General features: G+C 47.0%; 51 protein-coding genes and 1 tRNA gene. 43 read left to right on the forward strand and 9 right to left on the reverse strand.

Annotated features, from left to right (window positions below):
* The 4 genes from ABFC84_18155 to ABFC84_18170 form a co-directional block, all read left to right on the forward strand.
* Window positions 1-184: TRAP transporter large permease subunit (locus tag ABFC84_18155; protein ID MEN6414664.1), on the forward strand; the 184-nt coding region annotated here is incomplete at its 5' end.
* Window positions 185-277: 93 nt separating this feature from the next.
* On the forward strand, window positions 278-1,276 hold the full coding sequence (locus tag ABFC84_18160) for a TRAP transporter substrate-binding protein (protein MEN6414665.1): 999 nt from the start codon (window positions 278-280) through the stop codon (window positions 1,274-1,276).
* Window positions 1,277-1,414: 138 nt separating this feature from the next.
* Window positions 1,415-3,031: a mannitol dehydrogenase family protein gene (locus tag ABFC84_18165; protein ID MEN6414666.1), complete on the forward strand. Its 1,617-nt coding sequence runs from the start codon at window positions 1,415-1,417 to the stop codon at window positions 3,029-3,031.
* A 223-nt stretch (window positions 3,032-3,254) separates the two neighbouring features.
* Window positions 3,255-5,051, forward strand: a complete 1,797-nt coding sequence (locus tag ABFC84_18170; protein ID MEN6414667.1) for a heme NO-binding domain-containing protein — start codon at window positions 3,255-3,257, stop codon at window positions 5,049-5,051.
* Between the two features lie 89 nt (window positions 5,052-5,140).
* Here the strand turns inward: ABFC84_18170 and ABFC84_18175 are convergent, their stop codons facing one another.
* Window positions 5,141-6,106: a KpsF/GutQ family sugar-phosphate isomerase gene (locus ABFC84_18175; protein ID MEN6414668.1), complete on the reverse strand. Its 966-nt coding sequence runs from the start codon at window positions 6,104-6,106 to the stop codon at window positions 5,141-5,143.
* Window positions 6,107-6,413: 307 nt separating this feature from the next.
* Between ABFC84_18175 and ABFC84_18180 the strand changes: the two genes are divergently transcribed.
* From ABFC84_18180 to ABFC84_18225, 10 genes are all read left to right on the forward strand, one after another.
* Entirely contained in the window at window positions 6,414-8,324 is a 1,911-nt protein-coding gene (locus ABFC84_18180; protein MEN6414669.1) for a sigma 54-interacting transcriptional regulator, read from the forward strand.
* Between the two features lie 30 nt (window positions 8,325-8,354).
* Window positions 8,355-8,993, forward strand: a complete 639-nt coding sequence (gene trmB, locus ABFC84_18185) for a tRNA (guanosine(46)-N7)-methyltransferase TrmB (protein ID MEN6414670.1) — start codon at window positions 8,355-8,357, stop codon at window positions 8,991-8,993.
* Window positions 8,994-9,163: 170 nt separating this feature from the next.
* Window positions 9,164-10,396, forward strand: a complete 1,233-nt coding sequence (locus ABFC84_18190) for a DUF2935 domain-containing protein (GenBank protein ID MEN6414671.1) — start codon at window positions 9,164-9,166, stop codon at window positions 10,394-10,396.
* A gap of 234 nt (window positions 10,397-10,630) precedes the next feature.
* A complete protein-coding gene (gene queC, locus ABFC84_18195; protein ID MEN6414672.1) occupies window positions 10,631-11,302 on the forward strand; it encodes a 7-cyano-7-deazaguanine synthase QueC in 672 nt (223 codons plus the stop codon).
* Complete coding sequence (gene queD / locus ABFC84_18200; protein ID MEN6414673.1) at window positions 11,299-11,688, forward strand: 6-carboxytetrahydropterin synthase QueD; 390 nt, start codon at window positions 11,299-11,301, stop codon at window positions 11,686-11,688. The genes queC and queD overlap by 4 nt, the downstream gene beginning before the upstream one ends.
* Window positions 11,685-12,278 (forward strand): 7-carboxy-7-deazaguanine synthase QueE, encoded by a 594-nt coding sequence (locus ABFC84_18205; GenBank protein MEN6414674.1) that lies wholly within the window; start codon window positions 11,685-11,687, stop codon window positions 12,276-12,278. Before queD ends, ABFC84_18205 begins: the two co-directional genes overlap by 4 nt.
* A 38-nt stretch (window positions 12,279-12,316) precedes the next feature.
* Window positions 12,317-14,053 carry a LytS/YhcK type 5TM receptor domain-containing protein gene (locus ABFC84_18210; GenBank protein ID MEN6414675.1) on the forward strand — a complete coding sequence of 579 codons (1,737 nt, stop codon included), beginning with the start codon at window positions 12,317-12,319 and terminating at the stop codon, window positions 14,051-14,053.
* Window positions 14,054-14,055: 2 nt separating this feature from the next.
* Complete coding sequence (locus ABFC84_18215; GenBank protein MEN6414676.1) at window positions 14,056-14,814, forward strand: LytTR family DNA-binding domain-containing protein; 759 nt, start codon at window positions 14,056-14,058, stop codon at window positions 14,812-14,814.
* Window positions 14,815-15,190: 376 nt separating this feature from the next.
* Complete coding sequence (locus ABFC84_18220; GenBank protein MEN6414677.1) at window positions 15,191-16,651, forward strand: DASS family sodium-coupled anion symporter; 1,461 nt, start codon at window positions 15,191-15,193, stop codon at window positions 16,649-16,651.
* 15 nt (window positions 16,652-16,666) lie between these two features.
* Entirely contained in the window at window positions 16,667-17,926 is a 1,260-nt protein-coding gene (locus tag ABFC84_18225; protein ID MEN6414678.1) for a hypothetical protein, read from the forward strand.
* 185 nt (window positions 17,927-18,111) lie between these two features.
* On the opposite strand, the gene ABFC84_18230 is transcribed toward ABFC84_18225, so the two are convergent.
* Window positions 18,112-19,188 (reverse strand): M48 family metallopeptidase, encoded by a 1,077-nt coding sequence (locus tag ABFC84_18230; protein MEN6414679.1) that lies wholly within the window; start codon window positions 19,186-19,188, stop codon window positions 18,112-18,114.
* Between the two features lie 276 nt (window positions 19,189-19,464).
* The gene (locus ABFC84_18235) at window positions 19,465-20,142 is read right to left on the reverse strand and encodes an NlpC/P60 family protein (protein ID MEN6414680.1); all 678 of its coding nucleotides are present in this window, start codon (window positions 20,140-20,142) and stop codon (window positions 19,465-19,467) included.
* Between the two features lie 101 nt (window positions 20,143-20,243).
* On the opposite strand from ABFC84_18235, the gene ABFC84_18240 reads away from it, so the two are divergent.
* Both ABFC84_18240 and ABFC84_18245 read left to right on the forward strand, forming a co-directional pair.
* Window positions 20,244-21,695 carry an HD domain-containing protein gene (locus tag ABFC84_18240; protein ID MEN6414681.1) on the forward strand — a complete coding sequence of 484 codons (1,452 nt, stop codon included), beginning with the start codon at window positions 20,244-20,246 and terminating at the stop codon, window positions 21,693-21,695.
* 132 nt (window positions 21,696-21,827) lie between these two features.
* Window positions 21,828-23,792: a penicillin-binding transpeptidase domain-containing protein gene (locus ABFC84_18245; protein MEN6414682.1), complete on the forward strand. Its 1,965-nt coding sequence runs from the start codon at window positions 21,828-21,830 to the stop codon at window positions 23,790-23,792.
* A 48-nt stretch (window positions 23,793-23,840) separates the two neighbouring features.
* Here the strand turns inward: ABFC84_18245 and ABFC84_18250 are convergent, their stop codons facing one another.
* Window positions 23,841-24,110, reverse strand: coding sequence for an alpha/beta-type small acid-soluble spore protein (locus ABFC84_18250; protein ID MEN6414683.1), 270 nt, complete (start codon window positions 24,108-24,110; stop codon window positions 23,841-23,843).
* Window positions 24,111-24,303: 193 nt separating this feature from the next.
* On the opposite strand from ABFC84_18250, the gene hypA reads away from it, so the two are divergent.
* From hypA to ABFC84_18290, 8 genes are all read left to right on the forward strand, one after another.
* A complete protein-coding gene (gene hypA / locus ABFC84_18255) occupies window positions 24,304-24,645 on the forward strand; it encodes a hydrogenase maturation nickel metallochaperone HypA (GenBank protein MEN6414684.1) in 342 nt (113 codons plus the stop codon).
* The gene (hypB, locus tag ABFC84_18260; protein ID MEN6414685.1) at window positions 24,646-25,326 is read left to right on the forward strand and encodes a hydrogenase nickel incorporation protein HypB; all 681 of its coding nucleotides are present in this window, start codon (window positions 24,646-24,648) and stop codon (window positions 25,324-25,326) included.
* Window positions 25,313-25,507, forward strand: coding sequence for an aspartyl-phosphate phosphatase Spo0E family protein (locus ABFC84_18265; GenBank protein MEN6414686.1), 195 nt, complete (start codon window positions 25,313-25,315; stop codon window positions 25,505-25,507). The genes hypB and ABFC84_18265 overlap by 14 nt, the downstream gene beginning before the upstream one ends.
* Window positions 25,501-26,682 carry an amidohydrolase gene (locus tag ABFC84_18270; GenBank protein MEN6414687.1) on the forward strand — a complete coding sequence of 394 codons (1,182 nt, stop codon included), beginning with the start codon at window positions 25,501-25,503 and terminating at the stop codon, window positions 26,680-26,682. Before ABFC84_18265 ends, ABFC84_18270 begins: the two co-directional genes overlap by 7 nt.
* A 57-nt stretch (window positions 26,683-26,739) precedes the next feature.
* Window positions 26,740-28,137, forward strand: a complete 1,398-nt coding sequence (locus ABFC84_18275; GenBank protein MEN6414688.1) for an amino acid permease — start codon at window positions 26,740-26,742, stop codon at window positions 28,135-28,137.
* Between the two features lie 82 nt (window positions 28,138-28,219).
* Window positions 28,220-29,338 (forward strand): alanine racemase, encoded by a 1,119-nt coding sequence (gene alr / locus ABFC84_18280; protein ID MEN6414689.1) that lies wholly within the window; start codon window positions 28,220-28,222, stop codon window positions 29,336-29,338.
* Window positions 29,339-29,577: 239 nt separating this feature from the next.
* Window positions 29,578-30,696, forward strand: a complete 1,119-nt coding sequence (gene ald, locus ABFC84_18285) for an alanine dehydrogenase (GenBank protein ID MEN6414690.1) — start codon at window positions 29,578-29,580, stop codon at window positions 30,694-30,696.
* Window positions 30,697-30,867: 171 nt separating this feature from the next.
* Window positions 30,868-31,662, forward strand: a complete 795-nt coding sequence (locus ABFC84_18290; protein ID MEN6414691.1) for a protein-glutamate O-methyltransferase CheR — start codon at window positions 30,868-30,870, stop codon at window positions 31,660-31,662.
* Between the two features lie 76 nt (window positions 31,663-31,738).
* On the opposite strand, the gene ABFC84_18295 is transcribed toward ABFC84_18290, so the two are convergent.
* Window positions 31,739-32,893 (reverse strand): D-alanyl-D-alanine carboxypeptidase family protein, encoded by a 1,155-nt coding sequence (locus ABFC84_18295; protein ID MEN6414692.1) that lies wholly within the window; start codon window positions 32,891-32,893, stop codon window positions 31,739-31,741.
* 149 nt (window positions 32,894-33,042) lie between these two features.
* Between ABFC84_18295 and ABFC84_18300 the strand changes: the two genes are divergently transcribed.
* Window positions 33,043-33,744, forward strand: a complete 702-nt coding sequence (locus ABFC84_18300; protein MEN6414693.1) for a polysaccharide deacetylase family protein — start codon at window positions 33,043-33,045, stop codon at window positions 33,742-33,744.
* 11 nt (window positions 33,745-33,755) lie between these two features.
* Here ABFC84_18300 and ABFC84_18305 read toward each other — a convergent pair whose 3' ends face one another.
* A complete protein-coding gene (locus tag ABFC84_18305; GenBank protein ID MEN6414694.1) occupies window positions 33,756-34,145 on the reverse strand; it encodes a hypothetical protein in 390 nt (129 codons plus the stop codon).
* A gap of 64 nt (window positions 34,146-34,209) precedes the next feature.
* Window positions 34,210-35,172: a bile acid:sodium symporter gene (locus tag ABFC84_18310; protein ID MEN6414695.1), complete on the reverse strand. Its 963-nt coding sequence runs from the start codon at window positions 35,170-35,172 to the stop codon at window positions 34,210-34,212.
* 222 nt (window positions 35,173-35,394) lie between these two features.
* Between ABFC84_18310 and ABFC84_18315 the strand changes: the two genes are divergently transcribed.
* The 14 genes from ABFC84_18315 (at window position 35,395) to ABFC84_18380 (ending at window position 50,753) form a co-directional block, all read left to right on the forward strand.
* A tRNA-Val gene (locus tag ABFC84_18315) sits at window positions 35,395-35,469 on the forward strand.
* 478 nt (window positions 35,470-35,947) lie between these two features.
* Window positions 35,948-37,984: a class I SAM-dependent DNA methyltransferase gene (locus ABFC84_18320; protein ID MEN6414696.1), complete on the forward strand. Its 2,037-nt coding sequence runs from the start codon at window positions 35,948-35,950 to the stop codon at window positions 37,982-37,984.
* A complete protein-coding gene (locus ABFC84_18325) occupies window positions 37,981-39,315 on the forward strand; it encodes a restriction endonuclease subunit S (GenBank protein ID MEN6414697.1) in 1,335 nt (444 codons plus the stop codon). The genes ABFC84_18320 and ABFC84_18325 overlap by 4 nt, the downstream gene beginning before the upstream one ends.
* Entirely contained in the window at window positions 39,305-42,256 is a 2,952-nt protein-coding gene (locus ABFC84_18330; GenBank protein MEN6414698.1) for a DEAD/DEAH box helicase family protein, read from the forward strand. Before ABFC84_18325 ends, ABFC84_18330 begins: the two co-directional genes overlap by 11 nt.
* A gap of 261 nt (window positions 42,257-42,517) precedes the next feature.
* Complete coding sequence (locus tag ABFC84_18335) at window positions 42,518-44,740, forward strand: DUF87 domain-containing protein (GenBank protein ID MEN6414699.1); 2,223 nt, start codon at window positions 42,518-42,520, stop codon at window positions 44,738-44,740.
* Window positions 44,741-44,824: 84 nt separating this feature from the next.
* Window positions 44,825-45,145, forward strand: coding sequence for a hypothetical protein (locus ABFC84_18340; GenBank protein ID MEN6414700.1), 321 nt, complete (start codon window positions 44,825-44,827; stop codon window positions 45,143-45,145).
* 127 nt (window positions 45,146-45,272) lie between these two features.
* Entirely contained in the window at window positions 45,273-45,605 is a 333-nt protein-coding gene (locus ABFC84_18345; protein MEN6414701.1) for a hypothetical protein, read from the forward strand.
* Window positions 45,598-46,674 carry a HigA family addiction module antitoxin gene (locus ABFC84_18350; GenBank protein ID MEN6414702.1) on the forward strand — a complete coding sequence of 359 codons (1,077 nt, stop codon included), beginning with the start codon at window positions 45,598-45,600 and terminating at the stop codon, window positions 46,672-46,674. The genes ABFC84_18345 and ABFC84_18350 overlap by 8 nt, the downstream gene beginning before the upstream one ends.
* A 222-nt stretch (window positions 46,675-46,896) precedes the next feature.
* The gene (locus ABFC84_18355) at window positions 46,897-47,043 is read left to right on the forward strand and encodes a hypothetical protein (GenBank protein MEN6414703.1); all 147 of its coding nucleotides are present in this window, start codon (window positions 46,897-46,899) and stop codon (window positions 47,041-47,043) included.
* Between the two features lie 402 nt (window positions 47,044-47,445).
* Window positions 47,446-47,604 carry a hypothetical protein gene (locus tag ABFC84_18360; protein ID MEN6414704.1) on the forward strand — a complete coding sequence of 53 codons (159 nt, stop codon included), beginning with the start codon at window positions 47,446-47,448 and terminating at the stop codon, window positions 47,602-47,604.
* Window positions 47,605-47,723: 119 nt separating this feature from the next.
* On the forward strand, window positions 47,724-47,951 hold the full coding sequence (locus ABFC84_18365; protein MEN6414705.1) for an AAA family ATPase: 228 nt from the start codon (window positions 47,724-47,726) through the stop codon (window positions 47,949-47,951).
* Window positions 47,952-47,961: 10 nt separating this feature from the next.
* On the forward strand, window positions 47,962-48,438 hold the full coding sequence (locus tag ABFC84_18370) for an ankyrin repeat domain-containing protein (protein MEN6414706.1): 477 nt from the start codon (window positions 47,962-47,964) through the stop codon (window positions 48,436-48,438).
* A 53-nt stretch (window positions 48,439-48,491) separates the two neighbouring features.
* Window positions 48,492-49,642 (forward strand): IS3 family transposase gene (locus tag ABFC84_18375; GenBank protein MEN6414707.1). Its coding sequence is split into 2 segments (ribosomal slippage): window positions 48,492-48,750 and window positions 48,750-49,642, totalling 1,152 coding nucleotides; the frame shifts between segments, so codons are not numbered across the junction.
* A 175-nt stretch (window positions 49,643-49,817) separates the two neighbouring features.
* Window positions 49,818-50,753 carry an MFS transporter gene (locus ABFC84_18380; protein ID MEN6414708.1) on the forward strand — a complete coding sequence of 312 codons (936 nt, stop codon included), beginning with the start codon at window positions 49,818-49,820 and terminating at the stop codon, window positions 50,751-50,753.
* A gap of 575 nt (window positions 50,754-51,328) precedes the next feature.
* Here the strand turns inward: ABFC84_18380 and ABFC84_18385 are convergent.
* Together ABFC84_18385 and ABFC84_18390 are read right to left on the reverse strand one after the other, a co-directional pair.
* The gene (locus ABFC84_18385) at window positions 51,329-51,586 is read right to left on the reverse strand and encodes a DUF378 domain-containing protein (protein ID MEN6414709.1); all 258 of its coding nucleotides are present in this window, start codon (window positions 51,584-51,586) and stop codon (window positions 51,329-51,331) included.
* Window positions 51,587-52,534: 948 nt separating this feature from the next.
* Window positions 52,535-52,771: a DUF2164 family protein gene (locus tag ABFC84_18390; GenBank protein ID MEN6414710.1), complete on the reverse strand. Its 237-nt coding sequence runs from the start codon at window positions 52,769-52,771 to the stop codon at window positions 52,535-52,537.
* 463 nt (window positions 52,772-53,234) lie between these two features.
* Here ABFC84_18390 and ABFC84_18395 point away from each other — a divergent pair, with 463 nt between their 5' ends.
* The 4 genes from ABFC84_18395 (at window position 53,235) to ABFC84_18410 (ending at window position 55,434) form a co-directional block, all read left to right on the forward strand.
* A complete protein-coding gene (locus ABFC84_18395; GenBank protein ID MEN6414711.1) occupies window positions 53,235-53,384 on the forward strand; it encodes a hypothetical protein in 150 nt (49 codons plus the stop codon).
* Window positions 53,385-53,463: 79 nt separating this feature from the next.
* Complete coding sequence (locus tag ABFC84_18400; GenBank protein MEN6414712.1) at window positions 53,464-53,814, forward strand: hypothetical protein; 351 nt, start codon at window positions 53,464-53,466, stop codon at window positions 53,812-53,814.
* 386 nt (window positions 53,815-54,200) lie between these two features.
* The gene (locus ABFC84_18405; protein MEN6414713.1) at window positions 54,201-54,740 is read left to right on the forward strand and encodes a TlpA disulfide reductase family protein; all 540 of its coding nucleotides are present in this window, start codon (window positions 54,201-54,203) and stop codon (window positions 54,738-54,740) included.
* A gap of 10 nt (window positions 54,741-54,750) precedes the next feature.
* The gene (locus ABFC84_18410; GenBank protein ID MEN6414714.1) at window positions 54,751-55,434 is read left to right on the forward strand and encodes a cytochrome c biogenesis protein CcdA; all 684 of its coding nucleotides are present in this window, start codon (window positions 54,751-54,753) and stop codon (window positions 55,432-55,434) included.
* Window positions 55,435-55,682: the final 248 nt, after the last annotated feature.

A 55,682-nucleotide genomic window follows, 5' to 3' on the forward strand; every position in this document is an offset into this window, starting at 1 on the left:
GGTTGGCATTATTCATCCGCCGGTAGGTACGGCTTTGTTTGTTGGCTGTGCTATTGCAAAATGCAGTCTGGAAAGTACGGTGAAGCCGATCTTGCTGTTTATTCCGGTGCTGATTGTGGTTTTGATTTTAGTGACTTATTTCCCCGCCTTTACCATGACGCTGCCTAAGATGTTTATGCCGTAATGGATTGGATCTTTGCGGGAGATTAAGAGTAAGGAGGCGATAACCGGCAAGTTTAGGGTTACTCATGCTTAGCGAAAACAGAGGAGGGCAATTATGAAAAAATATCAGTGGATATCCTTACTTGTTTTGAGCATGTTTGCAGTATCAGTCATGTTAACCGGGTGCGGCTCATCATCTTCTACTGCACAGAAAAAAACCATTGTTTTAAAGGCGGCTGATAACCAGATTGATACATATCCCACAGTAATGGGCCTAAAATATATGGCAAAATTACTGGACGAGCGGACTCAGGGCCGGATTACAATGCAGGTGTATTCCGGCGGACAGCTGGGTGGTGAAAAAGAAACTATTGAAATGACCCAAATGGGGACAATTGGAGTAAATCGTATCAGTACCGGTTCTTTGGCCGGATTTGATTCAAAACTGACAGCTTTGACAATGCCCTTTGTATTCCGGGATGCCGACCATTTATGGAAAGTGCTGAACGGAGATATTGGCAAGGAATTATTGAATGATTTGAATAAAGACGGAATAATCGGGCTGACCTACTATGATTCCGGCGCACGCAGCTTCTATACGAAAAATAAAGCGATTGATACGGTTGAGGCGGCAAAAGGACAGAAATTACGTGTGCTGCAAAGTAAGATTTTTGTGGATTTCGTCGATACTTTAGGTGCATCGGCAACGCCCATGGGATATGCGGAAGTCTACAGCGGTCTGCAAACCGGTCTGATTGACGGAGCGGAAAACAATCCACCGAGTCTGTGGGCCATGAAACACTACGAGTCGTGTAAATATTTTGCGCTTGACGAGCATATGATGGTTCCTGAAGTGGTTGTAATTAGTAAAAAGATATGGGATACCTTAAGCCCGGAGGATCAGCAGATCGTAAGGCAGGCTGCTGTTGAATCCACCGAATACCAGAAAAAAGCCTGGGCTGATTATACCGATCAGGCATTAAAGGACCTGGCTGAGAGAGGAGTAGTCATTTCTAAACCGGATAAGGAACCTTTCCGTAAAGCCGTAAGTTCCATGTATGAGAAATATCCTGAATATAAAGAGATAATAAGTAGAATTCAGGCAGTGCAATAGCATATTGGCACCTGGTTTAAAAACCCGCCTGAGCCGTAAGGTTTTAGGCGGGTTCTGTTTGGTAGATGCGTATGGTAAAATAAAAGCCTAAGCAAGGCGGAGCGTTTGCGGCTGCTATATGCGGGGGAGAAAGGAAAAATGAAAATGTTACATTTAAATCGGGAGACAATCAAAAATACCGCTGCGTGGGAGCAGGCAGGCATAGAGACATTACGGTTCGATTACGAGCGGATGGCGGCGTTGACCAAGAAAAATCCCACGTGGATTCACTTCGGGGCAGGGAATATTTTCCGGGGATTTATCGCCATGCTGCAGCAGACGCTGCTAAATTCAGGAGAAGCAGAGACCGGGATTGTGGCGGTAGAAACGTATGATCATGAAATCGTTGAGAAAATTTACAAGCCGTATGACAATTTAGGAATGCTGGCTATTATGAATACCGATGGCAGTTTGGCAAAGAAGATTATCGGCAGTATCAGTGAAAGTCTGGTGGGGGACATTTCCCGGGAAAAGGATTGGGAGAGGCTGCAATTCATATTTTCCCAGCCGTCTTTACAAATAGCCAGTTTTACCATAACGGAAAAAGGCTATAATTTAAAAACCATAGCCGGCGACTATTTGCCGGAAGTACGACAGGATATGGCAAATGGGCCAAAGCAGCCCGCCAGTGTGATGGCAAAAATTACCGCCCTGGCTTACACCCGATACAAAAGCGGCGAATTGCCCATCGCCTTCGCCAGTATGGATAACTGCTCCCATAATGGCGAGAAATTGTATCATTCTGTAGTTGCTATTGCGCAGCAATGGGTCGGAAATGGCCTGGTGGAGGAGCTTTTTCTTTCCTATCTGGACAATCCGAAAAAGGTTTCTTTTCCTTGGAGCATGATTGATAAAATTACTCCCAGACCTGCCGGCAGCGTCAGAGATGAGTTGCATAAAGCCGGTTTTGCCGATACGGAGATTATCTGCACCAGTAAAAATACCTTTATTGCGCCTTTTGTCAATGCTGAAAAACCTCAGTATTTGGTTGTTGAGGACAACTTCCCCAACGGCCGGATGCCGTTGGAGCAGGCCGGCGTCATGTTTACCGACCGGCAGACAGTGGACAGAGTTGAAAAAATGAAAGTGTGTACCTGTTTGAATCCCCTGCACACTTCCCTGGCGGTTTTTGGCTGTTTGCTGGGGTATACGTTGATCGCCGATGAAATGAACGATCCTGATTTGAAAAAGTTAGTACAAAGAATTGGGTCGGAAGGAATGCCGGTGGTGGTCAATCCCGGGATATTGAGGCCGGAAGAGTTTATCCGGGAGGTCATCGAAGTGCGGTTTCCCAATCCATATATACCGGATACGCCCCAGCGGATTGCCACCGATACTTCCCAGAAGGTTGGCATACGGTTTGGCGAGACGATTAAGGCGTATTGCCGGAGGGATGATTTGTCAGTCCGGGATCTCCAATATATTCCACTGGTGATCGCTGCCTGGTGCCGGTATTTGATGGGGTTGGATGATCAGGGCCATGAAATGAGTTTAAGCCCGGATCCGTTATTAACCACCTTAACGCCTTGCCTTTCGGCAATAAAATTGGGAGAACGGGAAACAGTAAAAGAACACTTACAGCCGATACTTTCCAATGAAGCATTGTTTGGGATGAATCTGTATACGATTGGCTTGGGCAAAAAAATAGAAAGCTATTTTGCTGAAATGATTTCCGGGATTGGGGCAGTAAGAGCTGCATTGCAAAGACATTTGTAAAAAGTCATACCCTTCTGCGGTCGCCGCATTCTCTTCGGTTCCAAAATCTCGCACTTCCTTCGTGTCTTCGCGGTTCAAAAATTCCCGCATAAGCCAAGTCTTTTCTCGGAGGCATAAAACTTTTGTTAAAAAATAATAATTATTAATAACCTGGCAGGAGAATATAAAAAAAGCACGAAAATAAATAGTAAATAGCTAAATTTGACAAACGGAGTGAAACATTATGAAAGGAACTGTTGTCGGGACTTGGGTAAGTACTGCCAGGAAAATGTGGGGCGAGGAAGCAGCTAATCAGGCTATGGAGCAGGCCGGCTGGGCAGCGGATAAAATGTTTTTGCCAACCGAAGATGTAGAAGACAGTAAACCCAGGGACTTTGCGGCTGCGTTGGCCCGGCAAAACGGTAAAACGGAAGATGAAGTCTGGTTGGACATTGGTAAAGATAATGTAAAGACTTTTTTCCAATGTTATCCGGCCTTTTTTCAGCAGGAAAGTCTCTATTCTTTTTTGCGGTCGATGTATGATGTGCATGTGGTGATGGTCAAACGGCTGCCGGGGGCTCATCCGCCGGAGCTCCTGATTGATCCCATATCGGAATGGGAGGCTGTCTTAAGCTATCGTTCCAAACGGGGAATGTTTGGATATTTACAAGGCTTGCTGGCCGGCGCCGCCGAACATTTTAAGGAAGAAATCAAGACAGAAACGATAGAATCTTCGCCGGAGCAGATGAAAATAAAAATCCGGTTTGCTCAGCCGATTACCCATACCAAGACCTATGGGCTGAATCGGCTGCTAGCCTTTGGGGTATTGAAAAATCTTTCGGCGAAAATCGGTGTGGCAGCGGCAGTGGCGACTGCTGCTGCTGCTGCTGTTTTGAATGGCGCCGGAATGAATATTTCCTTCTGGTCGGCTCTCGTCAGCGGTATTGGGGCCGCGATTGGCGCTAAGCTGCTGCTCCGGCCTTTCCAGTTCATTCAGGAAGAAATTCAGCGGCTGCAGGAGCGCAAATATTTTACCGAAACCAATATTCGTTCGGACGATGAGTTTGAGGCGATTATCCGGGGACTGGCTGTTTATAAGAAGCGGGTAAAAAGTGAGTTTACCGGGTTTAAGGGTATCGGTGATGAGATGAATCAGTATGCCGATAATTTTAATAGTCTGGCCGACAAAATGAAAGGGACTTCGGATGAAATTTCCGGAGTCGTGCTGGATGTGGCTACGGCTGCGACCAATCAGGCTCAGGAGACGGAGAATGCAGTCGGGATTTTAAACGGGAATCTGGAAATGCTGCAGCGGGTAGTGAATGAGCAGGCGGCTAACAAGCAGCAATTGGAAAATGCAGTCAGTGAGATTAATAAAGGGTTTGGCGACGTTCAGGCATCCAGCGGTAAATTAAGCGAGAGCCTGCAGCGTTTTGCCGATGTCAAGCAGTCGGCGGGTCATCTTCAGACTCAGGCTACAAAAATCAATGAAATTACCGGCATGGTGGCTGCCATTGCCAATCAGACTAATCTATTGGCCCTGAACGCTGCCATTGAAGCGGCTCGGGCGGGCGAGCAGGGCCGGGGCTTTGCCGTTGTCGCCGAAGAGGTGCGTAAGCTGGCTGAGCAGTCCCGGCAGCATTCCGATAGTATCACCAGTGACCTGCAGGTACTGATCAGCATTATCAGCAAGGTGGTTACGATGATTGGCGAGGAATATGATGTTTTAGCCGTTGAAAGCCGGCAGCTGGGCGAGGTGGTGACTAACAACAGTCTGCAGGTGGAAAATGTGCACCATGTCGCCGACAATATTGTGGATATGATTGAAAAACTGGAACATGAAATGAGCGGACTGCATCAAGTTTACGACAAGATTGAATCACTGGCCGCCATATCCGAGGAAAACTCGGCTGCCAGTGAGGAAGTCAGCGCTTCCGTACAGGTGTATAATGACAAACTCCATGATATGATGGATAAGATTCGGGAATTCAAGGTTGTCATTCAGCACTTTAGCGAAGATGTCAATCAATACCGGACCTGATTGCCCGGTTGTTTAGCAAAATTGATTTTAAATATAACAAAACCTTCTATGGCAGTTTTCTGCCATAGAAGGTTTTGTTATATTGTTGATTATATTATTCCTTGGCGCAGTAAATCAGTAAGGTGAATCATGCCAATAACAAAGTCGTCATTGTCAACTACAGGCAGTACGGTGATGGGGCGGGGTTTGTTTTTTTCCATGATATTCAAAGCTTCTGCCGCCAGTTTATCGGCCTGGATGGTTCGAGGCTTTTTAGTCATCAGGTCCCCCACTTTTTTATCAAGAAAATCATAGCCTTTTTCCAAACCCCGGCGGATGTCGCCATCGGTAATCAGTCCCAAAAGACGACCCGCTTCATCCACAATCGAAGTGGCGCCGAGTCCTTTTTCGGTAATAACAAACAATGCTTCTTTTACAGTCTTATCCAAGAGAACCGTCGGATTTTCTTCTTCGGTATGCATCATATCTTTTACTTTAAGCAGTAATTTTCTGCCCAGCGCACCTCCCGGATGGAAGATTGCAAAATCTTCACGGGTAAATTTATGTGCCGACATCAATACCACAGCCAGCGCGTCGCCCATAGCTAATTCAGCCGTAGTACTGGCAGTAGGCGCCAGCCCCAGGGGACATGCTTCTTTTTCTACCTGTGCGTCAAGAACCAGATCGGCATTTTGTGCCAAAGAAGATTCCTTTCGTCCGCAAATTGCAATAATTTTAGCGCCTATGCGGCGAATTACGGGTAAAATCCTGAGAATTTCAGCAGTCTCGCCGCTATTGGAGAGGACTAAAACAATATCATCTTTTGTCACCATACCTAAATCCCCATGAATCCCTTCGGCGGGATGGAGAAAAAAGGCCGGCGTACCGGTACTGATCATTGTTGCGGCAATCTTTTGGCCGATAAAGCCGGATTTTCCCATGCCAGTTACGATGACCCGGCCTTTTCCTGCAAGAATCATTTGAGCAGCTTTAATAAATTGTTCGTTAATGCGGGGAATGAGAGCTTCGATCGCCGCCGCTTCGATTTTTAAGACTTGTTTAGCTTGATCGATCATTCGACAAAACCTCCATATTCAGTATTTACAGTGTAACTATTTTAGTGTAATCTTATAATTTTATAAAAGTATATACCTGCGTTTGAAGTTATCACAAGTGTTTATCAATGTCAATAGTTTGCTGCGTCTGATAAAAAAGCATAAGGAATTTTTATTTCCTTTGTAGGAGCTTTTTCCGCGCGGAATGACATTGCCGCTGTTGCATGCGGAAGGACAGCTTGATACAATGAATGTAATAATCGGGTTGCGGTAAGACGGGTATGAAGCGGGAGAAAGAGATATTGCAAGTAAAAATGGGGGAAGGTATATGATTCGTGAACAACGCAGCAAGGAGAAGCTGGAGAAATATTACCGGAAGTTTCTAACGGAGGGAGTCATTGACCCTAATGTCTACCCCTGGGTGGCCGAATCATGGCGGCGCAGCCGGGAATTTGGTGTTCCCAGTGACAGCATGCGGCTGTCGGTAAAGTTGACCAAGGAAGAATTTGCTGCCCGGCAGGCTGTCCACCGGACAGCCATTGAGTATCTCAACGGCTTGTACCAGAATATCCGGGAATATTTCAACAGCTATAATCTGAGCCTGTTATTGCTGGACAATGAGAGTTACACTTTAAAAAGCTATGCCATGCCTTTTTTTCAGAAAACGCCGGGAGAATTGGAGGGTGCCAGGCTGACGGAACGGGATGTGGGCACTTCCAGCATTAGTATTGCGTATGAACATCAAATTCCTTTTTTGATGTTTGGCCCGGAAATGTGGATACAAGAGTGCCAGGAGGGGGATGCCTGTTCGGCTCCGGTGATGATCGACGGTGAACTGCGGTATATTTTAACTCTTGTGTCGGTGGATCAGGCGGCTTTGCCTTATAATGCGGTGGTTTCTTTGCTGCTGAGTATGAAATATGCTCTGGAGAATTATTTGGTTCAGCAGTGGCACCTAAAGGCAAAAAACGCGATTCTAGATGCTGCGCCCTTTGCCGTATATCATATTATGACAGGCGGGGAGGTGGTGTATACGAATCAGATGGGGCAAGGCCGGCTGGAGGATATCAAAGCTGCCGGCTCTGCCGGTCAACTGCTGAATTTAAACGAAGTAGTATTGAATTACCGGCATACGCCCTTGTATAAAGGATTTCAGGGGATTCCATCCTATAATAAGGAAGTCACCTGGATTACGGCAGATAAAACGTATGAGGATATTACAACGGTAGTTCCTTTGGAACGGGATCAGGACAACGTGGTGAACAGCGCGGTGGCGATTTCTATGCCGATTGAAGATTTGCGTACGCTTGTGGCTCATGCGGTAGGCTATACGGCCCGTTATAATCTAGCCAGTATGGTCGGCGGTACAACCGTGTTTTCCGCGATGAAAGACAAAGCCGGACGAGTGGCGAGAAATGATCACCATTTGCTGCTCCAGGGGGAAGCGGGCACCGGCAAGGAACGGCTGGCTCACGGCATTCATCAGGCCAGCGGCCGGGCGGCCGGACCGCTGATTTCAGTAAAATGCGCTGATCTGCCTTTAGAAATATTGGATAGCGAACTTTTTGGCCTCACCGATTCCCGGGAAGAAAGCCGACCGGGGAAACTGGAGCTGGCCAATGGCGGGACATTGTTTTTGGATGAAGTGGAAAAACTGCCGTCCCAGCTGGCAGTCAAGCTGGCCCAGGCTTTGGCAGAAGGCCGGTTATCCCGCAGTGGTGAAAGCATTCACCGCTCCTTCGATGTGCGGATTATCGCCGCTTGTGACAGTGATTTAAAACGGTTGGCGGATCGCGGGGTTTTCCCGGCGGAACTGTACGAAATTATTGCCAAGCATGTAATTCGCATTCCCACTCTACGGTCCCGGCGGGCAGACATCCCGCTGCTGGCCAACCATATTGCGGCCGAAGCGGCAGGACAACATCAGATGGCGGAAAAAACAATACTGCCTGAGGCGATGGACTTGTTAATGGAGTATGATTGGCCGGGAAATATCAAGCAGCTGCAGGGAGTGGTGGAACATGCCTTCTTTAATACGCCCGGCACAGTCATCAAGGCCGCCGATATTAGTATCATGGCGGATACGCCTGTGGGGAATGCCTGGAAGGAAGATCGGGAGGTGTTTCTCAAAGCCTGGCAGGCTGCCGGCACCAATGTTAGTCGGTTGGCCAACATGCTGGATGTCAGCCGGGTAACCCTCTATCGCTATTTGAAGAAATATGGTTTGACAAAGGAATAAACGCGCTACCATACACGGAGGGATTACAGAGTGCGACTTAGAAAAAAGCCGTGGATTGCTGCGGCGATAGAACAATTTCAGGATTTTGTCATGCAGCAGCCGGATGACAGTCTGCAAGGCCAATGGCGGGAGATTTTTGGCGGCAGTGCCCCGCTTTATGTGGAACTGGGCACTGGGAAGGGAAAGTTTATTTCTGAGATGGCGGTTCGCCTGCCGGAAACTTATTTTGTCGGGATTGAAGCCCAAAGGGATGTGTTGTTTTATGCTGCTCAGAAGGTGCGGGCGGTACAAGTAAATAATGTGCGGTTGCTGGTGTTTGATATTAACAATTTGCCGGAGATTTTTGCTCCGGGAGAGATTGACCGGCTGTATATTAATTTTTGTGATCCCTGGCCAAAAGCCCGGCATGATAAGCGGCGGCTGACTCATAGCAGCTTTTTGGCCAAATACCGGCATGTGCTGAAGCCGGGTGGGCAGCTGTTTTTTAAAACCGACAATGCCCCCTTGTTTGCCTTTTCGCTGGAACAGTTTGCTGAATTCGGGCTAAAGGTGGATAACGTCAGCTTCGATTTACATAACAGTAATTATGAAGAGAATGTCAGGACCGAATATGAAACTAAATTCAGCGGGCGGGGATATAAAATTCATCGCTGCGAGGTAACTTTTTAAGGCTTAGCCTCGGCCAAGTCTTATTTCTTTATAACATAAATGAGGCGGGCGGCATATAATGTACTGAAACGTGAAGAAGCCACGTCTATGTGGAGACTGCTTTAACCGGAGCGACTGGGGTTAAACAGGCTCTTGCTGCAAACAAATTGGCAAGATGGGGGAGTGTTATCATGCCGCGTCCGTCTATGACGTATACAGTTCCGCAGCCCTTAGAACCGCTTAATCTGGAAGAGGTAAAATTTTGGCTGGGGATTATGCAGGAGCATGCTGTTTTTATTAAAGCCGGCCTGCCTTGCGACCGTACCGATCTTATTGACGAAGCCCAGGCTTTTAGCCAGGAGTTCAACGCATTGCTGGCCCGTGGGGATAAAGTGCTGAATGAAAAAAAGTTTAATGAATGGGTAAACGATTCTTATTGTGCAGTTAAAGATTTTTATCACTATAATCGGCAGCTGCTACAGGCCAGGATTACATGCAAACTAGGCGGTTCTGCTTATCCGCTGCAGTTGGATCATATGGCCAGGGAAGCCGAGTATGCTATGCGCTTATTGGCTAAGCTGAAAGAAGGCAAAGTGATTTTGAAGCAAGCTACTAAGACGCAGGAAAATACGTTTTGGCTGCGGATTATGGGCGACCATGCCAAATTTATCAGTCATTTGCTGGATCCTTCGGAGTGGGCGCTGATCAGTACTGCCAATGATTTTTCCCGGGAATTTGACGACCTGTTTTTGCAGGGGCGGGATTTTGTCAGCATGCTGCACCATTATAGCGGCGAGATTCCGTCCTATAAGCGGTTTATGCAGGATGCCAGGGTATCTACTCGCCAATTGTATGATTTCAAAAAAGCCTTGGAAGATATGCTCAGCGATTGTCGATTGCTCAGTTTGATGAACCCTTTATTTGCCGATCACATTCGCCGGGAAGCCGAGCACTATTTGATGCTGCTGGCGATGATGGATAAGGGCGTAATCAAGAACATTGTTTCCGCTGAGGAGGATATGGAAGACCAGGAGGATTTCGCTGATTTGGATTATATAGAGGAACGCCAGGGACCGGCTTTGACAGAAGAAGCGGATTCGGACATTGTTGACAGGAAAGCGGGTGCAGACGACAAGGCGTTGTTTCTTCAGGCGGCTGATCAGGATGAAGACGAAGCGTTGACGGAGGAAGAAATACCGCTCCCATTACCGTCTGTCCCCAAGCATAAACAGCATAAACAGGCAATCGTGGAGAGCGCGGGGGAATTTGTTGACGACGAGGCGGTAGATGAAGGAGAAGAAAGCACAGCGGTGATCATTCCGCCAGTGGAAACGATTAAAGAAGAAGTCGTTAAATCGGAAAAGCAGTCTAAGTATAAGTGGGGCAGCAAATGGCCCCGGGCCTTGGGAAAACTGTCGAAATAGGCGTGGAAAATCGGGCACATGGGTTAAAGGCACATAGCCCGTGGCTAAAAGTGTAAAACTGTCCGCAGCAGCTGCTGCGGGCAGTTTTACACTTTTTTATGAGCTATGAGCCGCAATAACCACCAGCCTAAAAAGCAGCCTGCCGGGGAATGCTATACGACAAAGATGTTCGATCAGAAGGGTTTTGTCGGCTGAAAAGCGAAGGTTATGGTATCAAATTTTTCGGGGGTAACGATGAAGACACTGAAATCGCAAGGCGCTATGGTGGTGTTTAGCGGCGGACAGGACAGTACTACCTGCCTGTTTTGGTCGTTGAAAAATTTTGGCCGGGTGGAGGCCGTTACTTTTGATTATCAACAGCGGCACAAACAAGAGATCGAGTGTGCAAAAGCAATCGCCGCAGAAATGAAAGTTCCCCACACCGTTCTGGATATGAGTCTGCTGAATCAGCTGACTGCCAATGCGTTAACACGGAATGACATTGCAGTCAAAGCCGGGGAACAGGGAGGACTGCCTTCCACTTTTGTCGATGGCCGGAATCTGCTGTTTTTATCTTTTGCCGCCGTGCTGGCGAAACAGAAAAACATTCGTCATCTTGTGACCGGCGTTTGCGAAACTGATTTTAGCGGTTACCCGGACTGCCGGGATGTTTTTATCAAATCCCTGAATGTTACGCTGAAGCTGGCGATGAATTATGAATTCGTGATTCATACGCCGCTGATGTGGATTAATAAAGCGGAAACCTGGAAGCTGGCCGACGAGCTGGGCCGGCTGGATTATATCCGGGAGCATACGCTGACTTGCTATAACGGGATCACCGGGGATGGCTGCGGTGAATGCCCGGCCTGCAAGCTGAGAGCCAGGGGACTGGCAGAATATTTAGCAGAGAAAGGTAGTTTCAAATGAAGGAAAAGGTAAGGGCGAAAAAAATTTTTACATTTGATGCCGCGCATTCTTTGCCAGGCTATGATGGCAAATGCGCTAACATTCATGGGCATACGTACCGACTCGAAGTGGTAGTGTCCAGACCGAACGGGGGACTGGCCGAAGGCGGTTCCAGTGACGGCATGGTGATCGATTTTTCCGAACTGAGCCGGATCGTGAAAACGGAAATTATCGACCAGGTTGATCACAAATGGCTCAATGATGTTTTTGCATTTCGCACCACATCGGAGAATATGGCGGTTCACTTTTTTCAACTGTTGGCCCGGCGGTTACAAGACAGTGACGTTGTCGTGGAAAAGGTGTTGCTTTGGGAAACGCCCACTTCCTGCATTGAGGTGGGGAAATGAGGGAAACGTCCTATCCGGTAATTGAGGTTTTTGAAAGTATTCAGGGGGAAGGAGCCCATATGGGGCTGGGGGCTGATTTTATCCGGCTGGCCGGCTGCAATTTACGCTGCCCCTGGTGTGATACCAGCCAGGCCTTTAATGTCGAAAATGTCAGAACTTACATAGCGGAGGAACTTCTCCAGGTCTATCCTTTTAACCAGCCGATGGTTGTCATTACCGGCGGCGAGCCGACACTGCATGATTTGGGGCCGTTAGTCGCGGGGCTGCACCACCGGGGGAAATATGTGGCTATAGAAACCAACGGCACCCGGGATGTTCCGGAAGATTGGCAGGTTGACTGGGTCACTGTATCGCCGAAGCCGCCGGAGTATGCAATTCGCTGCCGGGCTGACGAACTGAAATACATCGTGGATGACGGGTTTGAATTGAGGCATATTCAACGCGACAAGGCAGCTGACGGAAAAGTTTTTTTGCAAGTCGAAAGCTGCCGCCCGGAATCGGCGGCAAAAGCCTATGCTATGATAATAAAAAATCCCCGGCTGCATTTGCGGCTGGGGATTCAGCTGCACAAAATTGTTGGTGTGGAATAAATGATATCTATTTTATAACAGCGGGGAGTGGCAGTGGAATGTCGCCAACTTATTTAGCGCTGCAGAGTCTGTATCGAATTTCAGTGATCGGCATGAGTGCCTATTTAATCAGTCAGCTGCCGGCATTTCGCTATACTTTGAAGCATCAGTTGTATCATTGGCAGGACAAGCTGCTGCTTATCCTGGTTTTCGGGCTGTTGTCGATTTTGGGGAATGCCCTGGGGATTCCTTATCAGGGTTCTCTGGCCAATAACCGGATTGTCGGACCGATTGTCGCCGGTTTAATGGGCGGCCCGCTTGTGGGTATGGGGGCCGGATTGATCGGAGCCATTCCCCGCTATTTTATGGGCGGGTATACCATGTGGGCGGCAGTGGGCGCTAATATTGTGGCCGGGTACGTTTGCGGCCTGGTTTACAATCATTATGGCGCTCGCAATATCGGCCTTAAAACCGCTTTTTTTTCTGCCTTGGGATCGGAATTTTTATTGAAGAGTATGGTATTAACGCTGTCTTATCCTTTTGAGGCGGCCTGGGATTTGGAAAAAACCATTGCTTTGCCTACGATGACCTTCAATAGTCTGGCAGTGGTTTTTTTTATGTATGTTGTCCGGGGTATTTTTAAAGAGCAGGAAAAACTCCAGGCTGAATTGGCCCAGCAGGCCATGCGGGTTATCCGCAAAACCAGCGCTTTGCTGCGGAATGGGTTAACCGAAACAGCCGCCACGCAATTGATGGAGATTTTATATCAGGAAATGAAGCCGGCTGCCGTGGCGGTTACTGACCCCAACAATATTCTGGCTTTTTGCGGCAAAGGGAAAGATCATCATTTTAAAGGAACGCCGATTATTACAGCCTCGACAAAACTGTCGCGGAAGACAGGACGGACGGTGATTGCCCAGACTAAGGAAGAGATTGGCTGCCCGCACAGCCAGTGTTCGCTGACGGCAGTGGTGGATGCGCCGCTGATGGTGAATGAGGAGTTCATGGGCAGTATTAAGATTTTTAAAGTGAACGGGGAACTGGTGCTGCCTTATGAAGCTGAATTGATTCAGGGTATCGCTGATTTTCTCAGTTCCCAATTGGTATATTTTAAAATGGAACAGCAGTCGCATTTGTTGGCTCAGGCTGAGTATAATATTTTGAAAAATCAGATTAACCCTCATTTTCTGTTCAACACCCTGGCGACCATCCGAGTGCTGGTACGTACCAACCCGGATATGGCCCGTCTGATGATTAAGGATTTATCTGATTTGCTGCGCCGGACACTGCAGCGGGGCCGGGAAATTATCACAGTACAGGAGGAGCTGGATAATGTTTTCTGTTATATGCGGCTGCAGCAGGCTCGTTTTGGGGACCGGATCCGGCTGGAGCAGCAGATTCCGGAGGAACTGCTGGCCCATTTGATTCCGGTGTTTACCATCCAGCCGCTTGTGGAAAATGCGGTCAAGCATGGATTATCGACTAAAAATGAGGGAGGAACGGTAACGCTTAAAGCCTGGCACGACGAAACTCGTTTGTTTATTGCAGTGGAAGACGACGGTGTGGGAATGTCTCAGGGGAAGGCGGCGAATTTACTGGAGGAAGAGGCCGGCGGCAGGGATGAACAAAGCACGGGAATCGGTCTGATCAATGTGGATCACCGCCTGGAAAGGATATACGACGGCAGAGGCGGACTGAAAATTGACAGTCGGCCGGAACAGGGAACCCGGGTCACCATCCGGCTTCCCTGGCGGCCGGACTCTACGGCAAACGAGCCGATGACAGGGGAGGGATGATGATGGATAAATACAAAGTAGTGCTGGTGGATGATGAACCGCTAATGTGTGAGGAATTAGCCAGCTTTTTAGCTGAATTTGAAGAAGTTGAGGTCGTTGGAATCTGTTATACTGATATCGAAGCGCTGGCTTGCATTGGCCAGCAGGCACCGGATATTGTCTTTCTGGATATTCAAATGCCGGGTCAGGGGGGAATGCAGCTGGCCCAAAAACTGACGAAGTTTGCTAAGCCGCCGGTCATTATTTTTGCTACGGCTTATGATAGTTTTGCCTTAGCCGCTTTTGAAGTGAATGCGGTGGATTATTTGCTGAAACCCTTTAATGAATCGGATTTAGAACGGGCGTTAACAAAGGCAAAACGGTTTTTAGCCGGCAGGATCGCCAAACTAAGCCCTGCGAAGGGGGATGACGGAAATGAGGTCTATCCGCAAAAGTTCAGCGCCGAACGGAACGGAAAGTTGGATATTATCGACCGGGATGAAATTCAGATGGTCTATGCCCAGGATCGGCTGGTGTATATTCAGACAACCGGCGGGCGCACTTATACCAGCAAGTTTACTCTGCATGAGTTTGAGCTGAAACTGGACACCACCAAATTTCTGCGCTGCCACCGCAACTATATTGTCAACGTGGACTGCATTGAGCAGTTGGCTCCCTGGTTTAATCGCGGCTATTTGCTGACGTTGCAGGGAACCAAGAAAGAGCAGGTTCCGGTGAGCCGTAATTTTGTCAAAGAACTGCGCCGGTTTATTCAGTTTTAATTTTACCGAGTATTCATACCAAACATCAGGCCCCCAGGGAGCGCCGCATCGCTGCCGCTTCTCAAAGCACGGGGACGTTCTTTTTGCTTCTTTCAAGCAGCAAAAAGCACAACCACCTCCGACGGAATCTTCTTCTGTCTTTCTCCGGAGCACGGGCGGTTTTTCTTGCTAAGGACGATTCCAAGTGCTATGCGTCAGTGCTATATGCTCCTAAAATCTCACGGGTTTCTTACTGCTTGTTTTGGCTTTGTAGGTCGTTATTTTTACCGCCTTGTCTAAAAGTCATGTCATAATTGTCTAAAAATACAGTAAAGTAATAGTAGGAAAGAAAAACAGGAGGTAAGAATGAATAATTTAATTAAGGAGAGTGATTTGTATGGCAAATTCCTTTGATGACTGGGGTAAGAAATACGGATTAATCCTAGGACTGATCGTCGGGCTTGCCATTTGGCTGTTGCCGACGCCGGAAGGCATGAACATTACTCAGCACAAATTACTGGCGACTTTTGGCGGACTGGTTGTGCTGTGGATTACTATCGGCGTTAATTTTGCCGTCAGTACGTTTATTGGCATCGTATCGCTGTATTTTTGGGTTGGCAATGCCGCCGGTACCGTTAAGAACGGGGTTTTGGTGCATGACGCTAATTTTGCCGTTTCCGGGTTTGCTTCGCCGGCTTTGTGGCTGTTGATTACCGGGTTTGTTATTTCCATTGCCATGACCCGCACCGGCGTGGCCAAGCGATTATCATTGCATATGATGCGTTTATTAGGACAAACACCGGTGGGAGCGATTTTCGCCCTAATGTTTGCCAATTTGGCAATTTCACCGTTTACACCTTCCAATACCGCCCGGCAGGCGGCCATGCTGCCTATCGTCGAGGGGATTGCCGATGCTTACAAGCTGGAACGGGGGAAAAGCAACTTCGGCAAGGCATTGGCGCTGGCGGCAACTTATGCCAACAACATTACCGGCGCCGCTTTCCTGACAGGAACAATTCCCAACCCGGTATCTATCGGTATGATTATTGCCGCTGCGGGAGTTTCAATGTATACCACCTGGAGTTATTGGGCAGTGCTTGCTTTGCCGGTTAACATTATCATTCTCATTGTCTGCGGCTTTCTGGTGCTGCGGATGTTTCCGCCGGAGGTCAAATCAATTCCCGGCGGGGTGGACTATATCAAAAAAGAACTGGCCATTATGGGTCCGATGTCCGGTGCAGAGAAAAAAGCGATCCTGTACTTTCTGATCGCTTTGATTTTATGGGCTACAGACAGCATCCATCATTTCAATTCCACGATGATTGCTTTTCTGGTGTCGCTGCTTATTTTTCTGCCGAAGATCGGAGTTTTGGGCTGGAAAGAAACCGAGAAATCCATCCCCTGGGAATTGTTCGTTTACTTCGGCGGCGTCATTACCCTTAGCGATGCTTTGATGAAAACCAAGGCTTTTGAATGGACGATTAAACATGCCTTAGCCGTAATGGGTCTGGACGGTTTGTCTATGATGGCCATGCTGGTGATTATGATTGGCTTCACCATTTTCAGTCACGTTATCTGGTCGACGACAACGGCGATGATGGGGGTTATGGTGCCGATTTACATTGGAATGGCCCAGGCTATGGGCTTTGATATTGTCCAGTTTGTACTGCCTTTGGCGATGCTGATGTCCTACGCTTTCTTCTTGCCATTTAACACTATGGGGAATATCATTATGTTTGGCGCCAATTATTATACAGTAAGCGATCAGGTAAAATCTTCTGTCCCCTTGGGACTGGCGGTCTGGGGACTCTATGTACTGACTGCGTTTACCTGGTGGAAAATTGTTGGGTTTCTATAAAAGGAGGCAGGAAAAATGGCAAATGAATTGCCGCGTTTCCGGCGGATGAAACAAAGTTTTCCCCGCCCGCTGGTAAGTGATGTTATCGGTACAGTGCGGCGGGAACTGGCGGCGCTGCAGCTAGATAAGAAAATCCGGCCGGGACAGAAAATCGGAGTAACAGCCGGCAGCCGGGGCATTCAGAATATCGTGCTCATCCTGAAAATAGTGACGGAATATCTTCGCGAGCTGGGGGCAGAACCCCGATTGCTGGCGGCTATGGGCAGCCACGGCGGCGGAACCGAGGCAGGCCAGCGGGAGCTGCTGGAAAGTTTCGGTATCACGGAAGTTTCTATTGGAGTTCCGGTGACTGCCTGTGCCGTCAGTCGGATTGTGGGGCAGACTCAGGCGGGATTGCCGGTCTATACGTTGGAGTCGGCCTTGGCGGTAGACAGTATATTGGTAGTGAACCGGGTCAAGACGCACACTTCCTTTAAGGGACAAGTGGAAAGCGGCCTGGTAAAGAAAATGGTAGTGGGTCTGGGTGGCCCTCAGGGAGCCAAGCAATTTCATAATTTCGGCAGCGAGGAACTGCCCCGTTTGCTGGTAGAAATCGGACAAGTGCTGTTAGATAAACTGCCGGTGCTGGGCGGCCTGGCGATTGTTGAAAATGCCTATGAAGAGACGGCTCAGATTGAGGCTATCGCTACGAAAAATATTATCGCCCGGGAGACAGAGCTGCTGGTATATTCCAAATCACTCATGCCGACGCTGCCGGTAAGCGACCTGGACTTGCTGCTCATCGGCGAAATGGGCAAAAATTATTCCGGGACCGGCATTGACACCAACATTATCGGTCGTATCCGGATCGAGGGAGTACCAGAGCCTGCGTCTCCCAGTATTAAACGGGTGGCGATACTTGATTTATCGGAAGCGTCTCATGGCAATGCCCATGGGATGGGGTTGGCTGATTTCGTAACGGAAAAGCTGGTAAATAAAGTGGATCGGGCTAAAACGTATTTGAATTCCCTGACGAGTACCTTTGTTATTCGCTCGGCGATTCCCATGTATTTTCCTAATGAAAAAGAACTGCTGTCAGGCGCTTTGCTGAGCTTGGGCGGCATTGCTCCGGAAAAACTGCGGGCGGCGCTGATCCCCAATACATTGTATTTGACGGATTTGTGGGTTTCGGAAGCGGTTGCGGCGGAACTTGACGGCAAGCCGGGCATTGAATGGTGCGGCGGCTGTGAGGAATGCCGTTTTGATGCTGATGGCAATCTGTTGTTGAAAGTGTAGACTTGCAGCTGGACATGGGATAACAAAGCACCCCGCTGACGGGAATATTCAGTCGGCGGGGTGTTATTATGTTCGTATTCGCGTATATTTTTTGCAGGGATGAGCTATAAACTGGACTTTCACTGTAGGAGCCGGGGTGTGACAAGTACTTTGTGCTATGAGCCATGCGCTGTGCCGTTGCTCCCTTATTTCCCGATAGCCGTATTGAGCCGGTCGGCCAGTTCCTCAGCGGCGATATCGTTGTCTGCCGGAGCTGCTATTTTTTGATTTCCTATGTAGACGGCGCCATCATCAGCGGCAATGGCTGTTTCCAGGGTGTTGTTGTGATAGACGGCTGCCAGATTTCCGGCGATAAGATAGGCCCGTTCTTCCGGCAAATAGCGATTTGTTTTTAACGGAGTGATAATTTCTTTTCCGTCAATCAGGACGGTTTTATCATTTTTCACCGTTACGTGATTATTGCTGTAGACGGTTAATTTGGCCGAAAAGTTATGAATCCGGTCGCTTGTTTTAGGGTGGTTATTCGGATTAATAACTTTGATTAGCCCTTCGTGCTGAAGTTCGCCGTACAAGGAACGCAGCTTTGCCATGGAAGCGGCCGGTCCGCCGGGATTGAATCCGGCGGCAACAGCGTAATTAAAGCCTTCGTTGTCGGCTTCCCACTCCTGTTCCATGGTAAACATTTCATTGTTAATATAGTTGGCGCCGAGTCCTGATAAGATGTAACTGGCGTTATTGTCATTACTACCTAAATAGAGGTCGACCGCCAGCCCCAGCCCCACTGTTTTGGTTACACCTTTTACTACATGCCGCTTTTCGCCGTGGCCCATTTCATGGCCGAGAACAGAGGCCAGTTCGTCATCGTCTAAAGCATCCAGTGCGCCTTTATTAACCGAGATGACATGACCCAGAGTGCAAAAGGCGTTAAAGTCCTTTTGGGGATTGGCATATACTGCGTAATCGGCTTTAATCAGGCCCGAGCCTTTCAGTCGGGCAGTGATGGAATGAATGCGCTCTTTAGCCTGGGGATTGTCATAGACTCCGGTTTGCTTTTGGGTGCTGGACAGCATTCCTTTTTGTCCGTGTTCATTCACATTGTTATAATAGGATGTTACCAGGGCTACAGCGGCTGCCGCATACAGCAACTGATCCGTCCAGCTAGCTGCTTCCCCCTTGGTAATTTGGCCGGATAAGGGCATAAGGAGCAGGCAGAAGACTAAACAGGAAATAATTGTTTTTCTCCATAGCTTTTTTTTGCTCATAATTAGCAGTGTCCTCCAAACGAGACGATTAATGATAGGAACTTTGCAAGAGTCAGTATCCGTAATATATGTATATATTAGCTGCTTGGCATAAATATCCTGTTGTTTTGACTAATTTTTTCATAACAAAAAGGGACGAATGCATTTGCTCATTATGCATCGTCCCTTCGATTTTCCCCGCGATAAATTATTGTCGAGAGGAAAATAGTTGAAATATTTTAATGAAACTGTGGGATTTTATTGAAAAACAGCGAAAACTATAAATAGAAAAAAAGTTTACTTGCTATAGCGGCGGGCACCGATATAGTGGTCGGTGTAGTACTGCTCGTCCAGGGATGAGATGGTTACTTGCTTGGCTGCCGAACTGGCGTGAATGAATTGACCGCTGCCGATATAGAAGCCGACGTGGGATGCCCCCGCTTTATAGGTGGTAAAAAACACCAGGTCGCCGGGCTGCAGCCTGCTTTTATCAACCGGAGTGCCGGCAGCATATTGTTCAGCCGCAGTACGGGGAAGAGTAATGCCGTTTTCTTTCATTACATACTGGGTAAAGCCAGAACAGTCCCAGCCGGTTGGCTGGTCGCCGCCCCAGACATAGGGTACGCCCATATATTTTTTGGCGGTATTGACAATGGTATTGCCGGTTGCCTGAGTTTGGTTTGGGGCAGCGGAACCGGACGGAGCCGCCGGGCTGGAGTCTATGCCCAGAGTTTTTGTAATCGTGGACAGGGGGTTGGCAGAACCGGAGTCATTTACGTTGCCTAAAATTTTACCCAGCAGCAGTCCCAGCAGCAGATTCATCAGGCCGCTGGAGGAAGAATGACTGTCGCTATTAGTGGTTTGACCTAGAATATCGCTTAGGCCGGCGGCGTACGCCGGGGCCGCCGGAGTGATTACGGTGACGGAAACAAACAGTAAGAGAGCCATAGCAGTTGGCAATCTGAATTTTCGCATCGGTTACCTCCTGAATTTAATAGATTGTTTCGCAGCGGGAGCCGTACGAAGACATAAATAATAATAACATAGTAAACTCGTTATGTAAAGGAATGAAAGAAATGGGCTATCAATTACCGACGTATGTGGCAAGAATGCTGCGTCAGTTGGAAGAAGCGGGCTATCAGGCGGTCATTGTCGGCGGGGCGGTTCGCGATTTACTGCTGGGCCGGCCGCCCAGTGATTATGATATTGCCACCAATGCCCGGCCGGAAGAGATAGAGGCCGTTGCTCAGACAGCAGGCTGGAAAGTCATTTCCGGCTTGGGCCGCAATTTTGGCGTGCTCATGGTGGTTATCCAGGGGAAAGTGCTGGAGGTGGCGGTGTTTCGCGGTGAGCGCTATGGCGCAGACAGTCATCGGCCGGAGAAAGTATGGTATACTGACAAGCTGGGAGAAGATCTGGCCCGGCGGGATTTTACCATGAATGCGATTGCCATGACCCGGGAAGGTCAGGTGATTGATCCCTTCGGCGGTCGACAGGATCTGGACCGGCAACTGATCCGGACAGTGGGGAAAGCGAATGACCGGTTTCAGGAGGACGCTCTTCGTATGTTCCGGGCCTGCCGGTTTGCGGCTCAGCTTGGCTTTACAGTGGAGCAGACGGCAGTTACGGCGATTCCCAATCAGTTGGAACGGGTGGCCGGTTTATCTCTGGAGCGGATAAAGGAAGAATTGGACAAGACGCTGCTGGGGGACTATTGCCGCCAGGGACTGGAAATTATGGCTGACAGCCGGCTGCTGTTTACCTGCTGCCGGATCAAGGATCACGGCCGATATCAGGCAGTGGACATTCTGCCGGAATTGGAGCATCTGGTGGGGTTGCCCCAGAATTCCCATTATCATTGTTATGATGGCTGGCAGCATACCTTGAGGACAGTGGAAAATACACCGCCCGAGCTATTATTGCGCTGGGCGGCACTGCTCCACGATATTGGCAAGGGTATGCCGGAAGTGCGGGGAATTCATGATAATGGCCAGCCTTCCGATCATGGTCATGATCAGCTAAGTGCGGTGATGGCCCAAACAATCGCTGAGCGGCTGCAAATACCGCTGAAGTGGCGCAGTTGGTTGTTATGGCTGATTTCGCACCATATGAAATTTCACTATCTTCGGGATAGCGGAGATGACGCTGTTTTACGCTGGCTCAGAGCAGAGGCCCGGTCAGGACAGTTCCGGAGTCAGGATGGCTTGGCAAAGGGATTCTCGCAGCTGGAAGCTTTATGCATAGCGGATATCAAGGCGACCGGCCGGCCTTATGTAGCAGCGGCGGAGGCCGCTTTTGGCCAAAGAATACAGAACCTTATCTTCCGGATGCCGGTACGGACTTCCGAAATTGCTTGTTCCGCCACCGGGTTATTGCCGGTTTTGGGCTGCACAAAACATATGGGAGCTTTTCTGCGGTGGGCCTTGCAGTCGGTTCAGGACGGAAGTCTGGCGAATGAAGAGCCGGAACTTTTGCGGGCAGCAGAAAAATGGATTGTCCGCAAGGAACAATCCGGCATTTTGAGCTAAGGCCAAGTACCAAGTGCCAAGTACTATACTATGCGCTAACAACCAACATCCCAGCATTCGGCAGGGAATGGAGCGATAAAGGCGAATAGTAAATAAGATACGCTACACAGTAAAGGAAAGGTTGCTATCAGGATGGCAAATAGAGGACCGGTCATTCAGCGGCGAATCGCCGGGTTTATCAGTATATTGCTGCTCCTCATCCTGCTTTTGACCGGGCGGATCGCCTGGATACAGTTTGTACAGGGACATAATCTGTCGGCGAAGGCGCAAACCCAATTGCAGGAAAATCGGGGACTTCAGTCTCCCCGGGGGACGATTTTTGATCGGAATGGCCGGGAATTGGCAATCAGCAGTATGACGAAATCGTTATATGTTAATCCGTCTGAATTGAACCGGGATCCGGAGACTCTGGCAGCTTTATTGGCTCCGCTGCTGGAAATGCCGCCGGCGGAACTGCAGAAAAGTTTGTCGGCTAACGGACAGTTTGTTTGGCTGAAGCGAATGCTGGAAGCCGATGTTTCCGCCAAAGTGGAATCGCTGATCAAAGAGCAGGATATCAAGGGATTGGCCTTTGTTGAGGAAAGTAAACGCTACTATCCAAATGATACGCTGGCTTCCCAGGTCCTTGGTTTTGTCGGGACCGACGATGTTGGGTTGGACGGATTGGAGATGGCCCTGGATGCTACGATTAAAGGGAAGTTGTCGGAACAAGTTGTCGATACAGACAGCCGGGGCATTCCGATTTTTAAATCCGTGTTTACTTTTGCACCGCCTAAGCAGGGGAAAAATGTATACTTGACTTTAGATAGTACTATTCAGTTTATTGTCGAACAAAGTTTAGACCGGGCCATGGCCCAAACCCGTTCCAGCGGCGCGACGGTTATTGTCATGAATCCCCGGACGGGAGACATCCTGGCAATGGCCAACCGCCCCACATTTGATCCCAATCATTTTTACCGGTATAGCAGTCAAGACTGGAAAAATCGGGCTGTATCCAATATTTATGAACCAGGCTCCACTTTTAAAAGTGTGGTGGCCGCCGCTGCTTTGCAGGAAGGAGTGGTTTATCCGGAAGAACGGTTTATGGACAAGGGCTTTGTCGAAGTATCCGGTCGAAAAATCCAGAATTGGAGCGGGGAGAGTTACGGGAACATTTCTTTTATTGATATTATAAAAGAGTCCATTAATACCGGTTTTGTTCAGGTGGGGATGCGTTTGGGCGCCAGCCGGCTGACGAATTATGCCCGTGCTTTCGGCTTCGGTCAGGCTACCGGAATTGAATTGCCGGGCGAGGAAGACGGCTTATTGTTTAAACCGGAAAAAATGCGGGATTCGGATCTTGCTACTATGTCCATCGGGCAGAGTATTGCCGTTACGCCATTGCAGCTGATTACGGCGGTAGCGGCGATTGCCAATGATGGAGTATTGTTAAAGCCCCATATTATCAAAGAAATTCAAAATGCCGATGGTTCGGTATATTCGGCTACGGTCAGCGAGCCGGTGCGTCAGGCAATTACGCCGGAAACGGCTCAGAGACTGAAAGGCCTGCTGGAAAAAGTAGTATCAGAAGGCGGTGGCGCGAAGGCGGCCGTCAAAGGGTATCGGATTGCCGGTAAGACAGGTACAGCGCAAAAAGCGCAGGAAAATGGCGGCTATTATGCCGGTCGCTATATAGCATCCTTCGTTGGTTTCGCTCCGGTAGAAGACCCCCAGATGGTCGTTTTGGTAGTGCTGGATGATCCCAGCGGTGTGTATTATGGGGGACAAATTGCCGCGCCGGTAGCCCATGAGATTTTCGCGCAGGTACTGCGCTATTTGAATATTTATCCTCAGGCGTCCAATGTTCCGCCTAAAGCGCTGGGACAGAAACAGCGGGTTACTACTGCTGGTGCCAATACTCCGCTTACGCCGCCTCAGGGCAAGGCGGTTGTGCCTTATGTTGTCGGGCGCAGCCTGCGGGATGCCGGGGAACTGCTGACAAAAGCCGGTCTGGCCATGGCGCCGGAGGGAACGGGACTGGCTGTCGAGCAGAGCATTTCTGCCAACACCATTGTAGATGCTGGCAGTGAAATCCGGGTCTATTTTGAACCCAGATAAGGAAATAAAAAATGTAGGGGCGGCTGTGAAAGCCGCCCCGAGATTGCGTTACGGACGATTGTTGGCATCGAATTGTGCGGTCATAGTACCGGTAGTTGTTCCGCTGGCGGCAGGGGTGCCACTTGTGCCGGATTCATACTGCTCGATCATTTTTCGTACCATATGGCCGCCTACCCGCCCACAGTCGGCGGAAGTCATAGTTGCCCAACCCTGGGAACGTACAGTTTCAGCAATGCCTAGTTCAGAGGCAACTTCAAATTTCATGCGATCCAATGCATTTTCCGCACCGGGATTCACAGGTTTACTGCTTCTTGCCATAATATCACCTCCTTGTATTTGTTCTTAGTATAGGCAGACAAATAAAATTCATGCTTTAAGTAGTATGTTAAATAGTGGAATGACAAAAATAAATGGGAAATTCTATTTTTGTTTACAGGAAATAGGAGTTAAAACGAGAAATAATACAGCAGGGTATTTGGTGCTGTTTTGCGAAAGGGTAGGAGTGGATTGTATGCACGAAATGGCCCTTGCCCAGGGGATTTTGGATATTGCCCTGCGTACTGCCGCTGAGAATGGAGCAGTCAGGGTTGGGCGGATTAAAGTGCTTGTTGGGCAGATGACCCAGGTGGAACCTGAAGCACTCAAGTTTGGCTTTGAGGCTTTGGCAGCGGAAACCATCGCTGCCGGGGCTGAATTGGATCTAACGGCAGTACCTCTTGTCGGCCGCTGTGATGACTGTGGTCAGGAGTTTACCATTAGGGGCTGCCTTTTTCTCTGTCCCCGTTGTCAGTCGGGTGAGGTGAAGATTGTGTCTGGACGTGAATTGCGAGTAGAATATGTGGAGGTTGAATAAATGAAAATTAAGGTAGTTACGGATATTTTGGAGCAAAATGATCAATTGGCGGAGGATATCCATAACCGGCTGTCGGCGCAAAAAATTTTTGTCGTCAATTTGCTGGGCTCTCCCGGCTGCGGTAAGACTACTCTGCTGGAGCGGACAATCGCTCTTTTGCGACACGACATTCGTATGGCGGTCATTGAAGGCGATTTATTTACCGCCAAAGATGCCGAGCGGATTGAACGGCAGGGAGTGCCGGTCATCCAGATTAACACCAGCGGCGGCTGCCACTTGAATGCGGATATGGTAGACAGCGTACTGGAGGATTTGAATCTGGAGCAGTTGGATTTATTGTTTATTGAGAATGTGGGCAACCTGGTGTGCCCGGCTGAGTTTAACCTTGGAGAAGACATCAAGATCACGGTGCTGAGTGTTACCGAGGGGGACGATAAGCCCCTTAAATATCCGCTGATTTTCCGGGAATCCCGGGCGACGGTTTTGAATAAAGTGGATTTAGTGCCTTATACTGATTTTGATATGGCTGCCGCTGCCAGGGATATCCGGGGAATTAATCCGGCGATTGTTCTGCTGCCGGTTTCCTGTCGTACAGGAGAGGGAGTGGCTGATTGGTGTAATTGGCTGAAGCAACAGGTTTACAAGAAAAAAATGCGAGGTACGGCTAATGGCGGAGATTGATAAGCTGCAGCGGGAGATTGAGCAGCTGCGGGGATGTTTGCATCAATTAGTATTGGATAAAAAAGAAGATTTTGCTGATAATGAAGTAGCTGAGCTCAGTGCCCGGCTGGATGAATTAATTGTTGCTTATGAAAAGGCCAAGCGAAATCAGCCGGGCAAACAGGGGGCTGCTTTATGTTAGCGTTTACCGGCGGTACAGTTTTAACCATGTGCCAGCCGCCGCTGGCCGGTGGTACAGTTTTGCTTCACAACGGGAAAATTACGGCGGTAGGAATGAATATCGCCGTGCCTGCCGACTGTGCAATTATTGATGTTTCCGGCAAAGTGATTACTCCCGGTCTCATTGATGCCCATACCCACTTAGGGATATATGCTGAATCTTTGGACTGGTCAGGCGAAGATGTAAATGAAATCAGCCAGCCGGTTACTCCCGCCTTGGATGTAATTGATGCATTGAATCCGGCCGATGTGGGACTGGCAGATGCCTGCGGCGGCGGCGTTACCACCGTTATGGTGGCACCGGGCAGCGCCAATCCTATTGGCGGGCAGTGCATGGTCATCAAGACCCGTCGCCGTTCCAGCGTAGAAGATATGGTGGTGGTTCGTCATGCCGGCCTCAAGGTGGCTTTTGGTGAAAATCCCCGGCGGGTTTACGGGGAGCAGAAAAAAATGCCGGTTACCCGGATGGCCACAGCAGCCTTGATCCGTGAAACTTTGTTGAAGGGACGGGAATATCTGGCTCAGCAAAAAAGCAAAGACCATAAGCTGGATTTCGGTATGGAAGCAGTTGCCCGGGTACTGCGGAAGGAAATGCCTCTCAGAGCCCATGCTCACCGGGCGGACGATATCGTTACCGCCCTTCGGATTGCCCGGGAATTTGATCTGGATATTGTGATTGAGCATGCGACCGAAGGATATTTGATTCCAGATGTGTTGGTAAAGGAGCAGGCCAAAGTCGTGCTGGGACCGTTGTTTATCACCCGGGGAAAGATGGAATTGAAGGACGCTTCCTGGCGGGCGCCGGCTATTTTGGCGAAGCAGGGAATTCTTTTTTCGCTGATAAGTGATCACCCCGTGGTACCCAGCCGCTTTTTGCCTATATACGCCGGAATGGCGGCTCGGTTCGGCTTGCCGCGCGAACAGGCGCTTCGCTCTATTACCGTTGATGCCGCTAAAATTCTCGGACTGGATAACTTTATCGGCAGTCTTGCACCGGGGAAAGACGCCGATTTGGTGGTATGGAGCGATGATCCCCTGCTGCTTTCCGCCAAACCGGAGCTGGTGGTCATTGACGGTCAGATTGGCGATGTGAATCGGGAGCAGCAGATTTCCCGGTGGAGGCCTGAAATTTATTAATTCTTGGCATGGTTTTTGCATTTATTGTGAGTAGATTTAAATTATGGAGGTGTTGTTGTGGAAAAGTCCAATGCGTTGCACGAAGATTTGCACCGGGGGCTGGAGGAGCGTCACATTCAGCTGATTGCCCTGGGCGGCGCTATCGGCGTCGGTTTGTTTCTCGGTTCTGCTACTGCCATTAAGACGGCGGGTCCGGCTTTAATGCTGTCGTACTTTATTGCCGGCATCATCATGTTCTATATCATGCGGGCACTGGGAGAAGTCGCGGTAGCCTATCCGGTATCCGGCTCCTTCAGCGCTTACGCCAATATCTTTCTGGGACCGCTTCCCGGCTATCTTACCGGCTGGACTTACTGGTTTATGTGGGTGGTTACCTGTATGGCAGAAATTACCGCCGTCGGCGTGTACGTCAATTTTTGGCTGCCGGAGGTGCCGCAGTGGATACCGGCACTGCTGGCTCTTATTTGTATGACTACCGTCAACCTGGTTGCAGTGGCTGCTTACGGTGAATTTGAATTCTGGTTTGCTTTGATTAAAGTTGTGACCATTGTTCTCATGATTATTGCCGGTTTAGGGATGATACTCTTCGGGATAGGCAATGGCGGGATCGCCCTTGGCATCTCCAACTTGTGGGAGCACGGCGGGTTCTTTGCCAAAGGCTTTGAAGGAGTAGCCTTGTCGCTGGTTATGGTGATGTTCGCCTATCTGGGGATTGAACTGGTAGGCGTAACCGCCGGGGAAGCCAAGAATCCGGAAAAAACCCTGCCGGCTGCCATTGATAAAGTTTTTTGGCGGATTCTGATCTTCTATGTCGGCGCTTTGTTTGTGATTATGTCTTTATATCCGTGGGACCAAATTGGGACGATCGGCAGTCCCTTCGTTCTTACTTTTAACAAACTGGGCATTCGGGCTGCGGCCGGTATTATCAATTTCGTGGTACTGACAGCGGCGCTGTCTTCCTGTAACAGCGGCATTTTCAGCACCGGCCGTATGCTCTATAATTTGGCTCTGCAGGGAAAAGCACCGACCGTGTTTGGCAAATTGAGCAGTCATCATGTGCCGAAAAACGGTATCGTCATTTCGGCGCTGTTTCTGCTGATCGGCGTAGTGTTAAACTACTTCGTACCGGCCAAAGTATTTACTTATGTGACCAGCGTCGCCACCTTTGGCGCTATTTGGGTCTGGGCGATTATTCTGCTGGTACAGATGAAATTCCGGGAAAAACTGACAACGGATCAGGTAGCTGCATTACGTTATCCGATGCCTCACTATCCCAGCGCCAACTGGGTCAGTCTGGCCTTCCTCGTGCTGGTGGTTGTTATCATGTTCTTTGACGCCGATACCCGGGTGGCGCTGTATATCGCGCCGATCTGGTTTGGGGTGCTGATCGCTTCTTATTATGGATTTGGTATGAATAAAACCGATACGGCGGAGAAGGCCGAGACGAAAGCATAATACAACAGAGAAGCTATCTATGGGAACGGCGGCCGGACATTCTTGGCCGCCGATAGCCATTTTAGCGAGGGAGGAATAGATCATGTACGAAAGGCCGGTATGGGCAGAAATTGACTTAGGGGCGATTGCCCACAATGTACGGGAAATTAAAAACCGGGTTAAAACAGGCGCTCGCTTTTGTGCTGTGGTCAAGGCGAATGCCTATGGCCATGGTGTGATACCGGTGGCCCGGACAGTGCTGGAGGCCGGTGCCGACCAATTAGCGGTAGCCATTCTGGAGGAGGCCGTGGAACTGCGCCGGGCCGGATTTACCGTACCGATTCTGATCATTGGCTATACACCGCCTGAGCAGGCGGTTCTGGTAGTCGACAAGGACATCTCGCAAACCATATTTTCATTTGATGTAGCGGAGGCATTGTCCGGCGCGGCAGCGGCAGCGGGCCGCAAGGCTAAGGTTCATCTAAAAATAGACACCGGCATGAGCCGGATCGGCATCCGTCCGGAAGCTGCCGGCGATTTTGCCGCGGCTGTAGCAGCGCTGCCGGGGATCGAAATTGAAGGTGTATTTTCCCATTTTGCCACTGCGGATGAAAAAGATAAAAGCTTCACCTGGCAGCAGTTCGATCGGTTTAAGCAGGCTTTGGCCCGAATTGAAGCGAAGGGGATCCATATTCCCATTCGCCATATCGCCAACAGCGCTGCAACGCTGGAACTGCCGGAAACCCATCTGGATATGGTGCGTCCCGGCATTATCCTCTATGGTTTATGGCCGTCGGAAGACGTTGAGAAAGTGGTCGACCTCAAACCGGCCATGAAGCTGAAGGCGAAAGTCAGCTATGTGAAGGAAATGAAGGCCAACCAGTCCATCAGTTACGGCCGGACGTACTTTACCAGAGGAGACAGCCGGATTGCCACTCTTCCCATCGGCTATGCCGACGGCTGGACCCGGCTGCTGGCCGGTAAGGCCAGTGTGATGATTCGCGGCCAGAGAGCACCCCTGGTGGGACGGATCTGTATGGATCAGTGCATGGCAGATATCAGCCGCATTCCCGGTGTATCCGCCGGCGAAGAAGCGCTGTTGTTTGGCGAACCCCAGCTGCCGGTGGAGGAAGTTGCCGCCCATCTGGGAACTATTAACTATGAAGTGGTTTGTATGGTAGGCAGTCGGGTTCCCCGGCAGTATCATGGAGGAATCAGTTAAATAATAGCCTTAAGTGGGTTCCGTTTTTTGGAATATAATAGCACCATAAGGTAACTAAAGTTTCCATACTTGTTACCTTTTATTACCAAATACGGTTTTTTACCGGCTTGACCGCCGGAAATTCAGCGCAGAACAGATCTTTTTTGCCTACGCCAATATTGGCATAAAACTTGCAAGAGTTAATAGCAGCATCCCATTGCAGGGAAATGCTGCTATTAATTTTAAGGAGGAGAAGAGCAATGATTATTGGCGTGGCGAAAGAGATTAAAAACAATGAAAACCGGGTAGGATTGACTCCGGCCGGGACACAGGCATTACACAGCGCAGGGCATACAGTACTGGTGGAAAAAACTGCCGGCATTGGCAGCGGCTTTTCGGATGAAAGCTACGTTCAGGCTGGCGGCACTATTGTTGCCGACAAACAGGAACTCTTTAATAAATCAGAAATGATTATAAAAGTAAAAGAACCTCTGGAATCCGAATATGGCTTATTCCATCCGGGTCAGATCCTTTACACCTACCTCCATCTCGCTCCGGATCCGGAGCAAACCAAAGCATTACTGGAGAAGAAAGTAATCGGTATTGCTTATGAAACTATCGTTGGCAGAAACGGCGGTCTGCCTTTGCTTTCACCAATGAGTGAAGTTGCCGGCCGAATGGCGGCTCAGGTTGGAGCCTATTATTTAGGGAAACCCTTTGGCGGCAAAGGAGTATTGCTCGGCGGCGTTCCCGGTGTGGCTCCGGCTCAGGTCGTTATTGTCGGCGGCGGCATCGTCGGTACCAATGCGGCGAAGACAGCAGTTGGCATGGGAGCAAACGTTACCGTTATTGACCGGTGCGCCGAGCGCTTAGTCTATTTGGATGATATTTTTGGCGGCAGAGTAACGACGGTAATGTCCAATAGTTACAATATTGCCGAATGGGTACAAAAAGCGGATGTCGTCGTTGGTTCCGTGCTGCTGCCAGGCGCAAAAACGCCGAAGCTCGTTACCGAAGCTATGGTTAAGACAATGGAACCGGGTTCAGTCATTGTTGATGTGGCTATTGACCAGGGCGGTTCAGTGGAGACTATCGATCATGCTACGACTCACAGTGATCCAGTTTATATCAAGTATGGTGTAGTTCATTATTCCGTTGCCAATATGCCGGGAGCTTTTGCCCGGACTTCGACCTTGGCTCTGACCAACGCGACACTGAGTTATGCCCTCGATATCGCCAATAAAGGCTGGCGGCAGGCATTGCTTGATGATCCGGGACTTGCTAAAGGACTGAATGTATACGATGGAAAAGTAACTTTTAAAGGCGTGGCCGATGCTCTGAATCTGCCTTACACTCCGGTTCAGCAAATTCTCGGTTAAAACAGTTCAAAGTGGTGCGTTCACTTTTTGTGAGCGCACTTTTTTTGTGGGCATAGGAAAAATATTAACGGCTGTCGAATTAAATAAAAAATAGTTGACAGCCGGTTGAAGTTAGTAGCGAAGACAGTCGGCACGATTGACAAAACCCACAAAAAGGCTGGAGGGTATGCTGTGAGTGATGAAAGAGATTGGGAAGTTTTCAAACAAAAATTCAATGCAAAGTCAGGAATTAATCTCAACGACTATAAACCGACCCAAATGAAGCGGCGAATTAATAACTTGATGACGCGTCACGGAGTCGATACGTACATGGGCTTTTTCAATTTGATTAGTGCCGATGCCAAATTGTATAAGAGTTTTATTGATTATCTGACGATTAATGTAACGGAATTCTTTCGCACGCCGGAAAAGTTTGGCGAACTGGAGTCCAAAGTGCTGCCGGATCTTCTGGCTAAGAACCCCAAACTCAGTATTTGGAGCGCCGGCTGTTCGATTGGTGCCGAGCCCTATTCTTTGGCCATGATTCTGCAGGATATTACCCCTGGAGCTAAACATCGGATTTTGGCTACAGATCTGGATGTGGAGATGCTGGCAAAGGCTCAGCAAGGCGAGTATACAGCCAATGAGTATAAAAATATTTCTCCCGCCCGGGCCGGCAAATATTTTACCCAAAACGGCAGTCAATTTATTATAAAAGAAGATATTCGGTCACGGGTGGAATTTAAAAAGCATAACTTATTGCTTGATAAATTTGAATTTGGTTTTGATTTGATTCTGTGCCGCAATGTGGTCATCTACTTTACCGAGGAGGCCAAAGATTCTCTGTACCGCCGTTTTCTGGCCTCGTTAAAACCAGGGGGTGTATTGTTTGTCGGGGGGACGGAAGCCATCCTTAATTTCCGGGATATTGGTTTTGAGCATTATCTGCCATTTTTCTACCGCAAGCCGTTGGTGCACAAATCATAAAATAGTATAAAAGCGTCTGACGTTCTGTCAGACGCTTTTATACTATTTTATGAGCTGTGAGCTATGAGCTATGAGCCTACAGCATCCCCCAACCGGACAGCAGGCGGATAGTTTGCAGCAGCTGATTGAAAAAGGTGCGGGTGACGGTGCGTTCGTCAGCATCCTGGGCGGCAACTACATCCACGGTCTTGACGGCTTTATCCCGGATGTAAAAGACGATTTCACCAATTTTTTGTCCCTTGTAAACCGGGGCTCTGATTTGCTCCGGCAAATCCAGTTCCACGGTGACGGCATCATACTCTGCGGCAGACACTGCCAAAGCCGCAGGCCCGGCGACAGCAGCGTCGATACAATCTCTGAGGCCCTGCTCCACCGGTATGGCAGACAAGATATCCCCTTCCTCGGCATACTGATATAAATCGAAGCTGTCGAAACCGTATTTTAGCAGTTTCATGGAATCAAACCAGCGCGAATGGTCATGAAGCACAACGGCAATTAGTTTCTGGTTGCCCCGGGTGGCACTGGAAACCAGGCAGGGGCCGGCTTCACCGGTTGTTCCTGTTTTTACGCCGTCGGCGTCTTCAAACATCCATAACAATTTATTCGTATTGCGCAGATTGCGGTCATGTTCGTGGCCGCTCCGGTCCAGCCATTCAATTTCTGTCTCCTTGGTGCTGACAATTTCAGCAAAAACCGGGTTGAGCAGAGCGTAACGGGTAATCCAGGCCAGATCAAAAGCGGTGGTATAATGTCCGGCGGCACTTAATCCGTTGGGATTGCGAAAGTGACTGTCAAAAGCGCCAAGCAGCCGGGCTTTGTGGTTCATCAGCTCGGCAAAGGCTTCGACCGAACCAGCTAAGTGTTCCGCAATGGCGACGGCGGCATCATTGCCGGAGCGCAGCATCAGTCCGGCGAGAAGTTCCCGCATACTGATAATTTGGCCGGCATAAAGATGCATTGATGAGCCGGGAGTGCCGGCGGCTTTTACGCTGACTTTTACTTCATCATCCAGATGATCGCTTTCAATGGCGATAATGGCGGTGAGAATTTTGGTAGTGCTGGCCGGTGCACCACGGTTGTGGGATTGTTTATCATACAGGACCTGGCCGGTTTTGGCATCCATTACGATGGCGGCGTCAGCACTGACGGCAGGCGGTGCGCTTTCGGCTGACGGAATAAGAAAAAGCAGCGCCAGCAGCAGGCAAAAGAGTCCGCAGCAGTTACGAACCATACATACCCTCCTTGGAGCAGGTATTCAGCATTTGATAGATTATATGGCAGCCAATGTCGAAGCATGCAGACTTTTCACCAAAGAAAAGGCATATATCGGCCTAAAGCTGCGTAACATGAACTGAACTGCAGAACAGGGAGGCCATCGTAATGAAAATATACCGTTGGGCGATTTGGGGCGTTGCCATTTGTTTGGCTGTCACCGTAGCCGGAATCACCAAAAGCAATTTAATCGACGAAACCAAGGTTGTCAAGAAAGTGCCAACGACTCACAAAGTGGTAGCCCTGACTTTTGATGACGGACCCCACTATAAAACTACGCCGCAGCTGCTGGCCATTCTAAAAGAAAAACAAGTGAAAGCGACGCTGTTTATTTTAGGAGAAAATGCCGCCCAGCATCCTGAAATACTGGCTCAGGCAGTAGCTGACGGCCATGAGATCGGTACCCATGCCTACAGTCATAGGGCACTGAATAAGCTGCCCCGGGACCAGGTGGCTGAAGAATTGGATAAGGCGGAAAAAGTCATCGCCGTGGTGGCGCCTAGGCCTATTTTGTTTCGACCGCCGGGAGGAGCAGTGAATGACAATGTTTTGGCCGTTGCCCTCAATAAGGGTTATACTACCGTTTTATGGTCGGTAGACCCTCGGGATTGGAGCCGTCCCAGTGTTGCTCAGGTGGTTAATACGGTCATGCATGACGTAAAGCCAGGCAGTATTGTACTGCTCCATGACGGACAATATCCCCTGCCGACGCCGGAAGCCATTGTCAGTATTATTGACCAGTTGCGGGCCGAGGGATATACGATTGTAACGGTCGGTGAGCTGCTGCAGTATTATGAAGAGCGAAAATAACGGGAAATGATTTAAAGCTTGTAGGGTTTTAAGTTTTGCCAGTGAGATTGAATTAACTGGTCATAGCGCATAATAGTCGCAGTGCGTTCATTGCGCAGGGATTGGATAGAACTTAGGAGATCCTGATTAAAAGAATACACCTTCTGCTTTGGTACCGTAATTGGACTGGCATACTCTTTTAACTTGGTGGCGACTTTGACATTAGTTTTTCCTTCTTTTATCAATACTGCCGGTTCCAATAAGTCGGATCCGGCATACCGGTGGATGAGGCAATCCGGCTGAATCCGGTCAACCACATTTTTGCCTTCTCCGTCCAAGACGATATCGCCGCCACAGCCCGGACAACTGGATAAATCAGCTGTCAGCCAAGTGTGGCAATGGGAACAAACCACTCCGTTCATTTCGAACACCTCCGACAATAGTGTATATCAAAACCCTTAAAACTATTAGAAAAGAAGGATATCTCTATAGACGGTTTTTTTCAGTGAGATAATCGGGGAATATCTTTTTGTACAATTTGGCTGTTACTGCGGCCAATGGCTGCTGAAACAACATGGCTAAAGCAATTGGAATGGCTACTTCCGGGGGGAAATAGCTGGATGCAATAACAAGACCGGTAGCGATATTTCGCATACCGGTGTTATAGATAATTGCTAAGGTGATTTCATGGTTTGCGTGAATAAGCTTGCTGCTTACATAACCGATTATATAGCCAATAGCTACAATTAGCAGAGTCACGGCTAAAATTTTAAATATAAAGGGACTCCAGGTGATTGTCGGTGTGACAAAAGCAGCATTTAGAAAAATCACGCCCCCCAAGCAAAGCTTAGAAAGAATACCACCTCCGCCTTGGGCAAAGGTTTGGGTTTTCCCTTTGGTGACATCATATAAAATCATGCCAATTAGGCTCGGTAAAGTAATCATAAAGAGCAGGTCGATTGCCATTTTAGAATAGTTTATGGTGACAGCAACGCCCACGAATAGGAGAATAAACAGCGGAAGAAAAAAAGGTGCCAGTATAGTGTCTAAAGTTACGGTTACCAGCGACACCGGCACATTTCCTTTTACCATGGAAGTCCAAATTATGGACGTTACTCCTACCGGGATCATCGCACTGATTAGATATCCCATTTGAATGTACGGGCTGTCGGGGAAAAATATTTTTCCAATAACCCAAGCAATAGTGGGTACTGCCAGATGTACAATGCTAAGAACGTAAAGGGGTATCTTGGGGTTCCGTGATACCTTTAGAAATTCTTTAAAACTTGTGCCAAGAGCAGTAGCAAGAGTCATGTAGGCAAAGAGTAGCATAATCGTTTTTTGCAGAAAAGGGGTGGATTCCAAGGGATAAAAATAGCCTAGTACCATGGCTAAAAGAACGAGAAGAAACATGCGCTGGTTTATCCAGCGGTGAATTTTATTAAGCAATTTCTCCAACTCCTATATTGAATATATCATATATCTTTATTATAGCATCTCGCCAAAGCGGAATTGTTTTATTTGAATGATTCCTATTTCTCTTTTTGTAAAGTGGATATCAAAATCGTTAAATCCTATCAAATCGAGTGGAGAAACAGGCAAAAAATTTTTAAAAATCTTGAGCTTAACTGGAATTGACGAAAGTGTTATGTTATAATAAGAACATGTTTTGGGGTATTAGCTCAGTGGGAGAGCGCTTGATTCACATTCAAGAGGTCACTGGTTCGAAACCAGTATGCCCCACCATAGGAAATAAGAGGCTTGGACGGTATTCCGTCCAGGCTTATTTTTTTGCAAACTACACCCTATTTACACCTTGTCACAAAAAAACAGTAGTGGACGGCTGTGAGGTGGGGGCTGGTTTTGTGCGCCGGGGGGAGAGAAATACGGCAGGTAGTGTGTCGGAACGTAAAAATTTCTAGATAAAAATCTATGTCGCTATTCTTCGGTATGCGGTTATTATTTTTGTTTTTTCAGAAAGCCAGTTCCTTTTGTCGAAATGGTTGTCAATACACAGAGCCTTTGGGCTCTTCTTTTATTTCTAATTCATTAAACAATTTCCAGATGTGGGAGGTACTGGCGAGTATGGCGCGAAATAATGAAAAGTGAAGTACAAGGAAGAACTAGTACACAATAGATACTAAGAGGATCGTGATTTGGCGGGTAGCGGTTTTAAAAGACTACCGCCAACGAATATTACATTTATTGTCGAAGGAGCTATTATATGCAAAATTACAATCAAACAGCCGAATTTTTATGGAAGATTGCCGATTTGATCCGCGATTACTACGAGGAAACCGCTTATGAGGATGTTATATTGCCGTTCACGTTGTTGCGACGCTTGGATTGCGTGCTCGAGACTAGGCATGAGCAGGTAACGGCGGAATATGAAAAGTTTAAGACCGCCCCGCCAGAAACGTTGAAAAGGCTGCTCTGTAGAGCCGCTGGGCAGAATTTTTATAATACGTCGGAATTCACCCTTACCAAGTTGACGAAAGCGCCTGCTGATATCGGTGAGAACTTCGGCAAATATCTGGATGGATTCAGCGACAATATCAAGGATATCCTCTACAATTTTTCAGGGGGTGAGGAAAAGGGGCTGTCTCCTCTCTATGAGACCTTGTTGCGAAAAAATCTACTGTTGGTGGTTACGCAGGCATTCACCGAGGCTGATCTCAGTCCGGAGGCGGTGGACAACCATGCTGTCGGTACTATTTTTGAATATCTCATTCGCAAATTCAAGGAGGCGCGCAACGCCGCCGCCGGGCAGCACTACACCCCTAGGGACGTAATTCGACTGATGGTCAGTGTGATGTTTGCGCCGGATATTGAGCACCTAAAGCAAGCCGGTCGGCTGGTATCGCTGTATGATCCCGCTTGTGGCACGGGCGGTATGTTGACGGAAGGCAAAGAATACTTGCTGAAACATGTGAAAAGTGACTTGGAAGTCTATTTATATGGACAGGAAATACAAGAAAAGACCTATGCCATGTGCAAGGCGGATACGCTGATGAAAGGGGAACAGGCGGACAATATCAAACAAGGCAATACTTTGTCGGAAGATCAGCTGAAAGGGAAGACATTTAACTATATGCTGTCAAATCCCCCCTTCGGCGAGGACTGGAAGAACATCAGCAGCTACATCGAAGCTCAGGCTGAACTCGGCTACGCGGGACGATTTGGCGCTGGGCTGCCGGGTATTGATGACGGATCGCTGCTGTTTTTGCAGCATATGATTTCTAAGATGGATGAGACGGGCTCGAAAATCGCCATCGTATTTAATGGCTCACCACTGTTTAATGGCGACGCTGGCAGCGGCCCTAGTAATATCCGGAAATGGATTATTGAAAATGATTGGCTAGATGCTATTATCGCCATGCCGGGGGATTTGTTTTATAACACCAATATTGCTACTTATATTTGGCTGCTGGATAACCGCAAGCCACCGGATCGGGCGAAAAAAGTCCAGATGATCAACGCCAGTACGCCTGAGTATTATCAAAAACTAAAATCCAGTTTGGGCAAAAAAATGGTTGAAATGGGCGGCGAGCAAATCGAGGCTATAACCAAGCTTTACCTGGCCAATCAACCGGGCGAGAGCTGTCGCATTTTTGAGGGTATTGATTTTGGTTATACAAAGGTAACGGTAGAGCGACCGCTCCGGCTGTCTTACACCGTAACTCCCGCCAAGCTGGATATCTTATCTGAACAGAAGAATTTTATAAAACTGGCCTTGTCGAATAATAAAGACCAGAAGAAGAAACGGGCGGCGATTGAGGCCGGGCAGGCGAAACAAAAGCAATTGCAGGCGGCGCTGCTGGCGATAGGGGAACAGGGTACAATCAAAGATGATGGGGATTTTTTCGCCCGGCTGGAGAAACGGGTTGATTTTAAACTGTCGAAAGCGATGCTCAAGGAACTGCGCGACACCTTCGGCGAGAAAGACGAGACGGCGGCGATGGTTTATACCGACTATCAGCTCGAGCCAGACCCGGAGCTAAGGGATGCTGAATATATCCCGTTGAAAGAAAACATTGAAGAATATTTCGCGCGGGAGGTTAAGCCACACGTTCCTGATGCCTGGATGGACAGGGATAAAGATAAAATCGGCTATGAAATCAATTTTACCCGTTATTTTTACCAATATCAGCCCCTGCGTTCTATCGACGTTATCACTGCCGACCTTTTAGCAGTGGAAACGGAGACGGATGGACTGCTGAGCCTGATTGTCAACCTGACCGGCCAGGAGGCGGGGCAATGAAACGCTATCCGCGCTATAAAACGTCAGGGGTGGAGTGGATCGGGGATATACCAGAGGAGTGGGAAGTTAGAAAAATATCCCGCTCATTTGATGTTATTGGGAGCGGTACGACGCCGAAATCAGATGATTTAAGTTATTATGACTCTGGAAATATTTATTGGGTTAACACTGGAGATCTAAATGATGGCACTTTGGATGATTGTGAGAAAAAAATAACCGAGAAGGCTTTCAAATTACATTCAGCTTTAAAAATATACCCGAAAGGAACGCTACTAATTGCCATGTATGGCGCTACTATTGGAAAAGTTTCGTTGCTGAATATTGAAGCAGCTACTAACCAAGCTTGCTGCGCATTATTCAAGAGTAAGTATTTTTTGCAAAAATTTATTTATTATTGGTTCCTAGCTAATAAAACGCATATCATTAACTTGAGTTATGGTGGGGGACAGCCTAATATCAGTCAGGATATTATTAGGCAATTACGGGTGCAAACACCTTCGCTGACTGAACAGGCTACTATCGCTGATTTCCTTGACCATCAAGCCGCCCTTATCGATAAATTTATCACCGGTAAGCGAAAACAAATTGACCTATTGAAGGAACTGCGAACGGCTGTTATTAATAAGGCTGTCACTAAAGGACTAGATCCGTATGCAAAGATGAAACCGTCAGGCGTAGAGTGGATTGGGGATATACCAGAGGAGTGGGAAGTTAGAAAAATATCCCGCTCATTTGATGTTATTGGGAGCGGTACGACGCCGAAATCAGATGATTTAAGTTATTATGACTCTGGAAATATTAATTGGGTTAACACTGGAGATCTAAATGATGGCACTTTGGATGATTGTGAGAAAAAAATAACCGAGAAGGCTTTCAAATTGCATTCAGCTTTAAAAATATACCCGAAGGGAACGCTACTAATTGCCATGTATGGCGCTACTATTGGAAAAGTTTCGTTGCTGAATATTGAAGCAGCTACTAACCAAGCTTGTTGCGCATTATTCAAGAGTAAATATTTTTTGCAAAAATTTATTTATTATTGGTTCCTAGCTAATAAAACGCATATCATTAACTTGAGTTTTGGTGGGGGACAGCCTAATATCAGTCAGGATATTATTAGGCAATTACGGGTACAAACGCCTTCGCTGACGGAGCAAACCGCCATCGTCAAGTGTCTTGACCAACAAAACACCCAAATTGACTCTATCATCTCCCGTATCATCTCCCAAATCACCCTCATGCAAGAATACCGGACATCACTCATCACCGCAGCCGTGACCGGAAAAATCGACGTGCGCGGCTGGAAAGGAGCGACAAGCCATGAGTCATAAAGACCAGCTCAGTGAACAGGTACTGGAAAGCACGATTGCGGACTTTTTGACAGATAGTCCGCTCTACAGCGTGCGTTCGTCGGCTGATTTCAGCTTGGACGAGCTGTTAGATGTTGGGGCATTGATCGATTTTGTCAGGGAGACTCAGCCGAAAGAGTGGAAGAAATACGCTCGGGAGTTTCCCCAGAATACGGAGTTGGTGTTTGCCCAGTTGACGGCAGAGATGATCAACGCACGAGGAACGCTGGAGGTCCTGCGGAAAGGGTTTGGTACTCACGGCGCTACGTTCAAGCTGGTCTACTTTAAGCCTGCTTCGGGGGATAATGCCGATCACCTGGAAAAATACGAGAAAAACCGGTTTGCGGTTGTCCGCCAATTCCACTACTCGAAAAAGACCCCAGATAAGTCGTTGGATATGGTGATTTTGCTCAATGGGATACCGCTCTTGACCATGGAGCTTAAAAATCACTTCACGGGCCAGAATGTCAGGCATGCTATTACCCAATATATTAAGACTCGAGATCCCAGGGAGCCTTTTCTCAAGGCATGTCTGGTGCATTTTGCCGTGGATGACGATGCCGTCTTTATGACGACAGGTCTGGCCAACGGTAATACCAAGTTTTTGCCGTTCAACCGGGATATCAAGAATCCGGTGATTGAGGGCAAATTTGCTTCGTCGTATCTGTGGGAGGAAATCTTGCAGGCCGACTCGCTGCTTAACATCTTGCAGAGTTATCTCCACTGGGTCAAAGACGAAAAGACCGGCAAGGAGCGCCTGATTTTTCCGCGGTATCACCAGTTGGATGCTGTTAGGGCACTGCTTGCCGACGCCAGGGCGCACGGTCCAGGCAAAAACTATCTTATCCAGCACAGCGCCGGGTCGGGCAAGTCCAATTCCATCGCCTGGCTGGCACACCAACTGGCCAATCTGTTCAACGACCAGAATGAGCCGGTGTTTGATTCGGTCATTGTCATTACCGACCGTCGGATCCTGGATAAGCAGCTGCAGGACACAATCGAGCAGTTTCAGCAGATTAAAGGGGTTGTCACCAAGATTGACAAAAATACCAAGCAGCTGATTAAGGCGCTAGTGCGCGGCGATAAGATTATTATTTCTACTCTGCAGAAGTTTGGCTTTATCGAGGAACTAGACAGCCTGCCGGGCAAGAAATTTGCCATCATTGTGGACGAGGCCCACAGTTCACAAACCGGCGAGAATGTGAAGGATCTGAAACTGGCGTTAACTACAGAAGCACAGTTGACTGCTGTGATTGAACAGGATGAGGAAAATCGAGAAGACAGTGATCCGGTGGAGGAAGAGCTGACGCGGATCATCGTCGCGCGCCAGAAGTTGCCGCATCTATCCTTTTTTGCCTTTACCGCTACGCCCAAGCCAAAGACGATGGAGCTTTTCGGCATACCGGACGCCGGGAGTAAGACTGGATATAGAGCTTTTCATTACTACACCATGAGGCAAGCGATTGCCGAGGGCTTTATCCTGGATGTGCTGAAAAACTATGTGACCTATAAAACTTATTTTGAGCTGATTGAGAATGAAAAGGCCGACGATCAAAAAGAATTTGAGAAGCTGAAGGCCAAACGGTTGCTGGTCGGGTATGTGGACAGCCATGAACACGCCATTCGGAAAAAGGCGCATATCATGTTGAATCATTTCATGGAAAAGACCATTCATAAAATTAATGGTACAGCCAAGGCGATGGTGGTCACCCGGTCCCGGGCTCATGCTGTGTTATATAAACTGGCTTTCGACCAGATAATTAAAGAAGAGGGCTACCCAATCGGTTGTTTGGTGGCCTTCTCAGGGACGGTAGAAATCGGCGGCACCAAGTATACCGAAGAAAGCATGAACGGGCCTAAGGCGAAGGATATTTCCGAAACATTCAAGGGTGCCGATTACAGGGCGCTGATTGTCGCCAACAAGTTTCAGACTGGTTTTGACCAGCCACTGTTACATACTATGTACGTAGACAAAAAGCTGGGTGGCGTGAGCACGGTGCAGACACTGAGTCGCTTAAACCGTACCGGGCCGCCAAGCAAGCAGGATACCATGATTTTAGATTTTGTGAATACGCAGGAAGAAGTTCAGAGGGATTTTCAGGATTATTATCAGGCAACCGATCTCGACAAGGGTACTAATCCCACCAAGCTTTATAATATGAAGTACGAGTTGGAAAAGATGGGGGTTTACACTCCTGAGGATGTCGCCCAATTTATTGAGCTGTTTGTCGGCAAGAAACTCAAGTCGGAAAAACTGCAACCTTTGTTTCAAAAGATTGTGGATGAACGGTATGTGAGGCTTTCTCGGGAGGATAAGGGTACTTTTCGAAAAGAGTTGAGTAGTTATGTCCGACAGTATGCCTTTGTTAGTCAAATCGTTACGTTCATTGATGTGGAATTGGAGAAACTGTACCTGTTCGCCAAACTATTGTTGAAACAATTACCCTATGAAGCCGAAACTTTGCCAAGGGTAGTCGCTGAAATGGTAGATATGGATAAATACCGGGTGCAGGAAGAGGAGAACGGCAGTATCCTGCTGAGCCCGGAGGACGCGACGTTAGAGAATACAAGCAATGACGGTCACAAAGGGCGCAAGGAAGATGAGAAAGAGCTTCTACAGATCATTGTCACAGAATTAAATGAGAAGTTCCAGATCGAGTTTGACGAGGGCGACCGGGTGGTCAATGCCATGAAAGATAAACTGATTATCAATGATAGTCTGAAAGCCAGCTTCGCCGCCGATAATATCGAGGACTTGAAGCGGATGAAGCTGGAGGAGTGCATTCAAGAAGCATTGTTGGAAAACGCGGAAGAACATTTAGGATTTATGGCCAAGCTGGAGACGGACAAAGCATTTGGAAAGTTTTTCTTTTCGGAAATGTTTAAGTGGTATAAGTCGATGAGTGCGGAGGCGGGAAAGTAGGGGCAGGAGACTGAGCTAGAGTCAGGAGCAGCATATATAATAAACTTGATCAAGATAGTGTTCCTGCCTGGCTCGCGATTTACAGTATAAAGCAGCACACAAAAAATATGATGGGTATACAAAAGATCAAGTTGCTACGATGGTAAGTGGTGTTAGAAATTTTATGGTAAGAAATCAGGCGCAGATTTTTCCGCCGCTGATCTCGCAAAGTAATTTTAACTACGTTGGCGAGCAGGGGATGCCAATGATAAGGGGTGTGCCATGCAAATGGAAACGAGGCAAAAAACCCGGTTATTTGTATTGGTATTTTATGTAGGATTGCTACTAGGTGCAAATTTCTTAGCTTTTGGAGAAATACTTCCTCTGAATGGGAGTAAGGGTCTCTGGTTTTATTCGGGGTTGGCTAGTATTTTGCTTGGAAGTCTACTTGTTACACCATTTTATTCAAAACCTGTGGACGCGCTTTCATATGCAGTTGTTGCTGGGATTGCATTGTACTCGGTGCATGACTGGGATAACTGGGCGATTTTCGAGCGGATGGCTTTCAGCGTGGCGATGCTTTTTTGTTTGCTGGTTTTGTTAATTTCTTTCACTGCAATTTTGACCAAAGATAGTATCAGTGTATCAGGTCAAAAGTGGTCCAATACCTTTAGAATATTGGCTAATGTATTAGGGAACCAAAGCGTAGTGTTCAGCGTTGTGATGATTTTTGCGCTAATAGTCTTTCACAGATCGTCTGCCAAAGAAATGTTCGTCATAACTTTGGCATGGGTAGTCACGGTTATTATTCAGCCAGAAGAATACGTGGCCAAGCTTAGTAAGAGCATAAAGAAATTATGGACGCATACGATATCTTTCGAGTCCGTTGGCGATGTCGTTGCATATCAATTGCCTGAGATAGTATTAATCAGGCAAAAAACAATTACAAAAATCCCCTTCGGTGCGCCTTTCATATTTAAGGACGATTGCAGCTTAGTCAGGATAGGAGTTGTCTTAGGTTACATTGGCCGAGATGAGGCTTTGCTAGTTAGGTCATTAATGATTGATGTGTCTGCAGAAGTAGTCAACCAGTATGACAATACTTTGGCTCTCGTTCCTATCAATACAGCTGTTTCAGCTACTGGCCTTCAAGAAATAATTGAGAATTTGAATGTTCAGCCGTATAACATAGTTGGAATTGTTGCATCTGATACTAATATTGAATATTTGTATTTTGAGGTTATTCAAGAAAGAGAGCTAGAGGAAGGAAGATTGGTAGAAGTATTAATAAAAGAAGAACCCGTCATATACCAAGTCATTAATGGCATTACCAAAGAAGATGTTGTCTTTCAAAAAAACACATATGGTTATGCGCGAGCGAAAGCTCAAAAGATTGGCCGATGGGATGAAGTCGGAAGAAAGTTTGTTCCAGTGAAATGGATACCCAGATTAAATTCTCCCGTCTATTTGAAAGAAAAAGAACAGGTTAAACCCGATAAGAGTAGCATCGGATGTTTTCCGGGTACGAGCTATTTCGTCGGGATTAAAAGTATTGATCAACTCGTAACTCACAATACAGCCATCTTGGGCATACTCGGCATTGGAAAATCCATGCTATCAATAGAGCTAATTGAACGCATGATAGCAGAAAAGATTAAAGTAGTTTGCCTTGATATGACTAATCAATATGCGATAGAATTATCGGATTTTTACGATGCAGAGAATGAACCAGAAAACATTTGTAAGATTCAAGAAGCAGGCGACAAAGATAAAGATAGTTGGGCAGAAAACCCAGAAGATGGCGGTAGCTTATCTGGTTTTTCACAGGCAATTCTTGAAGACTTACACGCATTTATCGAGACGCCAGACCACTTCTTGAAGATTTATAATCCATCCCAACTATTCGCTTCAAAGCAGGTACATGAACCAAAAAGTTATCAAACGGGGGGACAATGGCAGCGAGGGGCTGCAGTATGGACTGTTACGCCGGTTGAAGTAACTCGCATAATAGCAGAAAAGCTCCTGGAAGTGGTTCAAGAAAAGGGAATGACAGATCAGGCAAGGGTTTGTCTCGTCTTAGAAGAGGCTCACTCGTTGGTTCCTGAATTTAACTCAGTTGCATCCGAGGGGGATAAGGTTGCCACCAGCGGAACATCACGAGTCATTCTGCAAGGAAGAAAATATGGGCTGGGTTGTTTGTTGATAACTCAGAGAACTGCTAATGTAACAAAGACCATTTTGAATCAATGCAATTCTATTTTTGCATTACGTACCTTTGATGATACCGGCAAGAATTTCTTGTCTAATTTCATCGGCAGTGAGTATGCAAACATCATCCATACATTGCAAGAGCGCCAAGCCGTTTTTTTCGGGAAAGCGTCATCGTGTGAGAATCCCGTATTGATTAGGCTTAATGATCAGCAAGATTTTAGAAGATGTTTTAGAGGAGAGCCTGAGTCTTGTGAATCCTGTAATTGCGGGGATCGGCATGATTTGCTGGAATAATTATTTATCTACATTATAGCGATGATTGAAATGTGTTTGGTTAACTGCATCAATTCGTTATGATTAAAACGCAGGCTCTTCTTAGTGTCAAAATCCATTTGGGACGCTAGTGGGGGACTAAAATTTTTAGCGGTTCAACAAATCGACGAACGATTTCATGAAGCACAGTCCCCTCCTGATGAGGTACATAGCAACGCCTGGCCCACCTGCTGCCATACCGGGGCGGCTTCTCTCCACGGCAACCAATGCGGGCTGCAGCTCCGCTCCGTTTCTCTAAGCTATGCTGTAGCCCGCAATCGTTGCCTGATTTGGTGCCTATTTCTCAGAACGAACCTAGGCCGGACAGCTTCGTTCCTCCGCTACCGTCCCAAGTTCGCTGGGGATGAGGTAATTCACAAATTATAAGAATACTATCGCCAAAACACTACCATGCTTCCAAAATCTAAGTCCCTGTCTTATCCGCATTACAGACACTAAAATAAATTTTGATAAACCAAAATGGTTAATCAAAATTGACAAAAGGGTGAGGTTGTTGTATATTAAATATAGCGATAAAAAACTTGAAAAGCTCTTAAATAACGACAAGCTCCTCATCCGCAGCTTCGGTGCCTCTAATGCGCGTAAAATCGTTTTACGGATGAACCAAATCAAAGCCGCGTCATCTTTAGGCGCTATGCTGACCCAGCGTGTGGGACGCTGCCACCCTTTGACCGGGGATCGGCAGGGACAGTTTGCTTTTGATGTGGAGCAGCCGTACCGTCTTATTGTCATACCGGCGTATGATAACAAGGCGGCCGAGCAAGTCAATGATTTATCGCAAGTCAAGACAATCAGGATCATGGAGGTGACGGATTACCATGGCTAACAACAAAGAGTACCAAGCTTGCCTGGCGGTCCCTCCTGGGGAAACGCTGGCCGAAGTTTTGGAAGACCGCGGTATGCCGCAAAATGAACTGGCCCTGAGAACCGGCGTTACATCGAAACACATCAATGAAATCATTCAAGGCAAAGCGGCCATTAGTCCGACGATGGCCCTCCGGCTGGAGCAGGTATTGGGCGTGGAAGCCTCGTTTTGGAACAACTTAGAGGCGGACTATCAAGCGACAGTAGCCCGTCTGGCTCTGCAGGAAAGTATGGCCGAAGAAATCGAAGTAGCTTCAAAATATAATTATGCAGACTTGGCTAAAGCCGGTTATGTGCCCAGGACAAGAGTAGCTAAAGAAAGGGTTTATCACCTGCAGCGGTTTTTTGGGGTATCTTCCCTAAAGTATGTGCGCAATCTCATTTGCGCTGCTTTTCGCAAGGGCGATACCGCCACACAAACAGCCTCACCCTATGCACTGGCGGCCTGGATTCGTAAATGTGAACTTTCCGCCCATGAAATCAGTACCGCTGAATTTAGCCGGGATAAAATTCTGGCCTGGCTGCCGGAATTGCGCAAAATGACTAAACTGGAACCAGCTGAGTTTTTGCCCCTTCTATCGCAGGCCTTCGCCGACTGCGGCATTGCCTTGGTCATTGAAACTCACTTGCCGAAGACCTATGCAAACGGCGTAAGTAAATGGCTGAGTCCCAAAAAGGCCATGCTTGCCCTGAGTTTGCGCGGCGCCTATGCGGATATTTTTTGGTTTACCTTGTTCCACGAAATCGGGCATCTTGTCATGGGGCATAGTAAAAAAGAGACGTTTATTAATTTTTTGAAACAGGACCCGAAGGATACCCAGGAGCAGGAGGCCAATCGCTTTGCTGCCGACCGGCTCATACCGCCGGCGGAATACAAAAAGCTTATGAGTATAAGCCCAACGATCTATCAAATAACGGCGTTTGCCGAACAGCTGGGGATTGATCAGGGAATTGTTGCCGGCCGTTTGTGCAATGATAATGTCTATCAATGGCGTCAACTCAGCAGCCTGAGGAAAAAGTACGCAGCGTAACGGAATACCTTTTAAAAATTACAGTAGGCACTGCCTGGCTGGCAGTGCCTACTGTATGATATAGTTTCACCCCGGGGGATTCATCCTCCGGCTGAAATCCCTGCCGCAGCTCTTGCGGCTGGGGCCATTGGATAAACCCGACGAATACTACCCGGTCGCAAGACTGTGAGTCCGGCAAGTTCACGGTAGGGAAATGGAGCCGCAGAAAGGGGATAACGGATAGTGACTATTTTCCGGTCCTCATTCACGAAAAACGGCGTTACCTATTACGCCAAGGACTACGGCAAAAAAGCTTTTCCTATTCATGTCGGCGGTCGCAACGCCAACAAAGGAAAAGCCTCTAAAAAAAATAGTATCCTGACTACATAGTGGTTCATGAGTAGGCTTCTGGTAGTGGAGTCTACTTTATGATTAACAAGTTTATTTGGTTATATACATACTTATATGACAGAAACAAAGGAAAACCTGCTAAAAATGAAAATAAATTTTTGTGGGGCGAGAATGATGGAATGAAATCATTGCTCCTCACTAGAATTTTTATAGGACAAAATTGATCGAAAAAAGATAAAGTGGCGCATAAGTGGCGTATAGAACAGGTCGTACCCATTGAAGATACGGACCTTTTCTATGCGCCACTTATCATTCATAATGGCAAAGTGGTTAATAAAAAGTGGCGCATAGATGGTGAGATCAGGTGCATTGATGGATAGTGCGGGCTTTTTTTGACGGTTGTCTTGAAGTTGTGGTCATCTTCTTTTCGGCGTGCGAGGGATGACGGCAAGGTTTTGGCCGTCGGCTCTGGCACGCTACCTGCTTTGCGACAATTGTAAATATGATAGGCATATGATGACCGGCAGCATGGTCTTTGGCTGCCGGTCATGTTATGCCGGTATCAGGGTGCAAGGCATGTATGGACGACCTGCTTTATGACCTATGGTACTTTTTGAATTTGTTTCTGGCTCACTATTATGGTAATTATTACAAGGAATATAGCATACCATGGCGAAGTGAGTAAAAATATGGAATTAAATTTAAGGGGGCGGGTGCAGGTGAGACTAAGGGAAATTATTTTAAAGAACTTCCGTTCGTACGAAAAAGAAACAAAAATTGATATTGACGACTTGACGGCATTTACCGGGAAAAATGATATCGGAAAGTCGACTGTTTTAGAGGCGTTAGAAGTTTTTTTTAATGGGTCAATCGTAAAGCTGGATCGTGTGTATTGCTTCCATTGCATTTGCCGGATCGATGGACGATTTACTATTAAAGGGAATTAGGGATAACAATATGGAATTGATTAAAACGGCTCTTTCTAATGGTGCGGATGTAAATTTTGAAGGCCGAACCGAAACCCCTTTACTTGTTGCGATTGATAAAGAGAATATTTCCATCGTAGATTTCTTATTAAAAAATGGAGCTGACCCCAATAAAAGTCTTGATATATTATCGATTCAGAAGGAAGTACCGATTATAAAGGCTACCCGGAAAGCAAGTTATAAGAAAACTAGTGATAAGTTGGTTCAGCTTTTAGTTGATGCTGGAGCGGATATAAACTCAGTTAATCATAGCGGGGTTTCACCACTAATGACGGCAGTCTCGAATCCGCCTAATATTGCTATGGTTCAGTATTTATTATCAAGAGGGGCTGATGTAAGTCAAGCAAATAGTGAAGGTAATACACCTTTGATGATTACAGCTCGATTTGAAAACGGTTGGGGATCTAATGGTTTTAGACAACAAAAAATTGCGCCGTACCCACTTTGATGGACAGTTAAAACCCGTAGTATACTGGAAATCAGAGAGGGGAATAAAAAACTATGGCAAAGCAGTACGATTCAGAGTTTAAAATGGAGGCAATCCGCCGACTTGAAAGAAATGGTGAGTCAGTAGCTAAAGTTGCAGCTGATTTAGGCGTCAACGAGAATACGATGCACGGATGGGTCAAACGATATCGAGAAAAATCAGCGAATCCTTTTCCGGGCAGTGGAAAGTTAAGTGATGAGGATGAGAAGATCCGCAAGCTTGAGCGAGAAAATCGAAATCTGCGGGAGGAAAATGAGATATTAAAAAAAGCGGCGGCGTACTTCGCCAAAAACCAAAAGCTGTAAGGTTTAAGTTTATCAGCGCCAACCGCCACAAATATCGGGTAGCGAAGCTGTGCCAGGTGCTCTGGGTATCGAGAAGTGCCTATTATGCATGGGAAAAACGCCCGAAAAGTGCAAGGAAACTAGAAAATGAAAAATTAGCGAAACAGATCAAAAGAATTCATTACAAGAAAAATCGCACCTATGGCTGCCGCAAGATGACCCAAGAATTACACCGTACCGGCAAAATAGTTAACCATAAACGGGTTGAGCGGATTATGAAAGAAGAAGGGATTCGCTCTAAAGTTGCCAAAAAGTTCAAAGCCACGACGAATTCCAAGCACAACCTGCCAGTGGCAGAAAACCTGCTAAATCGTGATTTTAAGGCAACGAAGCCTAATCAAAAAATGGTGAGCGATATTACCTACTTATGGACAGATGAAGGTTGGCTGTATGTTGCTGGCGTCATGGATCTCTGCGGCCAAAAAATTGTAGGACTATCAATGAGCGAAAGAATGACAAAACGACTTGTTATAAATGCCCTGAATAGTGCCTATCTGCGCAGTGGCCGGCCTAGCGGCGTGTTGCTCCACTCGGATCGGGGGAGCCAATACTGCTCCAATGAATACCAAAAACTGTTGAAGCAATATGGATTTATTTGTAGCATGTCTCGAAAAGGGAATTGCTGGGACAACGCTCCTATGGAAGCTTTCTGGCAGAAGATGAAATACGAGTGGTTAAATGAACAGCATTTTAAGACACGTGACGAGGCCCGAGCCGCAGTGTTTGAGTATATTGAAATCTTCTACAATCGGCAACGATTGCATGAGTCAAATAACTATCTCACTCCGGAAGAATATTATTCCGCTGCCTTAGTGGCTTGAGCACTTCAAATGAAATATTAAGCAATCGTGTGAAATAGGGAGCAATCTTTGCGTTTTGACTGTCTACTTCGCGGGGTACGCCGCACTTTTGTCGTGCCCTTTTTTTGATACTGATTAACCCATCTGCTTAAACTCAAGCCTGTTGCAGATTTTTTCGTTTTGGGCTTGACTTTAAATAGTTAGTCTTTCTTATAACCCAGCAGCATATTCAGTTAGCATGCTATTTTTGCTGAGAGCGATACATGGAATGGGTTGGAGTACCACAACCACTTCAACCGGCACCATAGCTTCCGATCTTATTCCAGCTACTCGTAGAAATGAGGGCATGGGTTATTTTGGAGTTTCGATATCAGTTGCGATGGTTCTTGGTCCTGGTTTGGGGTTATATATACTGGAGCATTATAACCACACAATGCTTTTCATTTGTTCGGCATCGTTTATTCTACTGGCATTAATTACTGGTTTTACGAAAAGTTATTATCATCCAGGCAAATCAAATGCTCAAAATCAGGGTACTGCGGAATTATCGGGAAATACGGCAGGGAAAAATAAAAAAAAGGCAGTTATTGAGAAAACTGCCTTATGGCCGTCTTTTATCTTTTTTATTATTGTGATGACCTATTCTACCATAATGATTTTCTTGCCTCCGTATGCGCGGGACAAGGGGGTAGCAGATATTGGGGCATTTTTTATAGTGATGGCGTTGGCCATGATATTTACGAGATTAACGACAGGCCGGATTGCTGACCGGTACGGAGCAGGTAAGGTGATAGTGGCTGGTATGGTTGTAATAGCAATTGCCTTACAGATATTATCAGTCGCGGCATCGCTGCCGGTGTTTCTTATTGCTGCTATAACTTATGGCCTTGGTTACGGTGCAGTCCAGCCCGCCCTGAATGCATTAGTTATTTCACTTGCGCCGGTTGAAAGACGCGGAGCGGCTAATGCCACATTTCTAGGGGCAATGGATATGGGAGGTATACTTGGTGCTGTAGTTTGGGGGGGAGTGGCACAGGCATTCGGATTTATTTATATATACTGTGTTTCAGCTATATTAATGCTTTTAGCGATCATCTTGTATTTAGTAACTCAGAAGAAAAGCTATGTTTAACATGGTCTCCCGAGAAAATTGCGTAAACGGCTGCCATTGGAAAAGTCAGTTTTAAAACCAGTTATAACTGGTTTTATCAAGGGAAGTTCTCCCTAGCCATTTTAAATGTTTCGACAAGCGTCGTGGGTTATAGCCCGGCTCTGCAGCATATAATCGGGCATGCTTATATGCTTTGACTGGTAAGAGAGATAGAGAATATGGGGGGAAGGGAGGACCGAGAGTGAACACCCGGTAATTTGATTGAGGGAAGGCCAGAAAGGGGTTACAGATACTATACAATGCTGATTAGCGAGGAAGTTACGTCGGAGCAATACGAACTATCGCATTTTAAGGAAGTTGTAAAAGGCTAAGAACTCGACATAAAAAACAGGCCACCGGAGCGACCAATAACTAGGTGATTGATTAATTTATTATATGCGCTATATAAAGAAACAGCCACTCGGTCTAGTAGGGTAGACACCGAAGTGGCCTATGGGTAGAGGACTCCCGTTAGGTTACGGAAGCGGTAATAGCATAACCATGTGAGAGATTATTATGCAGATGGGAAACCTCAAATATGCGCTGACAGAAAAATACTATTTGTCTTTCTTATCATCATCGTTATTTTCCATGAGTTTCATAGCAGGTTGTGATATTAGATTAGAAGACCGCGGGGTACTAAACAACATCTTGATACACCAAAGACCAGCTATTCCGACTAATGAATATACAATGCGGCTAAACGATGACTGTTGTCCGCCGAAAATAGCGGCAACCAAATCAAATTGGAATAAACCAACTAATAGCCAATTGAGTGCGCCAACAATAATTAAAAATAATGCAGTTTTATTCATAATATCAACTCCTTTTTTCTCTAGTATGCCTTTTTTCTTTAGTATGTAATTCGGTCGTTCTATTTATTCCTGCGTTAGTGTTTGATTTAAAACCAGCCCAAACAAAAAAAGACCAGCATAAGCCGGCCTAAGTAAAATGGGAGTTAAATTAGTATGACCGGTTGGTAGATTTTTAAACGAATCAAAAATTGCGGGATGGACCTTGAAAAGTGGCGGGGGTGCGAAAAGTGAGCGGCGATTATAATAACAAAGATAGGTTAAGAGTGTGTTGTACAAATTTTCCAGGTGCTATGATATAGGAACTTTTTAGACCGCTGCGATCTAAGTTAGTGCCTTATCGGAATTGGCCGCGTTGGAGAATGGAAAAAGAGAGCTGCTATATTGCTGCAGCGCCGAACGAACGGGAGAAAGTAGAAAAAGGGCGGTCAATAGACCGCCTGGAGATGAAAAAGGAATTACTTAACGCAATTAGAGCAATTTTACTTCTTATCTTGATTTTTCTTGTTTTCACTATTAAGCCTACGAGAAAATTCAAGATCCGTTTTAATACGTTGCTCCCTATAGGTTTGTTTTTCCATAAGAATCACCTCCAATGATTATTCTTTCTGTAAGAGAAAAAAATATAGCTGTTTAAATGTGGAACAGATTGACTTTAAAAGGGGACGGTGATGGAAAGTGGACATTGCAACAATATAAGAAAAAATATATAGAGATAACCATCTTGACTATGATTTTTCAGTACAATTAATAATGCGCTTGAAGAACTCCAACAGCGCCGGGAATCGGAACTTAGGCCGGCAACGATATTTCAAACACCTTAAACAAAAGAACAAGGCCAGCAGCTACGCTGACCTTGTTCAGAAGCAAAGGAAAAGGTTAACACATCGTTAGTATTACCCGGAATTCGTGATTTATACAGGAGGAGAAAGTTTAGTCTGAGTATGTAGATTAGTTAAGTGGTGGGATTTTAATTCCAAGGAGACGCTTTAATTGTTGTTGTAGGTTATAACAGGTTTCAGAGGCAATTTGATTGTAGACACCGTCTTCAACTTTACTCAATATGAAATCAAGCAACTTGAATGTCTGTGCTTCACTCAAATCTGCATTGAACTCTGTTAGAACGAATGTTTGTATTTCTTTAATTAATATATTTTGTTCTCGAATATCTAATTTAATTTTATCCAACTTTTACTCCTAAAATGAATATTTTGATTATTTTACCATGAAACAATTTGATTTGTTTTTGATATTTATAGCGTGGTAATTGCATTGCTCTCACAAACTGAACAGTGACAATAAAAAAACCACCTTTCGGCGGAAAGATGGGGAGTTTGTTTATATGAGAGCCGCATCCAATAATCCAAGAAGTCGTGTCTAAACGGAAATCCCAGACAATAAGGTGCGGCTCTCAATAATAGTATAAGCGATAAAAATAATTAATATGACCGGGTATTTTTACAATTAGGCACGATGAAATCCATAACAATTCTGCAACCGTTGGCGAGCCTGATAATGATATAAACCCAGCCGGGTGGGCAACGGCTGGGTCGTTAAAGAGGATAGGTATGCCAATCGGCTACCCAATTATAATATATTCAGTAATAAGTTGTTATGTGAAATAGATTATAGATAAATGGGCGGTGTTATCATGAGTCGGCCAACAGCCAAACAGATTGAGTATGCAACGGAGCTACTACAGCAGTTGGGATATGATCCGGAGAAATACGATTTTGGCAGCAGGGACTTTCAGGAAGTGTCCAAGCTGATAGACGAATTGAAAGATGAGAGGGGATATTGAAGCGATTTTTGCAACAAATTAAATGATACCGTGTAATTATGGCTTCACGTAAATAACAAAAATCTAAGGGAGAGCGATTATGGCAAAGCTAACTATAGTTTTCGATTTTGATGGCGTTATACATAGCTACACAAGTCGGTGGAGAGGGGCTGCAGTCATTCCGGATCCGCCGGTACCGGGAATCAAGGAGGCAATCGACAAAATTCGATGTCATTACCGAGTGGTTGTTGTATCATCTAGGTGCTCGCAAGAAGGTGGTATTGAGGCGATAAAGGCCTATCTAAAGAAATACAATATTATGGTTGATGACATTGCCATTGCGAAGCCGCCGGCCGTTGTTTATATCGATGATAGGGCACTTACTTTTGACGGGAATCCTGAAGGATTATTAGAAAAAATTAGGACTTTTAAACCCTGGAATAAGAAATAGAAAAACAGCCAGATGAGTCAGCTGACTTTCGTCCGCAGCGGGCATGGTATTGGGAAATCCGCTGTTGAATCATGGGTAATCAAATGGTTCGTGTATTCCCCGCCATTCCCGAAAGTTCCCTGCACTGCGCCAACAAAACATCAGTTAGCCTATTTTTCTTGTATTCATACTGTCGATACTAAGTTCTATCATAGTTAGTGCGCTTCTATTCGACCAGTTGCATAAAAATAACCACTAGGCATAAATGAAAATACCGCTTGTAGTTTTTACAAAATATATGTCGGCAGCTGCGCAAGTGCGATAAATGGTATTTACAATGTTCATATTTTGTATTATCGTGACTTTATTGAAACGCGGGAAAGAAATCGAACTAAGGGGGAGAGTAGTTGAAAAAAGGATATTTTTGGATTATTGTACTGGCTATTTTGGCGGCAATTGCCGGTATTTGGTATACTTTCACTGCGGCGGAGCGGCAGAACAGTCCTAGGGGTAAAGAGCAAGCACAGACCGAAACGGGAGTGACAATAGGCAAGACGGCTCCTGCATTTACTCTTGATAGTCTTGATGGCAAGACGGTTCAGGTCGGGGGTCTCGGGGAACCCTATGTGCTGAATTTTTGGGCCAGTTGGTGTCCGCCTTGCCGTGAGGAAATGCCTGAAATGGTAGAGTTTGCCGGTAAATATGGCAGTCAGGTTCAGTTCTATGGGGCTAATTTACAGGAGCCAAAAGAAAAAGTGAATGCTTTTTTGCAACAGAATCACTATGTTTTTCCCGTATTACTGGATAAGAACGGAACAGTGGCTCAAACCTTTCGGGTGTCGGCTATCCCTACTACCATTGTGGTTGATTCAAAAGGAATTATTCGTTACCGTAAGACAGGCGGTGTTACTTTAAGCGAATTGGAAGGTATTATAAAGGGATTGTAGGTGGACTATAGTGGAATTGGGAGATATTACTCTATTAGCGGCATTTGTTGGTGGATTACTAGCGTTTTTATCACCTTGCGTTTTGCCGCTACTACCTGTCTTTTCCGCCATGTTGGCCGGAGCGGCGACAGGAGAAGAACGCTGCTCTACGTTATACATAAATTCTGGCTGTTTTTTCATAGGGTTTACGTTTGTGCTTATTATCATGGGAGCTACCGCTTCGCTGTTAGGCCAGTGGTTTTTTGATCACCAGCCGGAAATTAAAAAAATCGGGGCTTTTCTTATCATCATAATGGGAGTTCATTTGTCTGGATTGGTTCGGCTGATTCCACTGGAACGAGAATACCGGCCTTTTCTCGCCAGAACTTTCCAGGGTCCCTTTGGAGCATTCTTGCTGGGCATTTCATTTACTGTCGGCTGGACGCCCTGTATCGGTCCTATTCTGGCATCCATTTTGCTTTATGCCGGCGGAAATACTACTGTAGCCGGAGGGGCTTTGCTGCTGCTGGTTTACTCCATGGGATTTTCCCTGCCGTTTTTTTTGTTAGCGGTTCTATTCCGACAGTACTTGAGCCGTATGCGGGATATTTATCAATGGCTGCCCAGGCTCCAACAGGTTGCGGGATATTTGCTGATAGTCATAGGGCTGTTTATGTGGCTGGATTGGCTGCAAAAGGGGCTGGGTATTTTGTGAGAATAGGACAGGACTTTGGTATTTACAGCCGTAAGAAATAGATCATATCATTACTTGAAATGGTATCTGGTTAAGCTGATGCCGAAGCCGCGTTAGGAAGGGGATTGGTGTATGTTTGAGCAACAGGGCATGTTCATGAAAATTCAGTAGATAAAAAGCAGGAAAAACTGTAGCAAGAGAAAATTATAGCAATGAGGTGAAGAAGATGGAAAATCTCATTGCTATTTTAGAAAAAATGCCAGACCCAA

This window comes from Veillonellales bacterium (assembly GCA_039680175.1).
In the GTDB taxonomy this organism is placed as follows: Bacteria; Bacillota; Negativicutes; order JAAYSF01; family JAAYSF01; genus JBDKTO01.

Excerpts from the sequence above, each read along its gene's own strand:
- ABFC84_18160 (MEN6414665.1), top strand. The coding sequence starts at position 278 with ATGAAAAAATATCAGTGGATATCCTTACTTGTTTTGAGCATGTTTGCA.
- ABFC84_18165 (MEN6414666.1), top strand. The coding sequence starts at position 1,415 with ATGAAAATGTTACATTTAAATCGGGAGACAATCAAAAATACCGCTGCG.
- ABFC84_18170 (MEN6414667.1), top strand. The coding sequence starts at position 3,255 with ATGAAAGGAACTGTTGTCGGGACTTGGGTAAGTACTGCCAGGAAAATG.
- ABFC84_18175 (MEN6414668.1), bottom strand. The coding sequence starts at position 6,106 with ATGATCGATCAAGCTAAACAAGTCTTAAAAATCGAAGCGGCGGCGATC.
- ABFC84_18180 (MEN6414669.1), top strand. The coding sequence starts at position 6,414 with ATGATTCGTGAACAACGCAGCAAGGAGAAGCTGGAGAAATATTACCGG.
- ABFC84_18190 (MEN6414671.1), top strand. The coding sequence starts at position 9,164 with ATGCCGCGTCCGTCTATGACGTATACAGTTCCGCAGCCCTTAGAACCG.
- queC (MEN6414672.1), top strand. The coding sequence starts at position 10,631 with ATGAAGACACTGAAATCGCAAGGCGCTATGGTGGTGTTTAGCGGCGGA.
- queD (MEN6414673.1), top strand. The coding sequence starts at position 11,299 with ATGAAGGAAAAGGTAAGGGCGAAAAAAATTTTTACATTTGATGCCGCG.
- ABFC84_18205 (MEN6414674.1), top strand. The coding sequence starts at position 11,685 with ATGAGGGAAACGTCCTATCCGGTAATTGAGGTTTTTGAAAGTATTCAG.
- ABFC84_18210 (MEN6414675.1), top strand. The coding sequence starts at position 12,317 with ATGTCGCCAACTTATTTAGCGCTGCAGAGTCTGTATCGAATTTCAGTG.
- ABFC84_18215 (MEN6414676.1), top strand. The coding sequence starts at position 14,056 with ATGGATAAATACAAAGTAGTGCTGGTGGATGATGAACCGCTAATGTGT.
- ABFC84_18220 (MEN6414677.1), top strand. The coding sequence starts at position 15,191 with ATGGCAAATTCCTTTGATGACTGGGGTAAGAAATACGGATTAATCCTA.
- ABFC84_18225 (MEN6414678.1), top strand. The coding sequence starts at position 16,667 with ATGGCAAATGAATTGCCGCGTTTCCGGCGGATGAAACAAAGTTTTCCC.
- ABFC84_18230 (MEN6414679.1), bottom strand. The coding sequence starts at position 19,188 with ATGAGCAAAAAAAAGCTATGGAGAAAAACAATTATTTCCTGTTTAGTC.
- ABFC84_18235 (MEN6414680.1), bottom strand. The coding sequence starts at position 20,142 with ATGCGAAAATTCAGATTGCCAACTGCTATGGCTCTCTTACTGTTTGTT.
- ABFC84_18240 (MEN6414681.1), top strand. The coding sequence starts at position 20,244 with ATGGGCTATCAATTACCGACGTATGTGGCAAGAATGCTGCGTCAGTTG.
- ABFC84_18245 (MEN6414682.1), top strand. The coding sequence starts at position 21,828 with ATGGCAAATAGAGGACCGGTCATTCAGCGGCGAATCGCCGGGTTTATC.
- ABFC84_18250 (MEN6414683.1), bottom strand. The coding sequence starts at position 24,110 with ATGGCAAGAAGCAGTAAACCTGTGAATCCCGGTGCGGAAAATGCATTG.
- hypA (MEN6414684.1), top strand. The coding sequence starts at position 24,304 with ATGCACGAAATGGCCCTTGCCCAGGGGATTTTGGATATTGCCCTGCGT.
- hypB (MEN6414685.1), top strand. The coding sequence starts at position 24,646 with ATGAAAATTAAGGTAGTTACGGATATTTTGGAGCAAAATGATCAATTG.
- ABFC84_18265 (MEN6414686.1), top strand. The coding sequence starts at position 25,313 with ATGGCGGAGATTGATAAGCTGCAGCGGGAGATTGAGCAGCTGCGGGGA.
- ABFC84_18270 (MEN6414687.1), top strand. The coding sequence starts at position 25,501 with ATGTTAGCGTTTACCGGCGGTACAGTTTTAACCATGTGCCAGCCGCCG.
- alr (MEN6414689.1), top strand. The coding sequence starts at position 28,220 with ATGTACGAAAGGCCGGTATGGGCAGAAATTGACTTAGGGGCGATTGCC.
- ald (MEN6414690.1), top strand. The coding sequence starts at position 29,578 with ATGATTATTGGCGTGGCGAAAGAGATTAAAAACAATGAAAACCGGGTA.
- ABFC84_18295 (MEN6414692.1), bottom strand. The coding sequence starts at position 32,893 with ATGGTTCGTAACTGCTGCGGACTCTTTTGCCTGCTGCTGGCGCTGCTT.
- ABFC84_18300 (MEN6414693.1), top strand. The coding sequence starts at position 33,043 with ATGAAAATATACCGTTGGGCGATTTGGGGCGTTGCCATTTGTTTGGCT.
- ABFC84_18305 (MEN6414694.1), bottom strand. The coding sequence starts at position 34,145 with ATGAACGGAGTGGTTTGTTCCCATTGCCACACTTGGCTGACAGCTGAT.
- ABFC84_18320 (MEN6414696.1), top strand. The coding sequence starts at position 35,948 with ATGCAAAATTACAATCAAACAGCCGAATTTTTATGGAAGATTGCCGAT.
- ABFC84_18325 (MEN6414697.1), top strand. The coding sequence starts at position 37,981 with ATGAAACGCTATCCGCGCTATAAAACGTCAGGGGTGGAGTGGATCGGG.
- ABFC84_18330 (MEN6414698.1), top strand. The coding sequence starts at position 39,305 with ATGAGTCATAAAGACCAGCTCAGTGAACAGGTACTGGAAAGCACGATT.
- ABFC84_18335 (MEN6414699.1), top strand. The coding sequence starts at position 42,518 with ATGCAAATGGAAACGAGGCAAAAAACCCGGTTATTTGTATTGGTATTT.
- ABFC84_18350 (MEN6414702.1), top strand. The coding sequence starts at position 45,598 with ATGGCTAACAACAAAGAGTACCAAGCTTGCCTGGCGGTCCCTCCTGGG.
- ABFC84_18360 (MEN6414704.1), top strand. The coding sequence starts at position 47,446 with ATGACGGCAAGGTTTTGGCCGTCGGCTCTGGCACGCTACCTGCTTTGC.
- ABFC84_18370 (MEN6414706.1), top strand. The coding sequence starts at position 47,962 with ATGGAATTGATTAAAACGGCTCTTTCTAATGGTGCGGATGTAAATTTT.
- ABFC84_18385 (MEN6414709.1), bottom strand. The coding sequence starts at position 51,586 with ATGAATAAAACTGCATTATTTTTAATTATTGTTGGCGCACTCAATTGG.
- ABFC84_18395 (MEN6414711.1), top strand. The coding sequence starts at position 53,235 with ATGAGTCGGCCAACAGCCAAACAGATTGAGTATGCAACGGAGCTACTA.
- ABFC84_18400 (MEN6414712.1), top strand. The coding sequence starts at position 53,464 with ATGGCAAAGCTAACTATAGTTTTCGATTTTGATGGCGTTATACATAGC.